We start from the raw sequence: 57671 nt of genomic DNA, 5'->3' as shown, positions 1-57671 counted from the left end.
CGCAGAGCTCCTGCAGCTCCGGCGGCAGTTTGTCACGCAGCACCCGCAAAGCTTGTGACTTTTCACTAGTGACCAGAACCCGCTGACCGCGCGCCAGCAGACCTGACATCAGGTTCGCGATGGTGTGGGTCTTGCCCGTACCGGGTGGCCCCTCGACCACGACACCGCTGTCGCGTCCGAGACGTTCGATGATCTGCGACTGCTCCGCGTTCGCCGGCAACGGAAACAGAGGATCCTCGGCCAGTACCGCCGACTCACCTGCTCCGGTGCGCTCGAGCCACGCCAACCGATCGGCCGGTTCGATGGCGTCGACGAGCTGCGCGAGACCCAGCGGTACCGGGGAGTCGGCGAACTCGAGATCGGCGATCATCTGCTCGTAGTACTCGACCAACGCAAACGAGTTGCGGGTACGGAGCACGAGGGCAGGCGAGATGGTCAGTGTTCGGTCGTCGTCGATGTAGGCGAGAGCTCCGGGCGGTCCGACCCGATCGAGTACCTCGATCTCGTGCCGCGGAACTCGCGCAGCCCAGTTTCGGAGGAATTGCTCCATTCCGGCTCCGACGGGCGAGGTGACCGAGTCGTGAAGTTGCTGCGCCAGGTCAACCGATCCGGAAGTATCGAATTCGTTCGAGCCCGTCAGCAGCTGCCCGTCCTCGAGCCGCGGGGTTGTGTTCGCCGCGAGACGTACCAGCAGGTCCCCGGTACGAACGTCCCGCTCGATGTTGGCCGGCTGCGTGACCAGGTGGGTGCGCACACTGCGCTGCGGATCGACGTTGCTCGACGTCAGCAACCCCGACGCCACCACCAGTTCGATCGACTCGGGCCGAGACGCGAGCTCTTGCATCATCAACTGCAGGGCCTGGTAGATCGCGGCCTGTGGACGCCGCTCCCGGTCCTCTTGCGCCCACTCCTTCCACGACTGCGAGTACTCCTCGAAAGCCTTCTTGATCTCGTACGCCTTGCGGATGTCGAAGTCGGCATCGGATTCCTGCGCCTCGGCACGACGGCGGGACGTCACCGACGCCGCGTCGGCCAGCTCCAGCTCGCGGTAGCGGCTGTCGGCGACGATCTGAGGATCGAGCCACCCCGACAGCAGTTCGGGAGGTGCGGGCGGCTCGTCGACCGCGATGCGCGGCGCACGGAGCACCACGCCACCCTGCTTGGCCAGCGGATCGAGCTGCATGGGCACGTCACCGGAATGCACCCACTCGACCTGGACGTGATCGTCGAATCGCAGCACAGGGTTCGATCTCGCCTCGACGATCTCGCGAAGGAAGCGCAGCAGGCGTTGCACCCTGCTCTTGAGCTCGTCGTCGTGTTCACGACCGGTAGCCGCTGCAGCCGTCACAGTTTCCCCACAAATACTCGAATGGTCGTCCCATTTCAGGGACAGTGCTTGCGCACCCCGGCCACACTAGCCGCTCGAAAGCAGTTGTTCACCGCGTGCTGAGCACACAGAATGCGTTCTAGTGCCCGGTCACAAAGACCGAGATTCGGTGGCCGTCTGCACCACAGCGGAACACCCCGATCCACTCCCCCGGTGCCCGCTCGAATCCGCACGATCACGCGAGTTCCGCAGCGGGGTGAGATTCGCAGGTTCATCCGCACGGAACCGTGCGCACAATGACGTATAAAGACTGAATGCCTGCTGCGCCGGAGTCCGATGGCGACCTTCCGAATCGGGAGCTGCCGATCACCCCACGCGGGCTACGAACTCGATCCTCGCTCGTCGCGGCCGCACGACGCGTCTTCGAGGAGAGCGGATACCTCGACTCCCGACTGATCGACATCACCCGCGCTGCTCGGTGCTCCGCCGGAACCTTCTACACGTACTTCACCAGCAAAGAAGAAATCCTGGCCGCGGTGCTCGAACAGGCCAGGGACGACATGCTGCACCCCGGAACGGAACGGGTGGATCCCCACGAAAACCCGGTAGCCGTGATCGCAGCGAGCAATCGCGCCTACTTCGAGGCGTACCAGCGCAACGCGAAGCTGATGGCCCTGCTCGAGCAGGTCTCGAACATCGATCCCGAATTTCGCCGGCTACGTCGCGAGCGCGCCGACGCCTTCGTCAGACGCAATGCTCGCAGCATCGAGAGCCTGCAGAACCGAGGCCTGGCCGACACCGAACTCGATCCCCTTCTCGCTTCCCGAGCCCTCTCTTCGATGATCAGTCGTCTGGCGTTCAATCACTTCGTCGTCGACGCCGCCGGCGGTCGGGCCGCGGCGGACTACGAGGGCCTGCTCGAGACCGCGACGAGGCTGTGGGTCAACGCGCTGCGGCTGCCGTTCACCGACGACGGAGACGCCGAGCGAGGGCTGGATGCGTGACGTATCGGCTTACTCGACGGGACTCGGCCGAGTTGTACCCACCGGTAATGTACTCGCCGGTAGGAACGTAGGTGTCCGAACAGCGAATTAGCTTTTACGCCAACGCTACTCGCGGGTACGAGAGTGTTACTGCCCGGTAGCACCGTCCGGAAGGAATCGAAATAGGTTGTCACAGAGGATAATTCCGATCTTGGTGATCAATCACACTCACGCCGAACGTCGTTGGCGATGCACGGGGGCGCATTGCAGTTAGAATAGGTCGGTCGGAGTGCTGCATGAGCGTAGGAGTGGAGCCTGCGGAACGACCCGATGGCACATAAACGGACATGCTCAGCACCAATCCACGTTCCATCGAGAGTGCACCGACGAAGTGCGCCCATACCGAGCGAAGAGAGATACGTTGTTCAAGCGGATTGCAGTAGTCAACCGAGGCGAGGCAGCAGTACGGCTGATCCGAGCCGTCCGAGAGCTCAACGCCGAACACGATTACGGCATCCGCACCGTAGCGCTGCACACCGAGGCGGAGAAGCGGGCCATGTTCGTCCGCCAGGCCGACGAGGCCGTCACGCTGCGTAAGCCTGCAAGCGGCTCGGCGTACCTGGACTACAGCGTCCTCGAGGCGGCGCTGGTGGAGTCCGGTGCCGACGCAGTCTGGGTCGGGTGGGGCTTCGTCGCCGAGGACCCGACGTTCGCGGACCTCGTCGCCCGACTGAACATCACCTTCATCGGCCCGTCCGCCGACGCGATGCGTCTGCTCGGCGACAAGGTCGAGGCCAAGATCCTCGCCGAAAAGGTCGGCGTCCCGGTCGCACCGTGGTCCGGTGGACCGGTCGAGACCCGCGCGGACGCACGTCGTCACGCAGCGGCGATCGGCTACCCGCTGATCATCAAGGCCCGCTCGGGCGGCGGCGGGCGCGGTATCCGCAAGGTCTTCCACGAGGACGAACTCGAACTCTCCCTCGAGCGCACCCAGGGCGAGGCCGAGCGCTCGTTCGGCGACCCGGTCGTGTTCCTGGAGCGTCTGGTCACCGATGCCCGCCACGTCGAGGTACAGGTCATCGCCGACAGCCACGGCAACGTGTGGGCTCCGGGTGTGCGCGACTGCTCGATCCAGCGTCGCAATCAGAAGGTCATCGAGGAGTCCAGCTCGCCGCTGCTGACCCAGGAACAGGCCGATCAGCTGCGCACGGCCTCCGCCGAACTCGTCAAGGCCGCCGGCTACCAGGGCGCAGGCACCGTCGAGTACCTGTACCAGCCCGAGCAGAAGATCTTCACGTTCCTCGAGGTCAACACCCGACTTCAGGTCGAGCACCCCATCACCGAGTACACCACCGGCATCGACCTGGTGAAGCTGCAGATCCTCGTCGCCGACGGTCAAGCACTGCCCGGCGAGTGCCCCACCGAGTTCGGTCACGCCGTCGAGGCCCGCCTCAACGCCGAGGACGCCGACAACGGCTTCGCGCCGGCTCCCGGCACAGTCGAGCTGCTCAAGTTCCCGCTCGGCACCGGCATCCGCGTCGACACCGGTATCGCCCAGGGCGACGTGATCCCGCCCGACTACGACTCGATGGTCGCCAAGGTGATCGCCTGGGGCCGCGACCGCAGCGAAGCTCTCGCACGGTTGCGGAACGCACTACGCGAGACCACCGTCGTCATCGACGGCGGCACCACCACCAAGTCCTTCCTGCTGAGCCTGCTCGACCGCGAGGAAGTCATCTCCGCCTCGGCCGACACCGGCTGGCTCGATCGCACCGAGGCCGGCTCGCAGGTGGGCCCGACGGCCGTCGCGGACATCGCCATCATCGCCGCGGCCATCGATGCCTACGACGCCGAGGAAGGCCGCGAGCGCACCGCGTTCCTCAACTCCGCTCGCGGTGGTCGTCCGCGCGCCACCCATGCCATCGGCCGCACCGTCGAACTGAACTACCAGGGCCAGGCCTACAAGATCGAAGTAGGCCAAACCGGCACGCACCGCTACAGCATCGACGGAGATGCCATCGGGGAGTTGCAGGTCGACGTCGAACGCCTCGGCGCCTACGAGAGCCGTTTGGTCATCGGCGACCGTCGCTACCAGGTCGTCACCGTCGCCGGAGCCGCCCACTTCCTCGTCGAGGTCGACGGCATCAGCCACCAGATCTCCCAGGACGAGGCCGGGTTGGTCCGCGCGCCTGCCCCCGCCGTCGTCGTGGCCGTCCCGGTCGCCGTAGGAGACGAGGTCGAAGCGGGACAGACCCTCGTCGTCCTCGAATCGATGAAGATGGAAACTGCCGTCCGGTCCCCGTACGCGGGCACCGTGCGTGAGGTACTGGCCTCGGTCAACGGCCAGGTCGACGCCGGAGCAGCCCTGCTGCGCGTCGATCAGGCCGGTGAGCAGAAGGTGTCCGAGCAGGCACCGCGCGTGCAGTTCCGCGGCATCGACGACGCCGCGCAGCGCTCGCCGCAGCGCCGCGCCCTGGACCGCCTCGACGAGCTCGCAGCCCTCATCACCGGTTTCGACGTCAGCGGAGCTCGCGCTCGAAACCTGTTGTCCACCTACGAGACTCTGCGTGCCGACGTGCCGCGGAACGACTCGGAGCTGGTGAGTGCCGAACTGTCGTTGCTCAACACATTCGCCGATATCTGCGAAATCTCGCGCAACCGACCGACGATGGACGAAGAGAGCAACGACGAGCGCGTCCACTCCCCGCGCGAGCACTTCCACTCGTTCATGCAGTCGCTCGACGCAGACGTGCAGGGACTGCCGGAATCGTTCCGGGGCAAGCTCGCTCGCGCCCTGGCGCACTACGACGCCGCCATCGACGAAGGCCGCACACCCGAGCTCGAAGAAGCCGTCTACCGCGTCTTCCTCGCCCTGCAGCGTATGGAGAACCAGGTTCCGGTCATCGCTGCCCTGCTCGGCCACTGGCTCAGCGATTGCTCGGAACAACCCGACGCCACTCCGGCCATGGCCGAGGTACTCGAACGACTCATCGGTGCCACCCAGGCCCGCTACCCCGTCATCGGCGATGTCGCCCGCAACCTGCGCTTCCGACTGTTCGACGAGCCGCAGATCCGCACCGCACGAGAGAAGATCTACGACGGAGTCCGCGGCAGTCTGCAGTACCTCGCCGAGAACCCCGACGCCGCCGACTACTCGGCGCGCGTCGCCGCTCTCGTCGCTACCCCGGAGCCGTTGATCGAGCTGCTGGCACAACGGATCACCGATCCCGGAGCCCTGCTCGAGGTGATCACCCGCCAGTACTACGAGATCCGCACCCTCGAAGACGTCAAGGCCTTCGACCGCGACGGCAAGCACTTCGTCACCGGTAACTTCGAGCTCTCCGGCGAGCGACTGCACCTCGTCTCCACCGCTACCGACTTCGATTCTCTCGCAGCCACTCTCGACGCGGTCGAGGACATCGCCGGTCCGTCACCGGAGCACCTGGCCGTGGACCTCTACCTGTCCTGGCCGGACGCGCCGACGGACGGCGACGCCCTCTCGGAACAACTCCAGGCTGCACTGGCCGCGCACCCGAGCACCGGCCGCTGGCGTCGCGTCACCGTGACCGCCTTCGGGTCCGCGACCCGAAAGATGACCTACCGCCGCACCACGGTCGAGGGATCCGAGCCCCTCGCCGAGGACACGATCATCCGGGACATGCACCCGCTGACCGGTCAGCGACTGGACCTGTGGCGACTGAAGAACTTCGACGGCGTTCGCCTGCCTGCCAGCGCCGGAACGTACCTGTTCCACCTGACGTCGAAGGCCAACCCCTCCGACGAGCGACTGGTTGCCCTGGCCGAGATCCGCGGTGTCACAACACAGTTGGACGACGCCGGCAACATCGTCGCCGTACCCGAGATCGAGCGCACCGTCGCAGCCTGCCTCGACGGAATCCGCCGGGCCCAGGCCGGACGCGGCAAGAAGCGACTCGACGCCAACCGCGTCGTGCTCTACGTCTGGCCGGTACTGAACGTGCCCGCCGACCGCATCGCCACCATCGCCCGGCACATCGCGCCGCTGACGATCGGTGCAGGCCTCGAGGAGATCACCCTCATCGCACGTCTGGCCGAAACACCCGGCGCAACACCGCGCGAGGTCGCGTTGCGTCTGTCGTACCGCTCCGGTGCAGGCATCGTCGCCAAGGTGACCCCGCCGCCGACCGAGCCGATGCGCCCACTCGACGAGTACACCCAGAAGGTGCAACGCTCCCAGGCCCGCGGCACCGTGTACCCGTACGAGCTCATTCCGTTGCTGAGCAGCAACGGTGGCACGTTCACCGAGTACGACTTCGACGCCGACGGCGTACTCGCACCGGTCGATCGTCCCTACGGCCGCAACACCGCTGGCGTCATCGTCGGTCTCGCGACCACACCGACCGCCAAGTACCCCGAGGGCATCACTCGCGTCGCGCTGTTCGGCGACCCGACCAAGGCACTCGGCACGGTCGCCGAGGCCGAGTGCTCGCGGATCGTCGCGGCCATCGACCTCGCCGAGCAACTCGGTGCGCCCGTCGAGTGGTTCGCATTGTCCTCCGGTGCAACGATTTCCATGGAATCGGGCACCGAGAACATGGACTGGGTCTCGCGCGGCCTGCGTCGCATCATCACCTTCACTCAGGCCGGCGGTGAGATCAACATCGTCGTCGCAGGCATCAACGTCGGCGCGCAGCCCTACTGGAACGCCGAAGCCACGATGCTCACCCACACCAAGGGCATCCTGGTGATGACCCCCGACAGTGCGATGGTGCTCACCGGAAAGCAGTCCCTGGACTACTCCGGTGGCGTCTCGGCCGAGGACAACTTCGGTATCGGTGGCTACGACCGCGTCATGGGCCCCAACGGCCAGGCGCAGTACTGGGCACCGAACCTGCGGGCCGCGTGCGACATCCTGTTCGCGCACTACGACCACGCGTATGCCGCACCGGGAGAACGCTTCCCACGCCGCGCAGCCACCGCAGACCCGACCGAGCGCGACGTGCGTACCTACCCGCACGTGCACCCGTCGAGCGACTTCACCACCGTCGGCGACATCTTCTCCTCGGTCACCAACCCGGACCGCAAGAAGCCGTTCGACATTCGCACCGTGATGCGCGCCGTGGTGGACCAGGACCACTCGGTGCTCGAGCGCTGGGCCGACATGGCCGACGCCGACACCTCCGTGGTGTTCGATGCCCACCTCGCCGGAATCCCGGTGTCCGTCATCGGCATCGAGTCACGGGCCATCCCCCGCAAGGGCTGGTTCCCCTCCGACGGCCCCGATCAGTGGACCTCGGGCACCTTGTTCCCGAACTCGTCGAAGAAGACCGCTCGCGCCATCAACGCCGCCAGCGGAAGCCGGCCGATCGTGGTGCTGGCCAACCTCTCCGGCTTCGACGGATCACCGGAATCGCTGCGCAACATCCAGCTCGAATACGGTGCCGAGATCGGCCGTGCCATCGTCAACTTCGACGGACCGGTCGTGTTCTGTGTGGTCTCGCGTTACCACGGCGGCGCGTTCGTGGTGTTCTCCGGAGCGCTCAACGACAACATGGAAGTCCTCGCCGTCGAGGGATCCTTCGCCTCCGTACTCGGTGGTGCCCCGGCAGCAGCAGTGGTGTTCACCCGCGACGTCAACGCCCGCACCGCAGCCGACTCCGAGGTCAAGGAACTCGAAGCACGACTGAACGCAGCCGAGGACGACGCCACCCGCTCGGCACTGCGCGTCGAGCTCGGCACTGTGCGAGCGAACGCCCGCAACGCCAAACTGGGTGAAGTGGCAGCCGAATTCGAGGCCATCCACAACATCCAGCGCGCGCAGAACGTCGGATCGGTGCACCACATCGTCCCCGCCGCCGAACTGCGCCCGCAGCTGGTCGCCGCCATCGAACGCGGAATGGCGCGGTCGTTGGCCAAGTAGGGCCTGGCTGGACGCAAACGCGCGCGCGTTTGCTGGAGGCTCACGGAATGGTTACCCGTTCCGCGAGCGTCTGGCGAATGCGCGCGCGTTTGTCGGTTCAGGGGAGGTTGTACTGAGGAATCGTGGCCACGATTCCGGTGCACTGTCCCGTGAAGATGGTCAGCGCGCAGGCCTCCCACAACCGAGACAGATCCGAAATCGCTCCGCTCGAGCTACCGGTGCTGGCGCTTCCGGTATCGGCTACCGCGACCGCAGGCGATGCTACGGCGATGACTGCGGCTCCCAACACGACAGCAATACGACGCTTCACGCTGTTCTCCTCTTCGATTCCGTCGAACACGTTCCGAACGCGACGCTAATCGCGCGCCCGAATCGTCACAATCGTCCGAACGAACGATTCGAAACCCGTCAGACCTCGAGTACGCGGGCGCTGACGAAGCGCCTGGCCTCACCGGTCAGGGGGTCCGTGAAGTTCAGTGCCCGGGCGAGGAGCTGCAAGGGTCTGGTGAAGTCGTCGGCAGGAACCGAGGTGAACACCGGATAGTACGGGTCGTTCTCGATAGGAATACCCAACGAGGACAGGTGAATCCGCAGCTGGTGCGTCTTTCCCGTCTTGGGAAACAGTCGATAGCGGGCACGATCACCGAACGTTTCGACGAGTTCGATGCGCGTCTCGCTGTTCGGCTCCCCCGGCTCCTCGTACGCCGTCATGACCCCGTGCTCCTTGAGGATTCGGCTCCGTACGATGCGCGGAAACTGCAGCGCCGCATCGAATCCCGCGACGGCCTCGTATTGCTTGGCGACGTTCCGCGTCGAGAAGAGTTCCTGATACGGCCGTCGGGCATGCTTGGTCTTGGTGAAGAGCAGCACCCCGGCGGTGGCGCGATCGAGTCGGTGCGCGGGCGTGAGGTCGGGGCAGTCGAACTGCTTACGTAGTCGCACCGTCGCGGTTTGTGTGACGTGCCGACCACGCGGGATGGTGGCGAGGAAGTGCGGCTTGTCGACCACCAGCAGGTCGTCGTCCTCGTGCAGGATGCCGATCTCGAACGGAACCGGAACCTCCTGCGCTGGAACACGATAGAAGTACACCTGACTGCCGGCGCGGTACCGTGTGTCGACGGAAACGGGCCTGCTCTTCTCGTCGACCACTTCGGCGTCGAGCATGGCCCGCCGCCAGTCGTCCTCGGGCATCTCACGTTCCAGATACTCGGCGATCGTGGTAGCCGGATCACCATGCGGTAGAAGCAGTCTCATAGGCGCGAGACCGTCCCGAAAAGGCAGCATCACTCAGGCGCAATCGATACAGATCAACCGCAAACCACGGCCGGCATCACCGTCGAAGTCCTGGTACCGCGACGTCGGGTTGCCGCAGGAACTGCAACGACCGATGACGGCGGTGTGGTCGGAGAAGTTCTGTGCCATCCGCTTGTCGAAAACGAACAGCGAGCCCTCCCAGAGCGCGTCGTCGCCGAAAGTCTCTGCGTATCGGACGATTCCGCCGTCCAGCTGATAGACCTCCTCGAACCCACGGGCCACCATCAATGAAGACAGCACCTCGCACCGCACTCCCCCGGTGCAGTACGTGACCACCGGGGACTTCTTCAGATGGTCGTACGCACCGGAATCGAGCTGCGAGACGAAGTCCCTCGTCGTTTCGACGTCGGGCACCACCGCGTTCTTGAACTTTCCGATCTCGGCTTCGAAAGCGTTGCGGCCGTCGAAGAAGACGACGTCGTCCCCACGGGAATCGACGAGCTCGTGCACCTGCTCCGGGCTCAGATGAGTGCCACCGCCGACCACGCCGTCGGCGTCGACCTTCAGCTCCCCGGGCGCTCCGAATGTGACGATCTCGTCCCGGACTCGAACGGACAACCGAGGGAAGTCGTTGCCGAGGCCGTCGGACCACTTGATGTCGGCCGCCTTGAAGGCCGGATAGCTGCGGGTACCGCGGACGTACCTCTTGACGTCGTCGACGTCACCGCCCACCGTCGCGTTGATGCCGTGTTCGGAGATCAGGATGCGTCCGGTCAGATTGTTCGACGCGGCCAGCGACTGTTGCCACAGCCTGATCGCTTCGGGATCGGGCAGCGGAGTGAACACGTAGAACAGGACGATTTTCGGTACAGCCACGCTGTCCAGTATGGCGTGTCAGCCCCGTGGGGGCGCTGCCGCCCGAACGCGCTGAGTGCCGGAGTCGACGGTGAAGCCCGCTCCCCAGTACACCGCAGTCTGCGGATCCTCCTTGGCGTTGAGGAACCAGTGGTCCATCCGAGCCGCCGTCTTGGTGACCTCGAAGACACCGAACCCGTGGCTGTCGAGGTCGACGAACTTGACGTGGTGGTTGAGCGCCTTGAATGCTTCCTCGGCGACCCGGCCCAGCGTGTGCGGCGGAGTGTGCGTCAAATCGTCGATGTTGGCCGAGCTCACCGAGGTGACGACCAGCTCGGTGGCAGCAGGCTCCGTCGTTGCGTAGTGCGCCGCGTCGAGAGGCACCTCGCAGGCCCAGGCCGAGTGGATGTCGCCGGTGATGAAGACCGTGTTGTCGACGCCTGCATCGACGATCGCTCCGAGCAGCTTGCGGCGGTCGGCGGTGTAGCCGTCCCATGGATCGGCGTTGTAGGGCAGACCGCCCTCGGGAATTCCGAGCAGCGAGGTGACCGCCCTGGCGGCGTCGCGGTCGAGCGGCGGGATCAATGTCGGAGTGATCATCACCGGATTGCCGACGATCTTCCATTGCGTCGGCGACGAGACGATGCCGTCGGTGAGCCACTGCATCTGCTCGGCACCGGTGATGGTCCGGTTCGGCGAATCGACCTCGGGACCGTTGAACGGCAACACCTGCTGCGAGCGGTAGGTCCGTAGGTCCAGCATCGAGAGTTCGAGCAGGTTGCCGAACCGGAGCCTGCGGTACAGATGACGGTTGGTCGCGGTGCCTGCCGCGCGTACCGGCATCCACTCGTAGTAGGCCTGCTCCGAATTGGCCTTGCGCGTGTACCAATCGCCCTCGGTGGCGGGAGTGTGGTTCTCGGCACCGCCGTCGTACGCGTCGTTGGCCGACTCGTGGTCGTCCCACGTGCAGATCCACGGCACGTCGACGTGGGCGGCCTGCAGATCCGGGTCGGACTTGTACTGACCGTGCCGCTGACGGTAATCGGCGAGCGTGACGATCTCGTGCGTGGGCGAATGCTGCCGCACGACGCCGTCGCGCCCCGGGAAGCCGCCCGTCTCGTACTCGTAGATGTAGTCGCCGAGGTGCACGATGGCGTCCAAGTCCGTCCTGGCGGCCAAATGCCGGTAGGCACCGAAGTAGCCCGACTCCCAGTTGGAGCACGAGACGACGCCGAAGCGCATCGCATCGATGTCGGCATTGTTGGCCGGTGCGGTGTGCGTGGTCCCGACGGCCGATGCCGCGTCGCTCGTCCGGAAGTCGTAGAAGTACGTGGTGCCCGCGCTGAGGCCGTCGACGTCGACCTTGACGGTGTGATCGGTATCGGGGCCGGTCGAGACGGTGCCGGAGGAGACGACGTCACCCATGTCTTCGCTACGCGAAATCCGCCACGTCACCGACACCTGCGGGCCGACGCCGGAGCCCGGGGTGGCGTCGGGCGTGGGGGTGATGCGGGTCCAGAGAACGATCGCGTCGGGTAACGGATCTCCCGACGCCACCCCGTGCAAGAAGCCTCGGTCGCTGCCCTGCGCGTGGGCAGTCGCAGGCAGGGTCGTGGCCACTCCGGCCACCGCGACGGCCACCGACGACGAGCGAAGAAACGTCCTTCTGGAAAGCGCAGACTCAGCGTGCATCGGGTCAGTCCATGCGATGGATGGTCGGTGGTCAAGTAAGGCGCGCCTGGGTCGGCCCCAGTGTTCACCAGCCGGCCATGCTCCGGACGCGGGTTTGCCTTCGTCGCTGCGGGAGAACACTCCGAGAATGGACGCTCTGTGGTTGTTCGGTGATCAGCTCGGCCCGCACTTCCACTCGGTGGACGAGCATGCCGAGCGAGACGTGCTGATGATCGAGTCCCGTCGCGTGTTCCGGCGTCGGAGATACCACCGGCAAAAGCTGCACCTCGTGTTGTCGGGAATGCGTCATCTGGCCGATGAGCTGGGTGATCGCGTCACCTATCTGCAGACCGAGACGTACCGCGAGGGGTTGGCCGAGTACGGCAAACCCGTGGTGGTGTTCGAGCCCACCTCACACGCGGCGGAGAAGTTCGTCGCCGCCTTGCACGAGGAGGGCCTGGTCTCGGAGATTCTGCCGACGCCGATGTTCGCGCTTCCCCGGGCAGAGTTCGCCGACTGGGCGGCCGAGCGTGGGACCTTCCGGATGGAGACGTTCTACCGGGAGCAGCGCAAGAGATTCGACGTGCTGATGGACGGTGCCGATCCCGTCTCGGGGAAGTGGAACCTCGACGCCGAGAATCAGTCGCCACCGCCGAAGGGTCGGTTGACCCTGGGTGTCGAAGAGCCGTGGTGGCCGACCGAGGATGCCATCGACGATCAGGTGCGCGCCGACCTCGACGACTGGGACCTCGACACCGTCGGAGTCGACGGGCCACGAGTATTCGCGGTGACGGCGGCCGAGGCATCGGAGGCGTTGGCGCACTTCGTGAATTACCGCTTGGACGACTTCGGCAAGTACGAGGACGCGGTGATGGCCGACGACTGGACGATGTCGCACTCGCTCCTCTCGGTCCCGCTGAATCTTGGCCTGCTGCAACCGCTGGACGTGGCGCACGCTGCCGAGGACGCCCACCGAGACGGCACCCCGCTGGCGAGTGTCGAGGGTTTCGTTCGGCAGATTCTCGGCTGGCGCGAATACGTATGGCACCTGTACTGGCATCTGGGGCCGGAGTACCTCGAGCGCAACAAGCTCGAAGCGCATGAACCCCTTCCGAGTTGGCTGACGGAGTTGGACGGTGATGCCGTGGTGGCGAAATGCCTGTCCAGCACCGTCGACGGCGTGCGCGACCGCGGCTGGGTGCACCATATTCCTCGACTGATGATTCTGGGAAACTTTGCGCTGCAACATGCTTGGGACCCCCGAGCCTTGACCGACTGGTTCGCAACAGCTTTCGTCGACGGGTTCGCCTGGGTGATGCCGGTGAACGTGATCGGCATGAGCCAGCACGCGGACGGCGGCGTGATCGCCACCAAGCCCTACGCCTCGGGCGGGGCGTACCTCAATCGCATGACCGACTACTGCAAGCCGTGCGAATTCAACCCGAAAAAGCGACTGGGCGACGACGCCTGTCCGTTCACCGCCGGCTACTGGGCTTTCGTACACCGGCACCGCGAGATGTTGGCACTCAATCACCGCACGGCGAGGCAGGTGTCGTCGATGAACCGATTGAATGACCTCGAGCAAGTGTTGGAACAGGAACGTCAGCGCGAGGTGTACTGACGCGCCGGATGCCTGCACCGCGGATTTCCGAACTTCGAGAGCGTCGCGCTCGGTGACGAAACGCCGCATCGGTCCGATGGCCGTACGTTGGGCGAATCTGCATGCGCGACGCTCCCCACGTGGTCGCGGACCGCCCGCGCGGCAGATGAACCGCCACGAAGACACCCAAGTAACGCCAGCGGCGGATAGGAACGAGTTGGTGCTGGTCGATTACGCGTAAAAAATCGAAATAGTCACAGCGCTGCTCGGACTGAAATCGCTGCGGCGATCACCATCGGAAAACGGGCTCCGTAGCTCCTACCACAGGCTACCGACAGGTCCCGATTCACGAATCCTTATGCACGGCAATAGTTTTCGATTCGACTATCATTGTGTATCGAACATGCGTTCGATACACTTACCTCATGACCACAGATATCTGGCAACTGAGCGAGGCAGAACTCCTCGCCGACGCTGCCGATGTCTCCCACCAGATCCAATTGATGGAAGCCCGACGCATCGCCCTCGTCGCCGAGATCGATACTCGCGTCTCCCGGGAGAAACTCGGATTCCCCGGACCCGCCGGGTGGCTGACCTCCACCACCCTGCTCACCCCCGGCAAAGCGACCAAGATCGTCGCCCTCGCCCGCGGACTGAAGAACTTCCCCGACATCGCCGACGCCGTGAACACCGGCGTGATGTCCGTCGACCATGCCGCGTTGATCCTCACCTTTGCCGAAACCCCACCCAAGAACCTCCCGCAGGAGGGTCGCGACATCGCCCGCGCTGCCATGATCAAAGCTGCGACCGGACCCGGCGCACGCACCGACCGCATCCGTGAAGCGATCACCAAACTCGAGGACACCTACGGTGGCAAGAAGCCGCCACCCGAGGACACCGACCGCAACGAACTCTTTGCCTCGAAGACCTTGAACGGGCGGCTGGCGCTCAAAGGTGACCTCGACGCCATCACCGGAGAGAAACTGCTCACCGCGCTCTCACCGTTGACCGAACCCCGACCCGCCGCCGACGGCACCCAAGACGAACGCAGCCCCGCTCTACGGCGCGCCGAGGCATTCGGGCACATCCTCGACCGCTACCTCGCCTCGAGTAATCGACCCACCGAAGGCGGCGAAAAACCGCACCTCAACCTGCACATCACCCTCAAAGATCTCACCGACCTTCGCCGAGGGCAGGACAACGGCAACGGAAGCGGAAACGGCAGCACCGCAACCGAATCCGACTGCAGCAGCAGTGATGGCGACGGCATCGGCAGCGGCGATGATTGCGATAGTGGCAGCGGCGGTGACGCTGACGGTTGCGACAGTGGACCGGCCGCCGATCGTGGCGCCTATCGGGACCTGTTCGGCGATGGCACCACCGTCGGGTGGCTGCCCTGGATGGGACCACTCACCCGCGAGACGTCCCGCCAACTCGCCTGCGACTGCCTCCTCACCGCCATCGTCATGGACGAGAACGGCTCCCCGATCAACCTCGCCCGCACCGCCCGCACCGTCACCGCCAAACAGAAACGCGCGTTGACCGCCCGCGATCACGGGTGCGCGTTCCCCGGCTGCGGAAAACCCGCAGCCTGGACCGAAGGCCACCACATCTGGCACTGGACCGACGGTGGCCCCACCGACATGAACAACCTGGTCCTATTGTGCGGATTCCACCACCGCCTCATCCACCACAGTGACTGGGAAGTCTTCATCGGCACTGACAACCACCCGTGGTTCATCCCACCCGCCACCGTCGACCCGTACCGACAACCCCGACAATCCCACGCCCGAGCCGGCCCCCACATCACATAACCACCCACACACGGAACCAGCCCCGCACCGAGAACACGATGCGGGGCTGGAAGAGGTTGTCCTACGGGATGATTCGAGTAGACCACCGTGGCCTCCCCTACGCTCCGCTCAATTAGCCGACGACGTGCCGGTGTCGACCTTCGCGACAGCCTCGTCGATCATCGGCACATATCGCTCGAGTGCCCAGGGCACAGTCAGCGGATTGATGATGGACGATCCTGTGACGAACGACTGATCCGTCGGCGCAACGACCGAACCCCGGGACACGGCCGGAATCTGCTTGTATGCAGGCTGATTCTCGGTGTCGGTGCGGTTCTGCGGGTCCGAGTAGAACGTGAAGATCAAGTCGGAATCGTTCAGCAGATTCGCATTCTCCAACCCGATGACCGACGAGTCGGTGCCCTCGGTCTCGTCGAGCGTGTTGACTACCGGATCGACCTGCAACCCGAGACCGCGGACCATCGCGACGCGCTGCTCGTCGGCGAGAAACACGCCGAGCGTGCCGGGACCGGTGTTGTAGATGTAGGAAAAGCTCATGTCCGCATACTCGGGGTGCTGGGCGGCGGCGTCCGCGAAGCGGCTCTCGATCTTGTCGATCTCCTCCGCAGCCTTCTCCTGTTCGCCCATGGCCTTGCCGATCACGGTGATCTGGTCTTCCCAGGTCGTTGTCCACGGCTGCTCCTCGTACGCAACCACCGGGGCGAAGGCACTGAGCTTGTCGAACTGATCCTGCGTGATGCCGGACCACGGTGCCAGGATCAGATCCGGTTCGAGCGCCGCGACGGCCTCGATGTTCAATTCGGTACCGCCGGTGAACTGTTGGGGAAGTTCGGCACCCAACTCCGTCACGGCGTCGTGCACCCACGGCAGATAGCCGGTGTCGTCGGCACCCCACGAATACTCCTCGACACCGACCGGGACGGTGCCCAACGCGATCGCCGTCTCGGCCGAACCCTGCCCGAGAGTCACGATGCGCTCCGGCTTCTCGGTGATGACCGCCTGCCCCAAAGCCGAATCGATCGTCACGGACGCGAAGTCACCGCCGTCGGCGTTCTGCGTCTCGGCGGTGTCGCTGCTGCCACATGCGCCGACCACAAGGACCGACACGGCGAGCGCGGACAGCGCGGAGAACCGTCGAACAGACCGCCGACCGGCCGTTGGAGCAGAAGACATGGCTACCTCTCGATAAGCAAAGGGACGTTAAAGTTAGACTAGGCTAACCTCTCATTGAGATTCAAATGCGCTGCACAACACGCATTCGCTACGGTGGGACACATGAGCCTTCCTCGTCCCGCACCCGATCGGACTGCCGTCGTGACCGGAGCGTCGTCCGGCATCGGGGCCGCCATCGCTCGCCAACTCGCCTCCCGAGGCCACGGCGTCATCCTCGTCGCCCGGCGTGCCGACAAGCTCGAAGAGTTGGCACAGGAGATCCGAGCACGGGGAGTCCGAGCCGAAGTGCTCGCCGCAGACCTCTCCGACCGCACTGCTCGCGCCGAACTGCTCGGACGCATCACCGATCTCGGCCTCATCCCGGACATTCTGATCAACAACGCCGGACACTCCACCCTCGGACCCGTCGCAGAATCGGATCCGGATGCGGAAATGAACATGATCGAGGTCGACGTGGTCGCCGTCGCAGACCTCTGCACCCGATTCCTCCCCGGCATGATCGAACGCCGACGCGGCGCGCTGCTCAACGTCGCCTCGACCGCCGCATTCCAGCCCTTGCCCGGACAGGCCGGATATGGCGCATGCAAGGCGTTCGTGCTCTCCTACACTCAATCTCTGACCGGAGAACTGCGCGGAACCGGAGTGACCGCCACCGCGCTGTGCCCCGGACCGGTGCAGACCGGATTCGGTGAGGCCGCGGGCTTCGCGAAAGACGATGCAGAGAAGGCACTTCCGTCGATCATGTGGGTGTCGGCAGAAACGGTGGCCAAGACTGCCGTCGACGACATGACCAAGGGACGCATGGTCTCGATCCCCGGGCCCGCGAACCGCATCGGATCGATCTTCGCCCAGATCACCCCGCGAACGCTACTGGTGCCCATGCTCACTCGTATTCATCCCGGCCTGAAGAACGGTGCGTCATCATGAAACGCGAACTCGCGGTCTCCGACAGCATCGTCGTGAACGCCGACGCCGACACTCTCTACGCTGCAATCAGCGACCCCACCAAGATGGGGCAGTGGAGCCCCGAAAATACCGGCGCAACGGTCCACGAACCTCGCGAGAGTGCTTACGTGGGAATGGTGTTCGACGGAACCAACATGCGCGGCCGGGCGAAGTGGATCACTCGCTGTACCGTCACCGCGGCGGACCCGGGCAAGACCTTCGAGTTCCGCGTCCACGCGATCGGCAAGAGCACTCCGAAGATCAAGGGCGCGAACGCAACCTGGCGATACGACTTCGAGCAGGTCGCGGACGGCACAAAAGTCACCGAAACCTGGACCGACGACCGAACGAAATGGCCCGACGCCCTGGCCCTCGTGTTCGACAAGATCGTCACCAGCGGCAAGACGTTCCCGCAGTTCCAGCGTCGAAACATCCGTAAGACGCTGGAGAACCTGCAGAAGCGTTACGCCTGACGGCTAGGCCTGCCGGGTGTACAGGCCGAGAACGTACGAGGCCTGCCCGGCATGCTGCAGGTCGTCGGACACCACCGATATTAGTCGCGCACCCAATGTGACCGGCGGATCCCAGTTCTCGTCGACGACCTGGTCCAGATCGTCGGTCGAGATACTGCTGACGTACGCAACGGTTTTCGAGTGCACGGCGTCGTGGTACTCACGCAGCAACTCGGCGCTCGAGGTGACCTGAGCGACGTCCGAGGACAATTGGCCGTAGCCGATGTCGGACTTGTCGAACGGTAGTCCGAAACGCTCGAACCACGAGTCCGACGTCCAGACCTGTTCGCTCCCGGCCACACCCGCGATGTGGTCGTCCTGCACCCGCGTCAGGTGCCACAGCAACCACGCGATGCTGTTGGCGTCGGCGTCGGGTCGATACGTCAACGCGGCAGTGGGGATATCGTCCAGCACCGAGTGGACGAGTTCCTTGATCCGGCCGAACGCGTCGGTGAGCAGGTCGTTGTGATTCATAAAGGTCCATCTCTTCTCTGACAGCACTGATGACCACTCATGCATACCCCGATGAGGCCGTAGGGAACATCGGAGCGGTCCGAGCGCGTTGGAACAGATATGACCGCTCCAGCAATTGTGTACACCCGCACCGGCGATTCGTCCGTCCTCGAGCTGAAGGATCGCGAGGTGACCGAGCCCGCCGCAGGCGAAGTCCGCGTCCGCATCGTGGTCTCGGGCGTCAATCCGACGGACTGGAAGAACCGGACCGGCTCCGGCCCGGGTGAGAAGCTGGCATTCGACGAGGTGGTACCGAACCAGGACGGTGCCGGAGTGGTCGACGCGGTCGGCCCCGACGTCGATGGCGTCTCCGTCGGAGATCGTGTTTGGGTGTACCTGGCCCAGCACCAGCGTCCCACTGGAACAGCACAGTCTTTCGCAATCCTGCCCGCCTCCCGGGTGGTACCTCTGCCCGACGGCGTCGGATTCGACGTGGGCGCAAGCCTCGGGGTGCCCGCGATGACGGCGCACCGCGCACTCACGGTGTCCGAAGACGGACCCGCGCGGCTGCACCCGGGCGCACTGGAAGGCAAGTCGGTACTCGTCGCCGGTGGTGCCGGTGCCGTCGGACATGCCGCAATCCAATTGGCCCGCTGGGCAGGCGCGACCGTAGTGACGACGGTCAGCGGACCGGAGAAGGGCGCACTGGCGACCGCCGCAGGCGCGCATCACGTGGCGAACTACAAGGCAGGCGACGCCGCAGCCGAGATCCGCGAGTTGGTGCCTGCCGGAATCGATCTCGTCGTCGAGGTTGCTCCCGCACAGAACGCCGCGCTCAACGCTGCCGTGGGAGCGAACCGCGCATCGGTGGCCGTCTACGCCAACAACGGCGGAGACACCGTGACCCTCGACGTCCGGCCGAACATGGTGCTCAACACCCGCTACCAGTTCGTACTCCTCTACACCGTCGGCGACGAGGCATTGCGTAACGCCGAGGCGGACGTCAGCGCCGCGGCGGCCGCAGGTGTGTTGGAGGTGGGTGAGGCCACCGGTCTACCACTGCACCGCTTCCCGCTGAGCGAGACCGCTGCCGCGCACGACGCCGTGGAGAAAGGAACCGTCGGGAAGGTGTTGATCGACGTCAGCGATCAGTAAGACGAGTCGACTCACGTGATGACCGGCAACGTGGACCATGGAAAGTTGATCCACTTGCCGGTTTCTCGCCACCAATAATCGGGCTGCACAATGGTTCTCGGCTTGGTGTAGATCACGGCCGACCGCACGTCGGGCGTATGCGCCTTCAGTAGATCGATCACCAGAGCCAGGGTGCGGCCGGAATCGGCGACGTCGTCGACCACGAGCAACTTCTTGCCGACGATCGCATCGGTGTCCAGAAGGGGTTCCAAGACAACAGGATCGGGCAAAGTCTCCTCGATGTCGGAGTAGAACTCGACATTGAGGGTGCCCGCAGCCTTGACGCCCATCGCGTAGGCGATCGCGCCCGCGGGAATGAGTCCGCCGCGGGCGATCGCGATGACGATGTCCGGAACGAACCCGTCGTCGACGATCTTCTCGGTCAGGTCGCGTGAGGCGTCTCCGAACGTCGCCCACGTCAGTACTTCACGTTCCTGTTCGGTCATGACACACCACTCTACTCAGATCCACTGTTGCCGAAACAGCAAATTTGTTTGCGTCCGTGACCGCGAGCGGGCAGTCTCGAAGTATGGCCGACCACACACATGCTCACACTCATCCCACCGACCGAACCGGCGCAGAGCCGGATTTCGAGAACGGTGCCTTCGACGAAGCGTTCTGGGACGACCTCTACAACCAGCGGACCGCCATCTGGAGCGGAAATCCCAATGCCGTGTTGGTACAGGAAGCGTCCGAGCTGACTCCGGGCCGCGCCCTGGACATCGGCTGCGGAGAAGGTGCCGACTCCCTGTGGCTGGCCGGTGAAGGCTGGCACGTGACCGGCGTCGACATCTCCGATGTTGCCCTCGGCCGCGCTCGCGCAGCACAACAGGCGCTCGAGCCGCGGACACTCGCAGTGAACTGGCAACAGGAAGACGTTCTGGACTGGACTCCCCCGGCTGCCGCGTTCGATCTGGTGTCGGTGCACTTCCTGCAGGTGCCACCGGACGAACTCGAACTGACCACCCGCAGGTTCGCCGCAGCGGTCGCGCCGAAAGGCCGTCTACTGATCGTCGGGCACAGTCCCAGCGACAGCCATGCCTCGCAGCATCCGGCCAAGCACCGACTGTTCGCACCGGAACCGGTCGTCGCAGCGGCAGGCGACGGATTCGAGGTGATCCACGCCGAACACCGCACCCGTACGACGCCGGACGGCGACGGGCGAATCGACACGGTGGTGGTGCTGCAACGCCGGTAAACTCGAGCGGTGTTCTCGCTGTCGACGTATCGAATTCCCCTGGCCGTCACGTTCGTCGTGGCGTTGATCGTTCTCTTCACCCCCGCGTCGGGGGTGCCTTCCGGATTCCAGCACAGCGACAAGATCATTCACTTCACGCTGTTCGCGGCCCTCGCCTACACCTCCCGTCTGGCCGGAATCGGCTGGGCGAGGACCGCTCTGTGGGTACTGGCGTTCGCGGCGCTCTCGGAGTTTCTGCAGGCGATCCTGCCCCTGGGACGCTCGGGATCGGTCGCCGACGCTCTCGCCGACTCTGCCGGAGTTGTGGTGGGCCTGGTCGCGGCGAACTGGGTTCTACCGCAGCGCGTCAAGAAAGCCGCGGACCTGCACTAGACTGAGTCGGCACCGGGTTTCCCCGGCCAGCGCGCGCACTCAGGAAGGAACGCCATCACCTCGTCTTCTGCCCCGCACGATATCTACCTCGTTCCACCGGAGCACGAGACAAATGATGCCGTCACCCGAGAATCTGCAGCGTCCGCAGCCCGCCTGAGCGAACGATCCGACGTGGTCAGCCACGACGGCCGCTACGCACTGACGATCACCTCCACCACCCCACATCAGGCGATGGTCGAGGATCTACTGTTCGTCCGCGCCGTCCTCGACGCCGCACGAATCAAATACCTGCTCGTTCGCGGCAACGACGAACGACCCGTCATCGCCATCGAACTGGCTGCCCGGGACGCGCTCACCACAGCGCTGGTGCACGCCTGCCGCGCCGAGCCGTTCTACTCCAAGACCGTCGACGCCCGAGGGAAAGCCGTGCTGGTAGCCGACGGCACACTCTCGCCGTCCGCGAACGCGCGGATCGTGCGCCTCTACCGGCCGCGCGTCGAGCCGTTCAGCGGGTTGTACTACGGCGCGTCGACGGCCGTGCAGATCGAGCTGTGGTCTTTCTCCCCGTCCGAGATCGTGCTGCCGATCGAGAACTCCTTGACCCGCCGCAACATTCGGCCCGACGAGGCCGTCCGCGGCACCGTCGAACGCTTCGGTAGAACGTGGCCGACCATCGAGAACATGTTTGCCGACCATGCGTCGGACATCAATTTCGACATCGACATCGTGTTCTCCTGGGTCGACGGCTCGTCCGCAGAGTTCCAGGCTCAGCGTGCGCGGCGGATGGCGAACTACGTCGTCGGCGAGGGTGACGATTCAGCGGCCCGCTACCGACAGATCGACGAGCTGAAGTACGCCCTCCGGTCGGTCCACCTGTACGCACCGTGGATCCGGCGCATCTTCGTGGCCACCGACTCGCCGAGGCCGGCGTGGCTCGCCGACCATCCCAAGGTGACATTCGTTCCGAGCGAGGCGTTCTTCGTGGACACCTCGGTTCTGCCGACACACAACTCGCAGGCCGTCGAGAGCCAGCTGCACCACATCCCCGGCTTGTCCGAGCACTTCCTGTACTCGAACGACGACATGTTCTTCGGTCGTCCGGTCAGCCCGTCGATGTTCTTCTCCCCCGGCGGAATCAGCATGTTCATCGAGGCGACGACGCGAATCGGGTTGGGCTACAGCGACGCCGATCGCAGCGGCTTCGAGAACGCGGCGCGGGTGAACCGTCGAATCCTGCAGGACCGATTCGGAATGACCACCACCCGACATCTGGAACACGCAGCAACTCCGTTGCGCCGCAGCGTGATGCAGGAAATGGAGAACGAGTTCCCGGACGAGTTCGCCTCCACAGCGGCGAGTGCATTCCGAGCGAGTACCAACATCTCGGTGACGAACTCGCTGTACCACTACTACGCATTGATGAGCGGACGCGCGGTGGTCCAGAAAGACGCGAAGGTTCGGTACATCGACACCACGTCGGTAGCGGGCCTCGACTTGATGGAGAAGCTGCTCCCCAAGCGATCTGTCGACTTCTTCTGCCTCAACGACGGCAGCTTCCCCGAAGTCGACCTGGATCTGCGCACCCGCACCGTGACGCAGTTCCTGGACAAGTACTTCCCTATCGTCGCGCCCTGGGAACGCGAACAGCGCTAGGCGTCGCTGAACGTCTTCCGCCGTGCGCTGTCTGCGATGGTGACTCCCGCCGCATCGAGCCTGCGTGCCGTCTCTTCCGCCGAGACCGGTTCTCCCACAGTGTCGTACGAGCCCGTCGGCACCACCGAGTGCACGACGGTGTCCTCGTAGACGTGGACCAGGTTGTAACCCTGGGCACCGTCGCGACCGCGCAATCCGCCTGCGGGCACGTTCAGATCCTGGGTGTAGCACGTGGCCGACGCCACCGAGACGGGAATACCCGCGAACGTGGCCGTCGTCGAATAGTGCAGGTGCCCAGCAAGAATGGAGCGCACATCGGTACCGCGCAGCACGTCGGCCAGGCGCGGCTGATCGATCAGCTCGACCAGCACTGCGAGATCGAGCACGGTCGGCACCGGCGGATGATGCATCGCCAGGATCGTCCCGAACTCGGCGGGCGTGGCGAGTGTGTCGGCGAGCCAGGCCAATTGCTCGTCGCCGAGCTCACCGTGATGGCGGCCGGGAACCGTAGTGTCGAGCGTGACGACGCGCAGGCCGTCGACGTCGTGGACGCGATCGATGGACTGCACGGTCGGTTCGGCGTCGAGCAGCTTCTGGCGAAACGTCGCACGGTCGTCGTGATTGCCCATCGCCCAGACGATCTGCGCACCGAGCTCCTCGGCCACCGGCTCGACCAACGCCCGCAGCTTCTCGTAGGCGCCGGCCTCACCCTTGTCGGTCAGGTCTCCGGTGAATACCAACGCGTCGGGTCGCACACCCGAGTTGCGTACGTCGGTCAACACCTGTTCGAGCCGCAACTCACTGTCCACGCCGCCGTACAACCGACCGCCACCGTCGACGAGATGCGTGTCGCTGACGTGCAACAAGCAGTGATGGGGGCGTGGGTACTCGGCCATCCGAGACTTCATCGAACTCTCGCTCACGATCGGACCTACCGTTTCACGTTCGCCCGGCCGGGCGAACGCCACTGCTGCAAGCCAAGCATACGAGCGTTCACTGAGAAAAAGCTGGTCGAATCTTCGCGGTGAACACCGCGGAAACTTCGAGCGTGTGACAGGTTGAGAGCATGACGAAACCGAAGTGGACTTCACTGCTCGCGGCCGCGGCATTGACCGTGGGCACGATGGTCGGTATCGGCGCGGCCCCGGCCGCTGCGCAGGGCCTGCCTACCGTGGTTCTCGTACACGGAGCCTTCGCCGACAGCACCAGCTGGGACGGCGTCGCAGCGAACCTGCGCGGCCGCGGCTACCCGGTGGTGACCGCAGAGAACTCGCTGCGCGGGCCCGCGATCGACGCGGCCTCCGTGACCGATGTTGTCGAGAGCATCGACGGCCCGGTGGTCCTGGTGGGCCATTCGTACGGCGGCACGGTGATCAGCAACGTGCACGCCGACAATGTGGAGGCGCTGGTCTACGTCGCCGCATTCATGCCCGTCGAAGGTGAACCCGTCGCGCTCGAACTCGATCCGTTCCGATTCCCCGTGACCGCCCTGGTTCCGCCGGTGATCGGCCTGTCGATCGTCGACGACTCGTCCAACCTGATCGGCAAGAACGTCGACTCGTACATCACCCCCGCGCTGTTCCGCCCGTTCTTCGCGCCCGACGTGAGCGAGGAGCAGGCTGCGCGCATGGTCGCTCACCAGAAGACCATCGCCGCCGGTGCACTGCTCGAGCCGAGCGGCCCACCGTCGTGGGCGGATACCCCGTCCTGGGCGTTGATCCCCCAGCAGGATCAGATCATCCCGACCTCGGCGGAGCGCTTCATGGCGCAACGGGCCGGGGCGACAGTGACCGAGGTACCGGGCTCGCACGCGATCCTGGTCTCCAACCCCGCAGCCGTGGCCGACCTTGTGGTTCAGGCCGATTCGGGCAGCTGACGTCTCTGGACACGACTCGGGCCCGGTCACCTTTTCGAAGGTGGCCGGGCCCGAGTCGTGTCTTTCCGAGGAGCGTCAGATCCCGATGAGATCGTGATCGGAGACCTTCGATGCCAGGATGCGCAGGTGCTCGTCGGCACCACCGAGAGTGTGCTCGATGGCCACGAGCCGACTGGTGTAGTGCCCGACCGGATACTCGGCGGTGACGCCGATGCCGCCGTGCAACTGAATCGCCTCTTGGCCGAGCTTGCGCCCGGACCGCGAGATCTGCAGCTTCGCCCGCGACGCGATCGTCGTGTCCACGTTGCCGTCGGACAGTGACATCGTGGCGTAAAGGCTCATGCTGCGGGCGAGCTCGAGCAGCACGTACATGTCCGCAGCGCGGAAGGTGAGCGCCTGGAACTTGGCCAGCGGAACCCCGAACTGCTTGCGCGCCTTGAGGTAATCGGTGGTCAGGCGGAGCGCTTCTTCCATCGCACCGATTGCCTCCGCACACAGCGCGGCCTGCGCCCGCACCTCGGCACCGGTGATCGCGGCAGCTGCGTTCTCGGCGGTGCCGAGCGGCTCGGCCGCGACGTCCACGAATTCGATCTGTGCGGCGCGCTGACCGTCGTGCGTGGCGTAGGACTTGCGCGTGAGACCCGTCGCGTCGGCGTCGACGACGAACAGTCCGGTTCCTCCTGCGGGAAGCACGGCACTGACGACGATCACGTCGGCGCTACCGCCGTGCGGTACCGGATTCTTGACACCGTTGATCGACCACGACCCACCGTCTTCGGTCGCAGTGGTCGCGACCTCGATGTTGGGCCAGCGGCTGCCGGATTCGTTGTGCGCGAACGCCAGCATCGACGATCCCTCGGCCACCGGCGGCAGGAGCCGCGAGCGCTGCTCGGCACTGCCGAGCTCGGAGATCAAGCCGCCCGGAACGAGGACGGCATCGAGGATCGGCTCGGGTGCTAAGCGTCGTCCGACCTCGGTCATCACCGCCATGATCTCCACGGGACCGGCGTCCATGCCGCCGTCTTCCTCGCTGAACGTCAGACCCAGCAGACCGACCTCGGCCAGCTGCTTCCAGACGTCGGTGCTCCAACCCAGCTCACCGTTAACGATCTTGTTGCGCTTCTCGGTGTCGTAGGCCCGCGTGAGGACCTCACGAGTGGTGTCGCGCAGCAGCTTCTGCTCTTCGTTGAGTTCGAAATCCATGTCTTCAGATGCTCCCTTACAGTCCGAGAATCGCCGAGGCGATGATGGTGCGCTGAACCTCGTTCGAGCCGCCGTAGATCGACACCTTGCGGTAGTTGAGATACCCCGGAACCGAGCGCTGCGCCCAGCCTTCGCTCTCGATGTCCTCGCCCGCCTCGTAGGGCAGCGAGTCCGGGCCGGCGACGTCCATCAGCAATTCGGTTGTGGCTTGCTGCAATTCCGATCCCCGCAGCTTGAGAATGGACGAGGCCGGATTCGGCTTGCCGTCGTCCGAGCTGGACACCAGGCGCAGCTGAGTCAGCTCGAGGGCGAGAAGTTCGTTCTCGACCTCGGCCATCTTGGCCGCGAACAGTGGGTCCTCGAGTAGCGTGCCGCTGCCGACCTTGGTCTGCGCGGCGTGCTTCTTCGCCTGTCCCAGATGCACTTTGGTGTGTCCGGCCCGGGCGACGCCGGTGCGCTCGTTGCCGAGCAGGAACTTGGCGTAGCTCCAACCCTGGTTCTCCTCGCCGACGAGGTTCTCGGCCGGAACGCGAACGTTGTCGAAGAAGACCTCGTTGACCTCGACGCTGCCGTCGATCAACTTGATGGGCCGCATCTCGATGCCGGGGGTGTTCAGATCGATGAGCAGGAAGGAGATTCCGGCCTGCTTCTTCGGCGCGTCCGGGTTGGTCCGCACGAGCGCGAAGATCCAGTCGGCGTACTGGCCGAGCGTCGTCCACGTCTTCTGCCCGTTGACGATGTAGTCGTCACCGTCTCGAATAGCGGTGGTGCGCAGCGACGCCAGGTCCGATCCGGCCTCGGGCTCGGAGAAGCCCTGGCACCACCAGATGTCGAGGTTCGCCGTCTTCGGCAGGAACTTCTCCTTGAGCTCCTGAGAGCCGAACGTCGCGATGACCGGGCCGACCATCGAGGCGTTGAAGGCCAGGGGCTCGGGCACCGACGCCAGCTGCATTTCGTCGAGCCAGATGTGGCGCTGCACAGCGGTCCAGTCGCGGCCACCGAACTCGGCGGGCCAATGCGGCACCGCCAAGCCGTTCTCGTTGAGGATTCGCATGGTCGTGACCACCTCGTCCTTGCTCAACTCCTGACCGGTCGCGCTCTTCTCGCGAATCTCGGCGGGGACCTTCGTGGTGAAGAACGTCCGCATCTCGTCACGGAACGCGGCCTCTTCTTCTGTCAGGGCAAGATTCATCGACAATCCTCCAAGCTCGTTCACGTATCTTCGTATCGACCGTACTCCCTGGTAACTCTGGGATATTCTCCGCTCACTATGACTTTTCTGGCACTGGTTCGGCACGGTGAAACGAACTGGAATCTGCACGGGCGTCTGCAGGGCTCGTCGGACATTCCGCTCAACGACACCGGCCGTGCTCAGGCCCGCGAGGCCGGCTACGAACTCGAGTACCGCCAGTGGGACCACCTGGTCAGTTCACCGTTGATCCGAGCAGCCGAAACCGCCGACATCATCGGTGCACACCTCGGCCTGACACGCACCGCCGAGTTCCCCGATCTGGCCGAACGACACTTCGGCGAGGCCGAAGGATTCACCGACTGGGACGCCTATTCGCACTGGCCGAACGGTATGTACCCAGGCTTGGAGCCCCGCTCCGACCTGATCGTGCGAGGCGTGCGCGCCGTCGACGACATCGCATCGCGCTACCCGGACTCGGCGGTGATCGCCGTGGCGCACGGCGGCGTCATCAGAGCGATCTTCGACGCGATCCGACGTCGGCACTCTCCGCGAATTCTGAACGCGGGTGTCTCCACCCTCGAGCACGACGGTTCTCGCTGGACCGTTCGCACCATCAACGGTGTTGCGGTCTGACAGGATTTTCGTTCATGGAGATCGAACGTCGCATCACCGAACTCGGTTTCACGTTGCCCGGGGAACCGACCGCTCCGCCCGGTTTCGAGTTCTCGTTCGAGTGGGTGCGGGTACGGGGCAACCGAGTGTTCGCCTCGGGGCATTCTCCCTTGGCCCCGGACGGCACCCTGGCGGGCCCGTTCGGTGCAGTCCCGTCGCACGTGAGTCTCGACGCGGCCACCGATGCCGCGCGCGACACCGCATTGGCTCTCCTCGGTAGCGTCGCACGCGCCGTCGGCGATCTCGATCGAATCAGCGCGTGGCTCACCGTCACCGGTTCGGTCAATGCCGATCACGGCTTCACCCAGACCACAACGGTCGTCAACGGCTTCTCCGACCTGGTGCTGGCGATCTTCGGTCCCGAAATCGGTGCGCACGCACGCACTGCACTCGGGGTGGCCGCACTACCGATGAACAACACCGTGGTGGTGTCAGCGGAATTGGAGATCGACGGGTAGGTTTCGATGCACTCGTAGTTACGGTGAAAGCAGGCGCGGATGGTGCGCAGATCTACTCTTGCTCTGGTCGCGATTCTTATCGCCATACTGGGGTTGTCCGGATGCAGCTCGTCCTCGCAGTCGTTGCTGGACCGCGTCCGCGACGACGGGGTGCTGGTCGTCGGCACCGAAGGCACCTACAGCCCGTTCAGCTATCAGGGCGCGGACGGGCAGCTCACCGGGTACGACATCGACGTGATCAACGCCGTCGGTGCGGAACTGGGGGTACGCGTCGACTTCGTGCAGACGCCGTTCGATTCGATATTCGCCGGCCTGCAATCCCAGCGATTCGACCTCATCGCCAACCAGGTCTCGATCACCCCGGCCCGGCAATCGGCATACGACCTGTCCACGCCCTACACGGTGTCGGAAGGTCAGATCCTCACCGCTGCAGACGACTCCACTATTTCGACTCTCGCCGACCTGGCAGGCAAGACCACCGCCCAATCCTCGACGAGCAATTGGGCCGAGGTCGCTGCGAACGCAGGTGCCGACGTCGAAGCCGTCGAGGGATTCGTCCAGGCGGTCACCCTCGTCAAGGACGGCCGCGTCGACGCCACCGTCAACGACTCCCTCGCGATCGCCGAATACCTACAGCAGACCGGCGATACCGGTGTGAAGATTGCCGGCGAGACCGGGGACACGACACTGCAATCCTTCGTGGCCCGCAAGAACAGCGGCCTGATGGACGAGGTCGATACGGCCGTCGACACGCTGCGTGAGAACGGCACCATCGCCGAGATCTCGAAAAAGTATTTCGGTAGCGACGTCGCCGCACCGACGGCAGACACCGTGGTTCCGGTGAGCGACGACGCCGCGTCGACGGCACCGTCCAAAACTCAGTTGGTCCTCGACAACTTGTGGCCGATGCTCAAAGCCACTGTCACAATGACCATTCCGCTGACCGCAATCAGTTTTGTGGTCGGACTCGTCATTGCCCTTGCAGTCGCGTTGGCTCGCATCTCGTCGCTCGAGCCGCTCGCTGCGGTCGCCAGGTTCTACGTCTCGATCATTCGCGGCACTCCCCTGCTGCTGCAGTTGTTCATCATTTTCTACGGGCTACCGCAGTTCGGGATCGTGATCTCACCGTTCCCGGCCGCCGTGGTCGCGTTCTCCTTGAACGTCGGCGGTTATGCCGCCGAGGTCATCCGTGCGGCGATACTGAGCGTGCCCAAGGGCCAATGGGAGGCCGCGCAGACCATCGGCATGGGATACCGAACCACGCTGCAGCGCATCGTACTTCCGCAAGCGCTACGGACCGCGGTACCACCGTTGTCGAACACGCTGATCTCGTTGGTCAAGGACACCTCGCTCGCGTCGACCATCCTGGTGACCGAGCTACTGCGCGTAGCGCAACTCGCGGCGGCACCGACCTTCGACTTCTTCACCCTCTACTCCGTTGCAGCGCTCTACTACTGGCTGATCTGCATCGTTCTCTCGTTCTTCCAAGGCAAGCTCGAAGTCCGACTCGACAGGTACGTGGCCAAATGACAGACCTACTGGAAGTATCCGCTCTGAAGAAGTCGTTCGGGCCACTCGAGGTGCTGAAGGACATCTCGTTCACCGTGCCGTCCGGCACCGTCACCGTCATCATCGGGCCGTCCGGATCCGGCAAGACCACGGTCCTCCGCACGTTGAACGCTCTCGACCGAGCCGATGCGGGGATCATCCGAATCGGCGATGTGTCGGTGGATTTCGCCGAACCCGTCGGCGCGGCTCAACTCCGACACTTCCGGTCTCAGAGCGGCATGGTGTTCCAGAGCCACAATCTGTTTCCGCACAAGACGGTGTTGCAGAACATCATCGAGGGACCGGTGATCGTGCAGAAGCGGGCCAAGGACGACGCCGTCCGCGACGCTCACGCAATCCTCGACCAGATCGGCCTCGACGCCAAGTCCGATCAATACCCGTTCCAGCTCTCCGGCGGCCAGCAACAGCGCGTCGGAATTGCTCGCGCCCTCGCCCTGCACCCCAAACTGATGCTGTTCGACGAGCCCACCTCGGCCCTGGATCCCGAACTCGTGGGCGAAGTACTGGCCGTCATCAAAAACCTTGCCGCCGAGGGGTGGACGATGGTGATCGTCACCCACGAAATCCGCTTCGCCCAGCAAGTCGCCGATCAGGTGCTGTTCATCGAGAACGGCGTCGTCCTCGAACGCGGCACGCCGGAGCAGGTGCTCGTGAACCCGACCGAGCCCCGCACCCGACAGTTCCTGCAGCGGATACTTGCGTAGAGGGGCTGCGCCCCATGTGAGTGGAGTCTGCGAAACGAATCCGTCGAGGCATGTGAGTGGAACTTCGTAGCAGGGGTCGAGTTTCCACTCACATGCGGCGAAGCCGCTCTAGAGATGCGGCAGCACTTTGTCCAGGGTGATCGGAAGGTCGCGGACTCGGACGCCGGTCGCGTTGTAGACCGCGTTCCCGATGGCCGCCGAGGATCCGACTGCACCGATCTCACCGATTCCCTTGCCACCCATAGGCGCGAGTTCCGTATCGACCTCGTCGATCCACACGGCCTCGAGATCGGTGACGTCCGCACACGCCGGGATGTGATACTCGGCGAGATCGTGGTTGGCGAATCCGCCGAACTCGTGATCGACGATGCCACTTTCCATCAGCGCCATCCCGAGCCCGAACGTCATGCCGCCGATGAGCTGAGACCGAGCCAGCCGTGGATTCATCACCGCGCCGATGCCGAACACCCCGAGCATCCGACGCACCCGTACCTCACCGGTGTCGATGTCCACGGCAACCTCGGCGAACTGAGCGCCGAAAGCCATGCGCGCCAGCTCCTTCTGCCCCTCCACGTCATCGGTCGTATCGGCCTCGGCCGAGTTGCCCGGCTCGTAGGAACCCTGGGATTTCAGCGCGTGACACACCTTGGTGACGGCCCAGCCCCACGACGAGGTACCCGAGGAGCCGCCGGCTCCAGGTGCTTTCGGCAGTGCGCTGTCGCCGAGTTCGAGTGTGACGGTATCCGCGTCGACGTCGAGAGCATCGGCGGCAATCTGTCGCAGCACGGTCCGCGCACCGGTACCGATGTCCGACGCAGCAACGGATACCGTAATCGTGCCGTCCTGCTCCACTCGCGCCGCCGCGGTACTGGGCGAAATCAGCACCGGGTAGCTGGCCGTCGCGACCCCCATGCCCACCAGGACGTTGCCTTCTCTGCGCTGTCCCGGAGTCGAGACCCGACGGTCCCAGCCGAACTTCTCGGCTCCCTCGCGTAGGCATTGCACCACGCTGCGTGAGCTGAACGGGTTCCCACTCGCGGGATCGACGTCGGGCTCGTTGCGAATGCGCAACTCGATCGGGTCGATTCCGGTGGCCTCGGCCAGTTCGTCGATGGCCGTTTCGACGGCGAACATGCCGGGCGCTTCGCCGGGTGCCCGCATCCACCGCGGCGTTCCGACGTCCAGCTTCGCGAGTCGGTGAGTGGTGCGGCGATTGGGCGCCGCGTAGATGTGCCGAGTCGATTCCGAGGTCTGCTCGCAGAACTCGAAGATCGTACTGGTCTGCTGAAACGAATCGTGCGCGATCGCCGTCAGTGCGCCGCTCGCATCAGCACCAAGGCGAACATGATTGAGCGTCGGGGTGCGGTATCCGACGACATCGAACAGCGCCTGCCTCGGCAGGACCAGCTTGACGGTCTTGCCGGTGGCCCGCGCAGCCATCGCGGCGAGGACCGCATTGGGCCGAGTGCTGCCCTTCGCTCCGAATCCGCCGCCGACGTTCTCGGCGATCACGCGAACGTTCTCGGGTTCGAGACCGAACGCCGTGGCCAGGTCACCCTGAACGCCCGACGGTGCCTGCGTCGAGTCCCACAGTGTCAGAACGCCATCGGACCACTGCGCCGTGGTGGCATGCGGCTCCATCGGACTGTTGTGCATCGGAGACGTCGAGTACCAGCTGTCGATCACGTGCTCGGCCGTCTCCAACGCAGCATCCGGATCGCCGACCGTGACGTCCGTGGGGAAGCCCGCGTTCACCGATTCGGGCGCGTACAGGGAGCTGTGCTCGGCGGTCAGAGTGTTGTCGGGTGAGCGCACGTCGCCGTACCGCACCTGCACCTGGGCAGCGGCGGCCCGCGCGGCTTGGAGCGTCTCGGCCACGACGACGGCCACGATCTGGCCGCGGTACGCGACGGTGTTCGATTGCAGCACAAGCAGTTCTGCATCCTCGACCTCGCCGAGCTTCTCGGCGTTGCCGTGCCACAGGACGGCGTGCACCGAGGAGTCGGCACCGAGTTCGACGTGTTCGACCGTCCCGGCGGGAACTGTTGCGGGCACGTACCAGGCATACAACTGCCCGACGGCCGGCGGCTGTTCCGCGGCGTAGCGCGCCCTACCGGTGACCTTGGCGATGGACTCGGTACGCCGAATCGACTGTCCGATCGAGGCCGTCATGATCGGTCTCCCATTTCTTTCGTAGCGCTCGATTCCACGAGTTCGACCAGAGTGCGGGCAACCAGATTGATCACCAGCGGAATCTTGAACGCGTTGTCGCGTAACGGCTGTGCTGAATCGAGCTCGAGCGCCATGGCCCGCCGGAACGACGCTTCCTCGGCGGTCGTGCCCAACAGTGCGTGCTCGGCGGTGTGTGCTCGCCACGGCTTGTGCGCGACGCCGCCCAACGCGATCGACACTCCGCGCACGATCCCGTCCTCGGCGTCGAGAACCGCGGCAACCGAGGCGACCGCGAACGCGTAGGACTGCCGATCCCGCACCTTGCGGTAGGTGGAGACGGCGGTGGCGGCCGGCTTCGGAATCTCTATCGCCGTGACGATCTCGTCCCGAGCCACCGTGTTGTCGCGCTCGGGCTCGTCCCCCGGGAGCCGGAAGAAGTCGTCGATCGCGAGAACACGTTCGCCGTCGACTCCGCGAACGACGATGCGCGCATCGAGTGCCGACAGCGCAACCGCCATATCCGAGGGGTGCGTCGCCACGCAGGCCTGCGAAGCCCCGAGAATGGCCATGTTTCGGTGTTCACCCGTGCGCGCAGGGCAGCCCGAGCCTGGTTCGCGCTTGTTGCACGGCTTCGAAGAGTCCATGAAGTAGACACAACGAGTGCGCTGGAACAGGTTTCCGCCGGTGGTCGCCATGTTGCGTAGTTGACCCGATGCACCGGAGAGCACCGCCCGCGAGAGCACCGGGTAGCGCTGGCGCACCACCGGATGCACGGCGAGGTCGCTGTTGGTCACGGCCGCACCGATACGCAGGGAACCGTCGGCGGTCACCTCGATGTCGTGCAACGGCAATCGCGTCACATCGATCAGAGTCGACGGGCTCGAAACCCCGAGCTTCATAAGATCGACGAGGTTGGTTCCTCCGCCGAGCAGCATCGCGTGCTCGTCCCGGGCGAGGCGGGCCACTGCGTCGTCGACCGCGGTAGCGGCGTCGTACTCGAAGGTCTTCACGATGCGTCCTGGACGGCCGGAACGATGTTGGCGTACGCACCGCAGCGACAGAGGTTGCCGCTCATACGTTCTCGCACTTCACCCGAATCGAGTTCGACGTCGGTGGCCTCGAGGTCCTCGGTGACGGCACTGGGCCATCCCTGCTTGGCCTCTTCGATCACCGCGACCGCCGAGCAGATCTGCCCGGACGTGCAGTACCCGCACTGGAACGCGTCACGATCGACGAAGGCCTGTTGCACCGGGTGCAGCGTGTCGCCGTCGGACAACCCCTCGACCGTGGTGATCTCGCGATCCTGCTGCGCGACAGCGAACGTCAGGCAGCTGTTGATCCGGCGACCCTCGACCAGAACGGTGCAGGCACCGCACTGCCCGTGATCGCACCCCTTCTTGGCCCCGATGAGATCGAGGTTCTCTCGTAGTGCGTCGAGCAGGGTGGTTCGGGTGTCGCAGTCGATCTCGCGATCGGTGCCGTTGACACGGAGAGTGACGTGGGTCATGCGCGGCTGGATACCCGCGGCCTCGGCCACCAAACGCTCGACCTCGAGGTCGTGCGCGCTAGCGCCTGCCCTTGAACTTTCCTCCGCCGCGGGGCCCGCCGCTGCGTCCGGGAGGACCGGAATCGGGCTGCAGCTGAATCAGCACGCCACTGATGCGGGTACGGCGCAACGCCTCGACCGTCTCGTCGGCGAGATCGGCAGGCAGCTCCACCAGCGAGTGATCGGGGCGAATGCTGATGTGCCCGAAGTCGCTTCGGCGCAGTCCGCCTTCGTTGGCGATGGCGCCGACGATGGCACCAGGAGCAACGTGATGACGCTTTCCGACGCTGATGCGGTACGTCGCCATCTCCTGGCCCGTCTTGCGGTGATGCGAACTGGCCGCATCCTCGTCGAACGTGCGAGGGGGACGCGGCTCACGCGGCTCGCGGGGCGCCCGCGGCGGGGCAGGCGGCTCCGGCTTCAACAGGAACGCTTCGCCGTCGCGCGACTGGATGGCCAGCGCTGCTGCGATGTCGACCAACGGCACGTCGTGCTCGCGCTCGTAGTCCTCGATGAGGCGGCGGAACAGAGCCAGATTCTCGTTGCCGAGGCTCTCGGTGATGGAGTCCTTGAACTTCGTCACGCGCTGCGCATTGACGTCGTCGACGCTCGGGAGCTGCATCTCGGTGATGGGCTGGCGCGTCGCACGTTCGATGGCCTTGAGCAGGTGACGCTCCCGGGGCGCGACGAACAACAGAGCCTGACCGGCGCGACCCGCTCGGCCGGTGCGACCGATGCGGTGCACGTAGGACTCGGTGTCGTGCGGGATGTCGTAGTTGATGACGTGCGAGATGCGGTCGACGTCGAGACCGCGAGCAGCCACGTCGGTGGCCACCAGAATGTCGATCTGACCGTTCTTGAGCTGACCGATGGTGCGCTCACGCTGAGCCTGCACGATGTCGCCGTTGATTGCCGCAGCCGAGAAGCCCCGTGCGCGCAGTTTCTCGGCGAGCTCCTCGGTGGCCTGCTTGGTGCGCACGAACATGATCATGGCCTCGAACTCTTCGACCTCGAAGATTCGAGTCAGCGCCTCGAGCTTGCGCTGATGGGCAACCTGCACGTAGCGCTGGGTGATGTTCGGTGCCGTCGACGTCTTGGTCTTGACGGTGATCTCCACCGGGTCGTGCAGATACTGCTTGGAGATCTTGCGAATCGCGGCCGGCATCGTCGCCGAGAACAACGCAACCTGCTTGTATTCGGGAGTGTCGGACAGGATGCGCTCGACGTCCTCCTGGAAACCCATCTTGAGCATCTCGTCGGCCTCGTCGAGCACGAGGTATTCGAGCCCGGACAGGTCGAGCGTGCCCTTCTCGAGGTGGTCGATCACACGGCCCGGTGTGCCGACGATGATCTGGGCACCCTTGCGCAGGCCGGACAGCTGAATGCCGTACGCCTGGCCGCCGTAGATCGGCAGAATGTGCAGGCCCGGGATATGGGTGGCGTATTTGCCGAACGCCTCGGCGACCTGGAGTGCCAGCTCGCGCGTCGGGGCGAGCACCAATGCCTGCGGCACCCGACGCGAGACGTCGAGACGGGACAGGATCGGCACCGCGAACGCCGCGGTCTTTCCGGTTCCGGTCTGCGCGAGGCCGACGACGTCGTTACCGGCCATCAACGGTGGAATGGTGGCCGCCTGAATCGGCGACGGGCTCTCGTAACCGACGTCGCGCAGGGCCTTCAGGACCCGCTCGTCTATTCCGAGATCGGCAAAGGTGATGTCGTCATCCGTCGTCGAAGGCGACTCACCTGCGTGGCCCTGGACGGGAGGGGTCGAACTCGTCTCGTCAGACGTCACGGCGGCATCCTGATCAGATTCTGAAGTGCTCATATATCGCCGAGTTTAGTACCTGCTCGACCCCAGCGACCCCTTCTACGCTGATCAGGTGACGAAAACGGTGCCACCGACACCTCGTGCGAGCAGCCTCACAGACACGACCCGGCGGCGAGGGGCGGCTGCGGACGGTTAAGTTGTACTCCGAGTCACACTCAACTCCCCCTGAGCCGACCAAAAATTCACAAACCGGACACCCTCGGTGGTGCGTTACGGACCGGGGTGTGATGAAATGCACAACTACCACGCTATTTTTCCGTAAGGGGTCCAGCAGTGCGCGAATATTCTGTGCCGGCGTCGTTCACCATTCCCGACGACGCTTCCATGGCCGACACCGTTTTCCGGTACGAAAAGGAATCGCCGAACCTCGTACCGTTCCAGCGACTCGTGAACGGCACCTGGACCGACGTCACAGCGGGCCAGTTCGCCAAAGAGGTCACCGCCGTAGCCAAAGGCCTGATCGCATCGGGCATCGAACTCGGCGACCGCGTCGCGATTCTCAGCGCGACGCGCTACGAATGGGTCGTTCTCGACTACGCCATCTGGACTGCGGGCGGATGCACCGTCGCAATCTACGAGACCTCGTCGGCCGACCAGGCCCAGTGGATCCTCGAGGACTCGGCGACCAAGTTGCTGATCGTCGAGACCGCGTCCCATGTCTCCAACCTGAAGGACGTCACCGACGGTGCCGCCGACCTGCGTGAGGTACTCCAGATCGACGACGGTGCCATCGACGAGCTGACCACCCGCGGCGCGGGAGTCAGCGACGAGGACGTGCACACCCGTCGGCACCAGGTCACCGCCGCCTCCCCCGCCACCCTGATCTACACCTCGGGCACCACCGGCCGCCCCAAGGGTGTGCAGCTCACGCATGCGAACTTCTACGCCGAGGTCCAGGCCACCCAGATCGCCCTGCACGACTCCATGCGCGAGGGCAACCGCACACTGATGTTCCTCCCGATGGCGCACGTGTTCGCCCGCGCGGTGTCGTTCGGCTCGTTCGAGTCGAAGGTGACCGTGGGCCACACCTCGGACGTATCGACACTGGTGGATCAGTTCGCCGTCTTCAAGCCGAACTTCATTCTCTCGGTGCCGCGCGTGTTCGAGAAGGTCTACAACTCGGCCAAGCAGAAGGCACACGACGGCGGCAAGGGCAGCATCTTCGACAAGGCCGCCGCGACGGCCATCGAGTGGAGTGAGGCCCAGGAGAAGGGCGGCGCGGGCCTGGTCCTCAATCTCAAGCACACGGTCTTCGACAAGCTCGTCTACTCCAAGTTGCGGGCTGCCCTCGGCGGCAACTGCGATCGTGCGGTCTCGGGCGGCGGCCCCCTCGGCGCTCGCCTCGGCCACTTCTTCCGCGGCGCGGGCGTCCCGGTCTACGAGGGCTACGGACTGACCGAGACCAGCGCGGCAGTCACCGTCAACACCACCAAGGAACAGCGCGTCGGCACCGTCGGCAAGCCCATCGACGGCCACGCGGTCAAGGTCGCCGAGGACGGTGAGCTGCTGCTCAAGGGTCCGGTGGTGTTCAGCGGCTACTGGCACAACGAGAAGGCCACCGCCGAAGCGATCGTCGACGGGTGGTTCCACACCGGCGATCTGGGGTCGATCGACCAGGAAGGCTTCGTCTCGATCACCGGCCGCAAGAAGGAAATCATCGTCACCGCGGGTGGTAAGAACGTCGCTCCCGCGGTGCTCGAGGACGCCCTGCGCGCCAACGCCATCATCAGTCAGTGCCTCGTCGTCGGCGATGCCAAGCCGTTCATCGGTGCGCTGATCACCCTCGATCCCGAGGCACTGCCGGGCTGGCTCGAACGCCACAGCCTTTCTGCCGACATCCCGTTCTCGGAGCTGTCGAAGAACGCCGACCTCGTCGCCGAGATCGACAAGGCCGTGGCCGAGGCCAACAAGAAGGTCTCCAACCCCGAGCAGATCAAGAAGTACACGATCCTCGAGAACGACTTCACCGTCGAAACCGGAGAGCTCACCCCGACGATGAAGCTCAAGCGCAACATCATCCACTCCGAGCGTGGCAGCGACATCGAGGCCATCTACTCGTAGATCGAACGCAAGAGAAAGGGCCCGGCGTGCTGTGCACGCCGGGCCCTTTCTCGGTTCTCGGGTCAGGACATGTGCTCGTCGAGGAACTCCGCGACCGCCAACGTCACCTGCAGGTGGATCTTCTCGTGCAGTAGGTCGTGGCCTCCGTCGTCGAACTCGTGCAGGGACGCGTCGGGCACACCGCCGATCCACTCGCGGACTGCATCGATCGGAGCCAAGCGGTCGTCGACACCGTGCACGGCGAGGATCGGAATCACATTGTCGGAGAGGTCGTCGGAAGCGCCCGTCACCGACTTCGGAGTGCCACACAGCACAGCGCACCGGACCGCCTCCGGATGCGCGCCGAGTGCTGCGATGGCCGTCGCGGCACCCAGCGAGTGCCCCATCAGCGCGAACGACAGTTCGGGATGCTCGGCCTCGGCGATGTCGAGCAGCTGCAGCGCATTCTGAGCCAGGCCAGGTATCTGAGCCGCGTCGGTCAACTCCCCTTCGGTGAGACCGTGGCCGACATGATCGACCGCCCACACGTCCACTCCGCGTCCGTTCAACACCCGGGCGAACCGGTGATAGTGGCCGCTGTTCTGACCGAGACCGTGGAGGAACACAAGACCGAAACGAGCATCGGGAACGGTCCAGTTTCGGTAATGGACAGCACCGGTGGCTCCGTCGAAAAATGGCATTCGATCATTTTGCCTCCTCTCGTCGGCATCCGCGCGCAACGTGACCGGCGCCGCTGTCGTCGATGGCTAGGGTGGGCACTTGTGTTCCTCCTCGGCGATCGGGTCGTCTACAGCGCCAGCGACCTCGCGGCGGCGGCGTCCTGCGAATTCGCATTGCTTCGCCGACTCGACGGGTTGACCGGACTGATCCCGCGCGCCGCCGCCGAACCGGACCCCATGCTCGACCGCACGTCCGCACTCGGATTCGAACACGAACGGCGTCAACTCGCAGCCTTCGAGCTGCGCTACCCCGGAGGCGTCCTGACGATGGACAGACCGGGACGCACCGCCCAGGAACTGGCCGACGCCGCGTGGGCAACCTTCACCGCGCTGACCGCACGCACCCCCGTGGTGTACCAGGCAACCTTCTTCGACGGCCGGTTCCTCGGCTTCTGCGACTTTTTGGTGGCAGAGGGTTCGGGCTACGGCGTGTACGACACCAAGCTGTCGCGGCACGCGAAGGTGCCGGCTCTGCTCCAGTTGGCGGCGTACGCAGATGCGCTGCGGGCCGGCGGAGTGACTCCGAGCGACGATGTACACCTCGTGCTCGGTGACGGCAGCGACTCCGTTCACGCTCTCGCCGAGATACTTCCGGTCTACCGGCAGTCCCGGGACCATCTGCAACACATCCTCGACGAGCACCACGCCGAAGGCACCGTCGTCGATTGGTTCGATTCGCGCTACTCCGGGTGCGGGCAGTGCGAGGCCTGCGTTGTCGAGGTGGAACAGCACCGAGACCTGGTTCTCGTCGCCGGCATGCGCGCGAGTACCCGCGAGAAGCTGCTCGACGCGGGAATCACCACGGTGGACGAGCTGGCCTCCTCCACGGGGATTGTCGACGGGATGTCCACTCGTACGGCGGCGAACCTGCGCGCCCAGGCGGCGCTGCAAGTTCGCCAGGAGCACAGCGGAGAACCGGAATTCGAGATCTTCGACGCCGACGCCCTCGGAGTGATCCCCGAACCCGACCCGGGCGACATCTTCTTCGACTTCGAGGGCGATCCACTGTGGGCCGAAGCCGGGAGCAGCGAATGGGGGCTCGAGTACCTGTTCGGCGTCTACACCGCCGACGGCGAGTTCCTTCCGTTCTGGGCGCACGATCGCGCGCAGGAACGCCGTGCCCTGATCGACTTCCTCGACTACGTCTCCGCACGCCGCGCCGCATACCCCCGCATGCACGTCTACCACTACGCGCCGTACGAGAAGACCGCACTGCTGCGCCTCGCCGGGCGCTACGGAGTGGGCGAGGACGCCGTCGACAACCTGCTGCGGGACAACGTGTTGGTAGACCTGTATCCCGTTGTCCGGTCTGCAGTACGCATCGGAGCTCGGTCCTACAGCATCAAGAAACTCGAACCGCTGTACATGCCCGCCTCCCGTGACGGAGACGTCACCGACGCCGCCGCATCGATCGTCGAATACGCGAACTGGTGCGATCTGCGCGACCAGGGCAAGGATGACGAGGCCGCCGCTCTTCTGGCGGATATTGCCGAGTACAACCGTACCGACTGCGAATCGACTCTACGACTGCGCGATTGGTTGCTCGAACGCGCATCGGACGCCGGTGTTCCGCCGCGGGTGAAACAGGAGCTCGACCTCGACAAGAGCGTCTCCGACACCGCGAGCCCGCTGGAACTCGAACTTGCCGAGTACGCGGGACTGCCATGGGACCGCACCCCGACGCAGCAGGCCGTGGCCCTGTTCGCCGGTGCCATCGGCTACCACCGCCGTGAGCGAAAGCCGTTCTGGTGGGCCCACTTCGATCGACTGACCCATCCGATGGACGAGTGGCCCGATGCGGCGGACGTATTGAAAGTCGAACGCGCGGAACTGGTGCACGACTGGATGAAAACGGCACCCACACAGCGGGTTCTACGACGACAGATCAAGCTGGTGGGACATCTGAGCAACGGCGTGCTCGGGGTCTCGAAGGTCAAACTCCTCTACGCAGACCCGGCCCCGGAAGGGCTGCCGAAACAGCAACCTACCCATCGCGCGACCACGTCGGTCGAGATCGTGCAGACCGGCTACGTGGGCACCCTCGACATGGTCGTCGTGCAGGAGAACCTACGCAAGGGCGTGACCGAATACACCGACTTTCCCATCGCGACGGCGCCCGAGCCGCCGCCTGCGACCAAATACCTCGAAGAGGCGATCGTCGCAGCGGCCACCGAGGTCAGCGCTGCCCTGCCCCACCTTCCGCCTACGGCCATCGCCGATCTGCTGATGCTGTCCGCGCCCCGAACCCGTTCCGGCAAAGGCCTTCCCGCGGTACAGGGCCACGACTACGCAGCTGCGGTCACGGCAGCGCTGCTCGATCTGGCGAACTCCTATGTGGCCGTTCAAGGCCCACCCGGGACCGGGAAGACCTACACCGCCGCGCGAGTGATCGCCGAACTGGTCGACGTCCATCACTGGCGCATCGGCGTGGTGGGCCAGTCTCATCACGTGGTGAACAATCTGCTGGACACCATCGTGGCCGCCGGGGTGGACCCGGCCAAGGTGGGCAAGAAGGCCCCGACCGCCCACACCGTCGTCGAACCCACCGACTACGCCCGTTTCGTCACCGACGCCGAGCAGGGCTGCGTGATCGGCGGCACCGCCTGGGACTTCTCCAACCCCGGCCGGATACCGCGCGGGGCCCTGGATCTGCTGGTCGTCGACGAGGCCGGGCAGTTCTCGCTGGCCAACACCATCGCCGTCTCGGTGTCTGCCCGCAACCTGTTGCTGCTCGGCGACCCGGCACAGCTTCCGCAGGTCAGTCAGGGCACCCACCCCGAACTCGTCGACGAATCCGCCCTGGGCTGGATCACCGACGGTCACCCGACTCTGCCCGCCGATCGCGGGTACTTCCTGGCCACGACGTGGCGGATGCATCCGGATCTGTGCGCGCCCGTCTCGGCGCTGTCGTACGAGGGCAAACTGCAGTCCAACAAGGCTGTCACACAGGCTCGTTCACTGTCAGGGCTGGAGCCCGGCCTGCACACCGTCTACCTCGACCATCACGGTAACTCCACGGACTCGGTGGAAGAGGCCGACGAAATCGTCGCACGAGTGCAGAGTCTCTTGGGTCGATCGTGGAGCAACCCCGAGTCGTTCGACGGCGCGCGGCCGATGGAGCAGTCCGACTTTCTCGTCGTCGCGGCCTACAACGCTCAGGTCGCCGTCGTCCTCGAGCGTTTCGCGGCCGCCGGACTGGGTGACGTATCGGTCGGAACCGTCGACAAGTTCCAAGGCCGACAGGCACCGGTGGTGTTGATCTCGATGGCGGCATCGGCGATCGAGGACGTTCCGCGTGGCATGTCGTTTCTGCTCTCGCGCAACCGACTCAACGTCGCCGTCTCTCGCGGTCAGTGGGCCGCGATACTGGTCCGATCGAGAGCACTGACCCAGTACTTGCCGTCGACCCCGGCCGGACTGCGCACGCTGGGCACCTTCATGAGCCTGTGCGAGAACGGAATTCAGCCGAACGCCATGCCCTCGCCGCGGTAGGTGGGGACCGGCTCGACGGATCCGTCGGCGTGCACCAGATGCAGGGTGTCGAATCGTTCGCACAGCTCGCCCGCCTTGGCGTGCCGGAACCAGACGCGATCACCGATCTTCACCTCGTCGGCCCCGCTCACCGGAGTCTGCACCTCACCGGCACCCTCGTTGCGCAGTAGCTTCAGCCCGGACGTCACTACTCCGGCGGCCTTTCTCGACCACGCCACCGGCCTCGGGGATCGCGACCCCGACGCCGGACCCGACGCGATGTAGCCACCACCGAACAACGTTGCGATCTGCGGCGTCGGCTTGCGCACCGCGGACAGCGCGAAGAACAGCGACGGCTCGGCCGAGAAAGCGCGATACCGATCGAACAGCGTCGGCGCGAACAGACCCGATCCGGCGGTGACCTCGGTGACGACCGGATCGGCCGCCGAGAAGTCGATCGACCCGGTGCCGCCGCTGTTGACGATCTCGATGTGACCCACCGCCGCGGACACCGCCTCGACCACTGCCCTTCTGCGCGTGGAGATCTCACGAGACGAGAGCGACTTCATCCACTCCACCGCGACATTGGAATCAGGCACACCGGCGATCTGCGCCTCGTAGAACATCAGGCCGACGACCCGGAACCCCCGCGAGTGCGCCACCCGCGCGAAGGCTGCAACCTGCTCGGGATCGCGCAGCGGAGAACGCCTGACCCCGATGTGCAGCGGCCCGATCCGCAGCGAGGCATCGACATCGATACAGATACGGGGCTTGAGAAGGTCGTTGCGGGTGGCGTCGCGCACGATGTCCAATTGCGCGACGTCGTCGACCATCAGTGTGATGCGACCCGACAGAACCCGATCGTTGACGACCTCGGCTAGAGCGGTGCGGTCGACACTCGGATAGCCCATCAGGATGTCCTCGACCCCCTGGCGCGCGAGCCACACCGCCTCACGCAGCGAGTACGCCATGACCCCGCTCACGCCTTCTGCTGCGAGCACCCGATCGAGGACCGCTCGGCAGCGCACCGACTTGCTGGCGATCCGAATCGGCACCCCCTTCGCTCGCGCTCGCAACGCCGCCGCATTGGCATCGAGAGCGACGGAATCGACTGCAGCCAAGGGTGATTCGAGGCCCTCGGTGGCAGCAGCTATCCGAGAGAGTGGTGTCGTGTCGGTGGTGACGACACCGGCGATCGAACTCATACTTCAACATTCCTTCGTCGTCGTTGCCGGACCCACACAGTCAAACACTCCGCAGCCGAGAAGTCCCGGCGAGTGCTCAACGGTCCAGGGCTTTGCCCGCGATCAGCCCGGACAGGTCGTCGATCTGAGCCAGCACCTCGAGGTCGTCACCGTCGACCAGCCACCGCAGCACCAGCCCGTCGAGCGTCGCCATCCCGAAGCGCGCGATCGACTCCACCGGCTCGAGCCATCTCGTGCCGGTGTGATCGGAACACTTCTCGAAGAACAACCGGGCCTCGGAGTCGCGGATCCGGTACTGCCCATTGGCAATCTCGGCCGCGGTGGCGGACCCGAGCGCGCGATGCCGCAGAAGGTAGGTCTTGATCTCGTACGCGAGCAACTGCCGATCCGGCGACTTCTCGATCAACAACCACACTGCGCTCAGTCCGCCGTGCACCAGCTCGCGCAGACCCCGAACTCCTGGCAATTCTCGGGTGCCGACAGCGCTGTCCAACGCCGCGTGGAGAATCTCTGTGACGTCGACGATGAGGTGCTCCCCCATCGCGATCACCAGATCCTGCTTGGTCTCGAAGTGGTACTGCACGATGCCCTTGGTGACGTCGGCGTACTCCGAGAGCGCGCGCACCGTCAGGGACTCGATACCCACCCGCTCGGCGACGTCGATCGCCGACTGCACCAGTTGTGCGCGTCGCACATCCGCGGGCAGCCTCGATTGCATGACCCGATACTAGGGGGCTGCCGAAGTCTGTGCCCCATATTGATCCACGGGGCGCGACCCCGAGGGTTCGGGAGTGGAGCCTGCGGAACGACCCTGCGGCTTCGAGGGTGCGATAGTGATTCGATGATCGAGCGGTCGTGGCAGAACTGGGCGGGCAATCAGCAGGCATATCCGGCGCATCGTGCCGAGCCCGCATCGGTGGACGAAGTGCGCAGCGTTCTGCAGGGCGCCGTCGATCGGTCTCGGTCGGTGCGATGCGTCGGGGCTGGTCACTCCTTCACTCCGATCGCCGTCACCGACGGCGTTCAGATCAGCCTCGATTCCTTGCGTGGGATCGAATCGGTCGTCCGCGACGACGACGGTTCCGCCCGGGTGACGGTGCTCGCCGGCACTCGGTTGCGCGAGCTGACCGTGCGGCTGTGGGACCTCGGCCTGGCCATGACCAACCTCGGCGACATCGACGAACAGTCCGTCGCCGGAGCCATCTCCACGGGCACCCACGGAACCGGTGCCCGTTTCGGCGGCATCGCCACTCAGGTGCATGCTCTGGAGCTGATGACCGCGAACGGCCGGCTCGTCCGGTGCTCCCGCGACGAGAACGCGGAGCTGTTCGACGCGGCCCGCATCGGCCTCGGTGCGCTCGGCGTCATCACCCGAATCACGCTCGACTGCGTTCCGGCGTTCGCCCTGCGGGCCGTCGAGGAACCGTCGACGCTGACGGCAGCGCTCGCCGAGCTCGAAACCACCGTCGCTGCCGTCGACCACTTCGAGTTCTACTGGTTCCCACACACCGACCGGGTGCTGACCAAACGCAACACCCGCCTGCCCGGGAACGCCGTGCTGCGCCCGCTGGGAAAGGTGCGCTCGTACCTCGACGACGAACTACTGTCCAACACGGTCTTCGAGGGGCTCAACCGCATGGTGACGCGGGTGCCGGCCCTGATTCCTCGACTCAACGCGGTCTCGGCCCGGGCACTGTCGGCCCGCGAGTACACCGATCGCTCGTACCGAGTGTTCGCATCCTCGCGGACGGTCAGATTCGTCGAGATGGAGTACGCGGTGCCGGCATCCGAGATCGGCCGGGTGCTGCGCGAGGTGGATCGCTGGCTCGAGCAGTCTTCGATGTCCATCGCGTTTCCCGTCGAAGTACGATTCGCGGCCGCCGACGACATCTGGCTCTCCACGGCCTACGGACGCCCGACGGCCTACATCGCTGTGCACCAGTACCACCGCCGCGATCACCGCGAATACTTCGACGCCGTCGAGGCCATCTGCCGCAGCGTCGGCGGCAGGCCACACTGGGGCAAACTGCACTCCCTCGGCGGCGACGAACTGCGTGATTCCTACGAGCACTTCGACGATTTCCTCCGCATCCGCGATTCGATGGACCCGTACAAGGTGTTCGGCAGCGAGTATCTCGAACACCTGCTGTCCTGAGCGGTTGATCGGCGTGACGATACGCGCAATTTCCGCTCCACTTCTGCGACCTTCGAGTGGGTTTCCCCAGGCCAACGCTCCGAGTGGAGCGTCCCGTGCACGCAGCCACTCCCCGCACGCTTACATTGGAGCGAGTGAGCACAGGTAAACGCGCGCTGTCCGGCATCATCGCCGCCGGAGTCGTCCTCGGTGTCGGTGAATTGATTGCCGTCCCCATCGGACCGAACTCGTCGCCACTGACGGCCGTCGGGTCCTCGGCCGTCGACAACAGTCCGGCCCCGGTCCGTGAATGGGCCATCGACACGTTCGGCACCTCCGACAAGCTCGCCCTGTTCGTCGGCATGGCCGTGGTGATCGCTGGTATCGCCGCCGCGGCAGGCATCGCCCGCAAACCGATCGGTGCTGTGGTGTTCACAGCGCTGGGCGTGCTCGGCGTACTCGCGGCGGTGACGCGACCCGACGCAACGGCTTTCTACGCAGTCCCGACCATCGGCGGCGTCATCGTCGGCATCGTTGTGCTGCACGCCCTCATCGGAGCCGCCACCCCGGCGACCGAGGGCATGAACCGTCGCAGCTTCCTGACCCTCGCCGCCGGCGCTGCGGTACTCGGCGTCGTCGCGGGAACGGCCGGACGGATGCTCACCTCGGCGCGCGCCGTGACCGCCGATCGACTCGGCTTCATGCTTCCGACCCCGACACCGCAACCGCCGATACCGGTCGGGGCAGACCTGCAGATCGACGGCCTCGCGTCGTACATCACCCCGAACGAGGACTTCTACCGCATCGATACCGCGTTGGTCGTGCCGCGGGTGGCGTCGGATACGTGGTCGCTGCGGATACACGGCATGGTCGACCGCGAGATCGAGCTGACGTTCGCCGATCTGACCCAGCGCCAGGCCGTCGAGAAGACGGTCACCCTGACCTGTGTGTCGAACATCGTCGGCGGCGACCTCGTGGGCAACGCAACGTGGATCGGCTACCCGCTCGAGGACATTCTCGAAGAAGCAGGCATTTCGCCGGATGCCGACATGGCGCTGTCGTCGAGCAGCGACGCCTTCACCGCGGGCACTCCCCTGGAGGTACTGCTCGACGGGCGCGACGCCTTACTGGCGGTGGGGATGAACGGTGCACCGCTGCCCGTCGAGCACGGCTACCCGGCGCGGCTCGTCGTTCCGGGTCTGTACGGGTACGTCTCGGCGACCAAATGGGTCACCGACATCGAGATCACCCGCTTCGACAAGGTGACGGCGTATTGGACCGATCGCGGCTGGGGCGCTCTCGGACCGATCAAGACCGCCTCGCGCATCGACACCCCGCGATCGGGCAGCTCGGTGCCCGCCGGGAAGTCGGTAGTCGCGGGCGTCGCCTGGGATCAGCACACCGGTATCGAGGGCGTGGAAGTGCAAGTGGACGAGGGCAATTGGGTGCCGGCCACGCTCTCGGAGGAGTACTCCAAGGACACCTGGCGGCAATGGACGGTCGAGCTCGATCTGGCTGCGGGCCAGCATTCCATCCGAGCCCGCGCCACCAACTCGGCCGGAGAGCTGCAGACCAACAAGACCGCCGACACCGTTCCCGACGGAGCCACCGGCTACCCGAAGATCTCGGTGACGGCGAACTGATCGAGACAGTCGTGCTGACCTAGACGGTCGCGAAGCTCGCGCGAATCGAGTTCTCGGCCAATTGCTTTCGCTCGGCCGCGGTGAGGCCCATTCCCGCTTCGAGGGCAGAGAAGTTGTCGTCGACGTAGCCGCCGAAGTAGGCGGGATCGTCGGAATTGATCGACACCGACAGGCCGCGCTCGAGCATCTGCCGCAACGGCAACTGCTCGACGTTGTCGATCACCTTGAGCCGAACATTGGACAGCGGGCAGACGGTAAGCGGAATCTGTTCCTCGACAAGTCGATTCACCAGCGCTTCGTCTTCCAGGCACCGCACCCCGTGATCGATGCGCTCGACCTTCAGCAGATTTAGTGCCTGCCAGATGTAGTCGGGCGGGCCTTCCTCACCGGCGTGAGCCACCACGTGCAAACCCTCGGCGCGCGCCTTGGCGAACACGTCGACGAACAACGACGGTGGGTAGCCCACCTCGGCGGAATCGAGTCCGAGGCCGATGATCGGGGCCTGCAGCGCCAACAGGTCGTCGAGCAGTTGATTCGCGTGCAGTACCGGCTTGTCGCGCAGAATCGACGCGATCAGCCCACTGGTGACGCCGAATTCGCGCTCACTTGACGCGCAGGCGTCGGCCAATCCCTCGACGACGGCCTGGAGCGGTACACCGCGCTCGGTGTGCGCCTGCGGGTCGAAGAAGATCTCCGCGTGCGTCACCCTGGCCTGCGCGGTCCGGCGGAAGTAGGCCCGGGCCAGATCGGCGAAATCCTCGGCGGTCTGCAACACGGCCATGTTCGCGTAGTACAGATCGAGGAAGGATTGCAGGTCGGTGAACTCGTACTTCGCGCGTAGTTCGTCTATATCGTTGTACGGCAGCGTGATTGCGTTGCGCTCGGCAAGATCGAAGATCAGCGGAGGTTCGAGCGACCCTTCGATGTGCAGGTGCAGTTCGGCCAGCTGATCGTTACTCACTCATACGATTCTACTTGCCCGTGTACGTCGCCTTACCCGGGCCGACCTCGAGGAAGCTCGCGACCGCGCCGCGCAGATCCTCGGTCTCGAACAGAGCGCCCGAGACCTCCGAGGTGATCTCGTCCGCGTGGGCCACGCCACCGGAACGCCACGCTGCCACAATCTGTTTGGTTGCCGCGTGCGCGACGGTGGGGCCGTCGGCCAGTCGATGGGTCAGCGCGAGCGCCGCAGCGTCGACGTCGTCGTGGATCTGATTGACCACGCCCCACTCCTTCAGCGTCTGCGCGTCGTACAGGTCTCCGGTCATGACGAGCTCGCGAGCCCGACCCGACCCGGCTCGCTCGGCCAGACGCTGCGGTCCACCCATCGACGGCGTCAGACCGACGACGGTCTCGACCAGACCGAACTTCGCCTTCGGTCCGGCCAGGATGATGTCGCAGGCCAACGAGATCTCGAACGCCGCAGTGAGCGTCAACCCGTGCGCGGCGTAGATCACCGGGCACGGCAGCGCCTCGAGTGGATGCGCGATGCTTGCGAACAAACCACGCCACAGATCGGCACCCTGCGCAGCGGACAGGCCCTGGAACACGTGCACGTCGACGCCTGCCGAGTTGACCTTGCCCTCGGCGCGCAGCAGCACTGCACGAGGCGGACTCGCGACGAGATCGGCGACGTTCGCGGCCACTGCATCGAACATCGCCTGATCGAAGAGGTTGAGCGGACCGTGATCGAAGGTGAGCACAGCGATCTCTGCGCCGGCATCGGTGGTGGATCGAACGAGCGAAGTGGGTGCGTCAGCCATGGTTCGCATAGTGCCACACCCGTCTCGGGCGGTTGTTACCAGCGAGTATTGTGCGCAGGTAAGTCACCGTTACCGAGAGGAACACATACATGAAGCGCAGCCTGTTCGAGGCCGATCACGAGGACTTCCGTGCATCGGTGCGCGAGTTCGTCACCCGAACCATCACCCCGGTCGAGGAGAAGCTCGTCGAACAGCGGTACATCGACCGCGAGATCTGGCTCGAAGCAGGACGCAACGGCTTCCTGGGGCTCGAAGTACCGGAGGAATACGGCGGCAGTGGAGCGGAGGACTACCGATTCAACGCCGTCCTCGCCGAGGAACTCGCCCGCTCGAGTGCCGCGGTGGCGTCGTGCTTCGGTATTCACGTGGACATCGTCGCGCCCTATCTCGTGAAGCTCACCACCGAGGAGCAGAAGAAGCGCTGGCTGCCCGGCTTCTGCAGCGGCGAGATCCTCACCGCGATCGCCATGACCGAGCCGTCCGGTGGCTCGGACCTGGCCGCGCTGAAGACCACCGCCGTCAAGGACGGCGACGACTTCATCATCAACGGCTCCAAGACCTTCATCACCAACGGCAACTCCGCCGATCTCGTCATCGTCGCCACCCGCACGACGCCGGAGAAGAAGGCCAAGGGCATCACGCTCTTCGCCGTCGAGAACGGTACCGAAGGGTTCTCTCGCGGCCGCAAGCTCGACAAGGTCGGTCAGCCCGAATCCGACACCGCCGAATTGTTCTTCGAGAACGTGCGGGTACCGAGCTCGAACATGATCGGCGAATTCGACGGCGGCTTCATCCACATGATGCAGCTGCTCCCCCAGGAACGCATCAGCTGCTCGGTGGCCAACCTCGGACACGTCCGCCCCATTCTGGAGGAGACGCTGCAGTACGCCAAGGACCGCAAGGCCTTCGGTCAGCAGATCGGCTCGTTGCAGTGGAACAAGTTTCTGCTCGCCGAGCTCGTCACCAAACTCGATGTGGCACAGGCGTACATCGACAACTGCATTGCCGCGCACGGAATCGGTGAGCTGACGGCCATCGACGCCGCCAAGGCCAAGTGGTGGAGCTCGCAGGTGCAGAACGAGATTCTCGACCACTGCGTCCAGCTGCACGGCGGCTACGGATTCATGAACGAATACCGCGCCGCCCGGGCCTGGAAAGACGCTCGCGTGACCAAGATCTGGGCCGGATCGAACGAAATCATGAAGGAACTGATCGGCCGGGATCTGGGCCTGTAGTGCACTTCGCGTAGGAGTGGAGCCTGCGGAACGACCCGATGAGCAGTGGTGCGCTCGAGTGCCTTCCAGGGCACTCGAGTACGCCACTGCCGCAGGCACTTACTTGAACGCAGGCCGGGCGTAGAAGCAGACGGCGATCATGCCGACGATCAGCACGGCGGCGGGCAGAATCAGCGACTGCGACATGGCGGTGGTGAATCCGTCGCGCAGCATCTCCGGGACGCGGCCGGCGAATTCGTTTGCCCCCGAAGCTGATCCACCGCTGGGTAGTTCGGCGGCCAAGCGCGATTGGATGAGCGCGCCGATGCCGGCGCTACCGAGTACCGAGCCGATCATTCGGGTGGTGTTGTAGATGCCCGAGCCCGCGCCCGCCTGACTCATCGGCAGATTGCGGGTTGCCGTGGCCGCCAACGGAGACCAGATCAGCGCGTTCGCCACACCCATCGCCGCGATGGGCAGAAGCAGCCTCCAGATCGCGGTGGTGGGTGTCATCTCGTACGCGAACCACAGCAGCGCGGCCGCGAGGATGAACAATCCGGATCCAGCGATGTAGCGGGGATGCGTCTTGTCCACGAGCTTGCCGACATTGGGCGCGAGGATTCCGGTGAGCAGGGCCATCGGCACGAACAGCAACGCCGATCGGGTAGGCGTCAAACCGGTGACACTCTGCGCGTAGAACATGATCGGCAGCATCATGCCGGACATCGCGAAGCCCATGGCTGCAATACCGATGTTGGACAGCGAGAAGTTCCGGTCGCGGAACAGTGCCAAAGGCACCAGCGGCTCGTTCTTGTTCACGGACTGCCAGTAGACGAACCCCGCGAAGACGAGCAACCCCACACCGATGAGGATCCAGACGCCGGTACCCCAGTCGTACTTCTGACCTTCCTGGATGCCGAAGACGATGCAGAAGAGTCCGACGGCACTGAGGGCAACGCCCAGTAGATCGAACTTGTGATCGTGGGTCGGCAACACCGGAACGAACTTCAGCGCCAACGCAATTGCGATAATTCCGACCGGCACGTTGATGAAGAAGATCCACTCCCAGCCGAGCGAGTCGACCAGCACACCGCCGAGAATCGGCCCGACGAGCGTCGCGACGCCTGCGACTGCGCCCCATGCTCCCATCGCAGTTCCGCGCTTCTCCGCCGGAAACACACGAGTGATCACGGCCATCGTCTGCGGGGTGATCATCGCTGCGCCGAGACCCTGAACCGCACGCGCCGCGATGAGCATCTCGATCGACCCCGACAGTCCACACCATACGGACGCGAGGGTGAAGAGCACGAGGCCGGCGATGTACAGGTTCTTCGGGCCGAACTTGTCACCCATCCGACCCGTGACCAGCAATGGAACGGCATAGGCCAGGAGGTATGCACTGGTGACCCAGATGACGTTGTTGATGTCCGTGTTCAGACCGGCGAGAATCGCGGGCTGAGCGACGGCCACGATGGTGGTGTCCACCAGAATCATGAAGAAGCCGAGGCACAGCGCCCACAGGGCGGGCCACGGTCTGATGTCGTTGTGCAACGGCGCGGTCTCGACGGCGTTCATAGCGTTCTCCTAGTTCCCCGAGGCGTCGGGGTCGTGTGGCAGTGCCCCGAGGTGTCGGGGTCGTGTGGTCGGTGCCGATCGGTCAGGGTGGTGTGCTGTGCGGAAATGGCATGCGGCCACTCGAGCTCGCCGCTGTCGAGGCGATCGATGTAGCTCGTCAACCACTTCACTTCAGCGGCCAGCATGTGGTAGGTGTAATCGATTCCAGCCCAGTAGATTTCGGACGTCTTACGTTCTCGCGCCAGGCGCTGGAATCCGGACAGTTCCTCGATTTCTCGAGCCAGGTCTTCGATTCGCGCACGGAGCAAAGCGATCGCCTCGGACGCCGGTAGGTTGTGCATCTCGGACAGGCCGAGGGTGAACTGTGGATATTCGCGCACCGGGGAACGAAGGATCTCGGCGAGCCGATCGACGAGGACCCGCCGGCCCGCGGGGGTGATCTCGTAGGTCGTGCGCTCGGGACGATTTCCCCCGCGGTCGGTTCCGACCTCGGCGATCAACTCCTGCCCGTGAAGTCGAGCGACCGCGTGATACAGCGAACCGGGACGGATCTTCACGATCCGGTCCTCTTTGCGCTCGAGAAGGAGCTGATACATCTCGTAGGGATGCATCGGCGCCTCCGAGAGCAGGGCGAGGACCGAGACCCCCAGCGGATTCACTGCATCCCCTCGCATCGACCCCCCCATCTGGATATCCCAATCGAATTATTCCAGTTGGAATATACGGTCATGGTCCTACGAAGAGCAACCCGGACAATGCTCTGACCTGGGTATCAATCGGACATATAGCGCACAATGCCCTATCGAGCGCGTAAGGGACACCGACCGTAGTCGATGTCCCGTTCGAACAGACGAAGGCCGGATACTCGGAATTTCTTCCGTGTATCCGGCCTTGTCACCGAGTTTCTGGTGGAGATTACTTCGAGAAGGTTACTCCGCCAGGAGAAATCGGGTTACGAAGCTTGAATCAGATGGCGCGGACGCCGGTAGCCTGGGGGCCCTTCTGACCCTGGCCCACCTCGAACTCCACGCGCTGGCCCTCGTCGAGCGACTTGAAGCCGCTACCCTGAATCTCCGAGTAATGAACGAAAACGTCCGGTCCGCCACCATCCTGCTCGATGAAGCCGAAGCCCTTTTCGCCGTTGAACCACTTCACACTGCCCTGCGTCATTCTGTAAACCTTCTGTAAGCGAGCTAGATCTTCACGTCGAAGCTCTAATCTCAAATGCGAGTCTGCCATCTATCGGCGCTGAGCGAAACACCGGGGGCAAAAAAGTTCGAAAGATTGCTTTTGGACGGTGAAACCAGAACGTCGCCCACGGGCTCGATAGCTAGTCTCGACACGTGGATTTCCCCCTTTTCGACGCCGGCCGGTTCGACTCCCACAAACTCGACATCGTTCGCCTGGCCTGGTGTCGACAACTGGGCCTGGACGACACGGCTCTCGACACCGACGCCGACCGCGTCGAACATCTCGTTTCGACGGACAACGTCACAGTGTTGTCACTGGCCGGGACCACCGTGATTGCAGGGCCGTCCTGGGCGGTGGATGCCTCCCGCTCGATCACCGGCCGCCCCGGTGCGGACCGAACCTGGATGTCCTCGCTACTCGGAGACCGCTCGGCGCACTACGAGATCGGCACGCACTCGCTGGCGTACGGCTCGGACATCGGCCATTCCATCGATGTGCACGATCCGCTGATATCGCACGATGCTGTGCACGTCCGCAACCTGGCGGCGAAGTGCGACGATGCCGACGTTGCCGAGGCCTTCGGAGAATCGGTTTCGCGGAATTGGTTCACGCTCCTCGGCGACGACAGGCCCGCAGACTCGGCGCACTCGCTCGCCTCAGCCGGGTATTCGGAAGAGCAGCTGATTCTGGCCGACATGCGCGTCCTGACCGACCCGATTCATCGCCGACGGGGTCACGCTCAGGTGGTCGGCCGACTGGCTACCAACGACGCCATCGACGAGGGCTTGATCCCGCAGTGGCGCTCGCGACCCGAGAACTCCATTGCCCGACGCCTCGCCGCGCGGCTGGGATACACCGAACTGGGCGTGTGCCACACAGCTGTGGTTCGAGCCTGACCCGGTTGAGGAGGCTCCGAACTGGGTAGCGTCGGAAGGAACCAGTCGAGGTGAGGAGCAACAAGCATGGCCGATGACGCCGCGTACGTGGAACCGGGCAAGGAATTCAAGAGGGACACGAACTACATTCCGACGCGGATCACCGCCGACGGCCGGGACGGTTATCCGGTGGAGCCGGGACGGTATCGCCTGATTGCTGCGCGCGCCTGTCCGTGGGCTCATCGGTCCATCATCGTGCGTCGGCTGCTGGGGCTCGAAGATGTTCTCTCCCTGGGCATTCCGGGGCCGACCCACGACCCGCGCAGCTGGAACTTCCAGGAAGAGCCCGGCGGGATCGATTCGGTTCTGAAAATCGAGAGGCTGCAGGACGCCTACTTCGCCCGGTTCCCGGACTACGAGCGAGGCATCACTGTCCCCGCCATCGTCGATGTCCCTACCGGCGAGGTCGTGACCAACGACTACCCGCAGATCACGCTGGATCTGTCGACCGAGTGGACGCAGTACCACCGAGACGGTGCCCCTGATCTGTACCCCGAAGCACTGCGCGGCGAGATCGACGAGGTCGCTGATCTGGTCTTCGAGGACGTCAACAACGGTGTCTACCGCTGTGGATTCGCCGGATCGCAGGAGGCATACGACAAGGCCTACGACCGCCTGTTCGCGCGCCTCGACTGGCTCGTCGAACGCCTGTCCACGCAGCGTTACCTCGTCGGAGACCACATCACCGAAGCCGACGTACGCCTGTTCACCACCCTGGTGCGCTTCGATCCCGTTTACCACGGCCACTTCAAGTGCAACCGAAGCAAACTCAGCGAGATGCCGGTGCTCTGGAACTACGCACGCGATCTCTTCCAGACCCCCGGCTTCGGCGACACCGTCGACTTCGACCACATCAAACGGCACTACTACGAGGTGCACCGCGACATAAATCCGTCGGGCATCGTGCCCAAGGGCCCGGATCTGCAGGGCTGGCTGGAGCCGCACGGGCGGGAATCACTGGGCGGATCACCCTTCGGCGACGGCACCGCTCCCCCACCGCCGAAACCGGACGAGCTCGTGCCGGCAACTCACTGGGTGCACTGACCCACAACCTTCGACGAGAAAGAGGACCCATGGCCGGCAAGAAAGACGACGCGCAGGTCGAGGTCTCGAACGGTGGCAGGCTCGAACGCGCGTTGGTCAACATCCTCGACAACGCCAGCCGCCTGCAGGGGCCTGCCGTCGATAAATACGTGGCGCACGTGCGTCGGGCACACCCGTACGACACGCCCGCACAGATCATCGAACGCCTGGAGAAGCGATTCCTGCTCGCGGTCACCGGCAGCGGTTCCGCTGTGGGCGGTGCTGCGGCCGTACCCGGCATAGGAACTGCCGCCTCGCTCGCCGCAGTGGGTGCCGAAACCGCCTTCTTCATCGAGTCCTCGGCACTACTGACGTTGTCGGTCGCGTCCGTGCACGGCATCCCCGTCGACAACCACCAGCAGCGACGGGCATTGGTGCTGTCGGTTGCTCTGGGCGAATCGGGAATGCAGATCGTGCAGCGCACGGTGGGCAAGACCGCCAAGAACTGGGGACCGCTGATCACGTCCCGCATCCCCGGCGGCGCGATGACCAGCATGAACAAATCCCTCGTGAAGAAGTTCATCACCAAGTACCTCGCCAAACGCAGCGCGCTGCTGGTCGGCAAGATGCTGCCCGCCGGAATCGGTGCGGCGATCGGCGGAGCAGGAAACCGCGCCGTCGGTAAGGGCGTCATCAAGAATGCCCGGGAGGCATTCGGTCCACCGCCCGCGCGGTTCCCGGAAAATCGAATCATCGAGCCGGACGAGTGAGAATGCGCGGAATCTTCGCGGGCGTGAGGCGTTGACACCGAACATGACTTCCATACCTGAACTCGGCAAGTACGGCGTCTGGCGACTTCATTCGGCATTCACCCCCGAACTGTCGCGAGCGATCGAATCCTTCGGCTACGGAACGATCTGGCTCGGCGGCTCACCGCCGGCCGATCTGACCACCACGGAGGAGATACTCGACGCCACCGAGACGGTGGTCGTGGCAACCGGCATCGTCAACATCTGGTCGGACGCAGCCGCCGACGTCGCGCAGTCGTATCACCGGTTGGAGAAGAAGCATCCGGGACGGTTCCTCCTCGGAATCGGTGCCGGCCACCCGGAGGCAACGCAGGAATACACCAAGCCGTACGACGCTCTGGTGGCATATCTGGACGAGCTCGACACCGCAGGAGTGCCGGTGGAGCGACGCGTCCTCGCCGCGCTCGGCCCCAAGGTTCTTGCGCTCGCCGCCGACCGCACGGCCGGTGCGCATCCGTACCTGACCACCCCCGAGCACACCCGTGAGGCGCGAGAAGCATTGGGGCCGAACAAGATTTTGGCACCCGAGCACAAGGTGGTTCTCGAATCCGACCCACAGAAGGCCCGAGCAATCGGCCGACCACCGGTGAACAACCCATATCTTCACCTCCGCAACTACACCAACAATCTGAACCGGCTCGGCTACTCGGACGACGAGATCGGGGACGGTGGCAGCGACCGGCTGATCGACGCTCTGGTGGCGCACGGCACGGCCGACGCGATCGCCGCACGATTGAAGGAACACCTCGCCGCGGGCGCGTCCCACGTGACACTGCACTCTCTTCCCGACGACGCCGATCCGCTCGAGACCTACCGCGACATCGCCGCCGCGCTGCTTCGCTGACACAGGGGCCGCACCCGCGACGACGTCGGTCTCACCCCGTAGCCTCGTGTACCGGTTGCCGCGTGCAACCGGTACACGTGCAGTTCGACGGCCAGGGGGATTCCGCAGCGATGACCAGCTACTCGGGAGCAGCGCTGGAAGCGCAGGCACTGACCAAGCAATTCGGCACAGTTCGGGCGGTGTCGGACCTGAGCTTCGTCGTTCCGCGCGGCACCGTCACCGGATTCCTCGGTCCCAACGGATCGGGTAAGACCACCACGCTGCGCATGCTGCTCGGGCTCGTGTCACCCACCTCGGGGATCGGTCTCGTGAACGGCGCACCGTTCGGTGCAGCAACACACCCGGCCCACACAGTGGGAGCCGTTCTCGACTCGCTGAGCATGCACCCCAAACGGAGCGCCGCTCATCACCTGAAGATCTACACCGCAGCGATCGGCGTGCCCGACAGCCGCGCCCTCGACGTGCTGCACCTGGTCGGCCTCGGCGATGCCGCCCACCGCCCCGCAGGCGGCTTCTCACTCGGCATGCGGCAGCGTCTGACGTTGGCGACAGCCCTGCTCGGAGACCCCGAAATCCTGGTGCTCGACGAACCGGCGAACGGTCTCGACCCCGAGGGCATCGCCTGGCTCCGCGATTTCCTGAAGGCATTCGCGGCCTCGGGGCGGACGGTACTGATCTCGAGTCATATTCTTCGTGAAATCGAGCAGACCGTCGACAATCTGGTGATAGTCAGCGCCGGCTCGTTGATGTATCAGGGCTCGATCGCACAGTTGCGGTCCACCCGCCCGAGCCGTGTGCTCGTGGCGGCATCGGACCCGGCGACACTGGCGATCGCATTGGCATCGAACGGCCTCAACGACACCCAGCTCCTGCCCGACGGCCGCATCGGCGTCGCAGGCACCGACGCGGCCACGATCACACGTATCGCCGCAACCGCCGATGTCACGGTGTTCGGCAC

48 protein-coding genes (2 of these 48 only partly in view) are annotated in these 57671 nt (G+C 64.8%); 25 read left to right on the top strand and 23 right to left on the bottom strand.

All coding sequences use genetic code 11. The annotated features are described in order from the left end of the window. Window positions 1–1348: the start of an AAA domain-containing protein gene (locus CH305_RS16090; RefSeq protein ID WP_094704222.1), read on the bottom strand. 3758 nt of this gene lie to the left of the window's left edge; 1348 of the gene's 5106 nt are visible here — the first part of the coding sequence; its start codon is at window positions 1346–1348; its stop codon lies beyond the left edge, outside the window. A gap of 293 nt (window positions 1349–1641) precedes the next feature. Here CH305_RS16090 and CH305_RS16085 point away from each other — a divergent pair, with 293 nt between their 5' ends. Continuing rightward, entirely contained in the window at window positions 1642–2331 is a 690-nt protein-coding gene (locus CH305_RS16085; RefSeq protein WP_037153406.1) for a TetR/AcrR family transcriptional regulator, read from the top strand. Window positions 2332–2731: 400 nt separating this feature from the next. Continuing rightward, complete coding sequence (locus CH305_RS16080) at window positions 2732–8209, top strand: carboxyl transferase domain-containing protein (protein WP_094704221.1); 5478 nt, start codon at window positions 2732–2734, stop codon at window positions 8207–8209. A 97-nt stretch (window positions 8210–8306) separates the two neighbouring features. Here CH305_RS16080 and CH305_RS16075 read toward each other — a convergent pair whose 3' ends face one another. The 4 genes from CH305_RS16075 to CH305_RS16060 form a co-directional block, all read right to left on the bottom strand. Beyond that, entirely contained in the window at window positions 8307–8519 is a 213-nt protein-coding gene (locus tag CH305_RS16075) for a hypothetical protein (protein WP_141215851.1), read from the bottom strand. A 98-nt stretch (window positions 8520–8617) separates the two neighbouring features. Continuing rightward, window positions 8618–9493: a pseudouridine synthase gene (locus tag CH305_RS16070; protein WP_094704238.1), complete on the bottom strand. Its 876-nt coding sequence runs from the start codon at window positions 9491–9493 to the stop codon at window positions 8618–8620. A 3-nt stretch (window positions 9494–9496) separates the two neighbouring features. Then, window positions 9497–10339 (bottom strand): rhodanese-related sulfurtransferase, encoded by an 843-nt coding sequence (locus tag CH305_RS16065; protein WP_094704220.1) that lies wholly within the window; start codon window positions 10337–10339, stop codon window positions 9497–9499. 18 nt (window positions 10340–10357) lie between these two features. Then, window positions 10358–12010, bottom strand: coding sequence for an alkaline phosphatase (locus CH305_RS16060; protein WP_094704219.1), 1653 nt, complete (start codon window positions 12008–12010; stop codon window positions 10358–10360). A gap of 127 nt (window positions 12011–12137) precedes the next feature. Between CH305_RS16060 and CH305_RS16055 the strand changes: the two genes are divergently transcribed. Continuing rightward, window positions 12138–13610: a cryptochrome/photolyase family protein gene (locus CH305_RS16055; protein ID WP_094704218.1), complete on the top strand. Its 1473-nt coding sequence runs from the start codon at window positions 12138–12140 to the stop codon at window positions 13608–13610. 404 nt (window positions 13611–14014) lie between these two features. Continuing rightward, window positions 14015–15403 carry an HNH endonuclease signature motif containing protein gene (locus tag CH305_RS16050; protein ID WP_094704217.1) on the top strand — a complete coding sequence of 463 codons (1389 nt, stop codon included), beginning with the start codon at window positions 14015–14017 and terminating at the stop codon, window positions 15401–15403. Between the two features lie 108 nt (window positions 15404–15511). Here CH305_RS16050 and CH305_RS16045 read toward each other — a convergent pair whose 3' ends face one another. Further along, window positions 15512–16576 carry an iron-siderophore ABC transporter substrate-binding protein gene (locus CH305_RS16045; RefSeq protein ID WP_037153302.1) on the bottom strand — a complete coding sequence of 355 codons (1065 nt, stop codon included), beginning with the start codon at window positions 16574–16576 and terminating at the stop codon, window positions 15512–15514. Between the two features lie 102 nt (window positions 16577–16678). On the opposite strand from CH305_RS16045, the gene CH305_RS16040 reads away from it, so the two are divergent. Continuing rightward, a complete protein-coding gene (locus CH305_RS16040) occupies window positions 16679–17503 on the top strand; it encodes an SDR family oxidoreductase (protein WP_094704216.1) in 825 nt (274 codons plus the stop codon). Next, window positions 17500–17994, top strand: a complete 495-nt coding sequence (locus tag CH305_RS16035; RefSeq protein ID WP_094704215.1) for an SRPBCC family protein — start codon at window positions 17500–17502, stop codon at window positions 17992–17994. The genes CH305_RS16040 and CH305_RS16035 overlap by 4 nt, the downstream gene beginning before the upstream one ends. Window positions 17995–17997: 3 nt before the next feature. On the opposite strand, the gene CH305_RS16030 is transcribed toward CH305_RS16035, so the two are convergent. Beyond that, window positions 17998–18507, bottom strand: coding sequence for a DinB family protein (locus tag CH305_RS16030; RefSeq protein WP_094704214.1), 510 nt, complete (start codon window positions 18505–18507; stop codon window positions 17998–18000). 99 nt (window positions 18508–18606) lie between these two features. On the opposite strand from CH305_RS16030, the gene CH305_RS16025 reads away from it, so the two are divergent. Further along, window positions 18607–19641, top strand: a complete 1035-nt coding sequence (locus CH305_RS16025) for an NADPH:quinone reductase (protein WP_094704213.1) — start codon at window positions 18607–18609, stop codon at window positions 19639–19641. A gap of 11 nt (window positions 19642–19652) precedes the next feature. Here the strand turns inward: CH305_RS16025 and CH305_RS16020 are convergent, their stop codons facing one another. Next, complete coding sequence (locus tag CH305_RS16020) at window positions 19653–20126, bottom strand: phosphoribosyltransferase (protein WP_094704212.1); 474 nt, start codon at window positions 20124–20126, stop codon at window positions 19653–19655. Between the two features lie 83 nt (window positions 20127–20209). Here CH305_RS16020 and CH305_RS16015 point away from each other — a divergent pair, with 83 nt between their 5' ends. The 3 genes from CH305_RS16015 (at window position 20210) to CH305_RS16005 (ending at window position 22903) form a co-directional block, all read left to right on the top strand. Beyond that, window positions 20210–20878 carry a bifunctional 2-polyprenyl-6-hydroxyphenol methylase/3-demethylubiquinol 3-O-methyltransferase UbiG gene (locus tag CH305_RS16015; RefSeq protein ID WP_094704211.1) on the top strand — a complete coding sequence of 223 codons (669 nt, stop codon included), beginning with the start codon at window positions 20210–20212 and terminating at the stop codon, window positions 20876–20878. A 9-nt stretch (window positions 20879–20887) separates the two neighbouring features. After that, window positions 20888–21250 (top strand): VanZ family protein, encoded by a 363-nt coding sequence (locus CH305_RS16010; protein ID WP_094704210.1) that lies wholly within the window; start codon window positions 20888–20890, stop codon window positions 21248–21250. 153 nt (window positions 21251–21403) lie between these two features. Beyond that, window positions 21404–22903: a stealth family protein gene (locus tag CH305_RS16005; RefSeq protein ID WP_170944765.1), complete on the top strand. Its 1500-nt coding sequence runs from the start codon at window positions 21404–21406 to the stop codon at window positions 22901–22903. On the opposite strand, the gene CH305_RS16000 is transcribed toward CH305_RS16005, so the two are convergent. Continuing rightward, window positions 22900–23811 (bottom strand): phosphodiesterase, encoded by a 912-nt coding sequence (locus CH305_RS16000; RefSeq protein ID WP_032403875.1) that lies wholly within the window; start codon window positions 23809–23811, stop codon window positions 22900–22902. The two genes, CH305_RS16005 and CH305_RS16000, sit on opposite strands and share 4 nt — an antisense overlap. Before the next feature lie 158 nt (window positions 23812–23969). Between CH305_RS16000 and CH305_RS15995 the strand changes: the two genes are divergently transcribed. Continuing rightward, on the top strand, window positions 23970–24779 hold the full coding sequence (locus CH305_RS15995) for an alpha/beta fold hydrolase (protein WP_094609702.1): 810 nt from the start codon (window positions 23970–23972) through the stop codon (window positions 24777–24779). Window positions 24780–24854: 75 nt separating this feature from the next. On the opposite strand, the gene CH305_RS15990 is transcribed toward CH305_RS15995, so the two are convergent. Together CH305_RS15990 and CH305_RS15985 are read right to left on the bottom strand one after the other, a co-directional pair. Further along, window positions 24855–25982: an acyl-CoA dehydrogenase family protein gene (locus CH305_RS15990; protein ID WP_094609701.1), complete on the bottom strand. Its 1128-nt coding sequence runs from the start codon at window positions 25980–25982 to the stop codon at window positions 24855–24857. 16 nt (window positions 25983–25998) lie between these two features. After that, a complete protein-coding gene (locus CH305_RS15985) occupies window positions 25999–27174 on the bottom strand; it encodes an acyl-CoA dehydrogenase family protein (RefSeq protein ID WP_094609740.1) in 1176 nt (391 codons plus the stop codon). A gap of 78 nt (window positions 27175–27252) precedes the next feature. On the opposite strand from CH305_RS15985, the gene CH305_RS15980 reads away from it, so the two are divergent. The 4 genes from CH305_RS15980 to CH305_RS15965 are packed head-to-tail and all read left to right on the top strand — an operon-like array spanning window position 27253 to window position 30577. Further along, a complete protein-coding gene (locus CH305_RS15980) occupies window positions 27253–27807 on the top strand; it encodes a histidine phosphatase family protein (RefSeq protein WP_094609700.1) in 555 nt (184 codons plus the stop codon). A 14-nt stretch (window positions 27808–27821) separates the two neighbouring features. Beyond that, complete coding sequence (locus CH305_RS15975; protein ID WP_032403841.1) at window positions 27822–28304, top strand: RidA family protein; 483 nt, start codon at window positions 27822–27824, stop codon at window positions 28302–28304. A gap of 39 nt (window positions 28305–28343) precedes the next feature. Further along, window positions 28344–29834 carry an ABC transporter permease subunit gene (locus tag CH305_RS15970; protein WP_094704209.1) on the top strand — a complete coding sequence of 497 codons (1491 nt, stop codon included), beginning with the start codon at window positions 28344–28346 and terminating at the stop codon, window positions 29832–29834. Beyond that, entirely contained in the window at window positions 29831–30577 is a 747-nt protein-coding gene (locus CH305_RS15965; RefSeq protein ID WP_094704208.1) for an amino acid ABC transporter ATP-binding protein, read from the top strand. Before CH305_RS15970 ends, CH305_RS15965 begins: the two co-directional genes overlap by 4 nt. A gap of 108 nt (window positions 30578–30685) precedes the next feature. On the opposite strand, the gene CH305_RS15960 is transcribed toward CH305_RS15965, so the two are convergent. The 4 genes from CH305_RS15960 to CH305_RS15945 are packed head-to-tail and all read right to left on the bottom strand — an operon-like array spanning window position 30686 to window position 36123. Then, window positions 30686–32749 carry a xanthine dehydrogenase family protein molybdopterin-binding subunit gene (locus tag CH305_RS15960; protein ID WP_179278309.1) on the bottom strand — a complete coding sequence of 688 codons (2064 nt, stop codon included), beginning with the start codon at window positions 32747–32749 and terminating at the stop codon, window positions 30686–30688. Next, window positions 32746–33759, bottom strand: coding sequence for a xanthine dehydrogenase family protein subunit M (locus CH305_RS15955; protein ID WP_094704236.1), 1014 nt, complete (start codon window positions 33757–33759; stop codon window positions 32746–32748). The genes CH305_RS15960 and CH305_RS15955 overlap by 4 nt, the downstream gene beginning before the upstream one ends. Next, window positions 33756–34256: a 2Fe-2S iron-sulfur cluster-binding protein gene (locus CH305_RS15950; RefSeq protein WP_037153784.1), complete on the bottom strand. Its 501-nt coding sequence runs from the start codon at window positions 34254–34256 to the stop codon at window positions 33756–33758. Before CH305_RS15950 ends, CH305_RS15955 begins: the two co-directional genes overlap by 4 nt. Window positions 34257–34314: 58 nt before the next feature. Beyond that, window positions 34315–36123 carry a DEAD/DEAH box helicase gene (locus CH305_RS15945; protein ID WP_032380623.1) on the bottom strand — a complete coding sequence of 603 codons (1809 nt, stop codon included), beginning with the start codon at window positions 36121–36123 and terminating at the stop codon, window positions 34315–34317. 276 nt (window positions 36124–36399) lie between these two features. Between CH305_RS15945 and CH305_RS15940 the strand changes: the two genes are divergently transcribed. Continuing rightward, entirely contained in the window at window positions 36400–38187 is a 1788-nt protein-coding gene (locus tag CH305_RS15940) for a long-chain fatty acid--CoA ligase (protein WP_037172286.1), read from the top strand. A 62-nt stretch (window positions 38188–38249) separates the two neighbouring features. Here CH305_RS15940 and CH305_RS15935 read toward each other — a convergent pair whose 3' ends face one another. Continuing rightward, window positions 38250–38867, bottom strand: a complete 618-nt coding sequence (locus CH305_RS15935) for an alpha/beta hydrolase (RefSeq protein WP_032380625.1) — start codon at window positions 38865–38867, stop codon at window positions 38250–38252. 81 nt (window positions 38868–38948) lie between these two features. Here CH305_RS15935 and CH305_RS15930 point away from each other — a divergent pair, with 81 nt between their 5' ends. Continuing rightward, a complete protein-coding gene (locus CH305_RS15930; protein ID WP_094704207.1) occupies window positions 38949–42398 on the top strand; it encodes a bifunctional RecB family nuclease/DEAD/DEAH box helicase in 3450 nt (1149 codons plus the stop codon). On the opposite strand, the gene CH305_RS15925 is transcribed toward CH305_RS15930, so the two are convergent. Both CH305_RS15925 and CH305_RS15920 read right to left on the bottom strand, forming a co-directional pair. After that, a complete protein-coding gene (locus CH305_RS15925; RefSeq protein WP_094704206.1) occupies window positions 42368–43582 on the bottom strand; it encodes an alanine racemase in 1215 nt (404 codons plus the stop codon). The two genes, CH305_RS15930 and CH305_RS15925, sit on opposite strands and share 31 nt — an antisense overlap. 76 nt (window positions 43583–43658) lie before the next feature. Beyond that, a complete protein-coding gene (locus CH305_RS15920; protein WP_032403836.1) occupies window positions 43659–44300 on the bottom strand; it encodes a TetR/AcrR family transcriptional regulator in 642 nt (213 codons plus the stop codon). Window positions 44301–44423: 123 nt separating this feature from the next. Here CH305_RS15920 and CH305_RS15915 point away from each other — a divergent pair, with 123 nt between their 5' ends. Then, complete coding sequence (locus CH305_RS15915) at window positions 44424–45737, top strand: D-arabinono-1,4-lactone oxidase (protein ID WP_094704205.1); 1314 nt, start codon at window positions 44424–44426, stop codon at window positions 45735–45737. Between the two features lie 134 nt (window positions 45738–45871). Beyond that, window positions 45872–47359 (top strand): molybdopterin-dependent oxidoreductase, encoded by a 1488-nt coding sequence (locus CH305_RS15910; protein ID WP_094704235.1) that lies wholly within the window; start codon window positions 45872–45874, stop codon window positions 47357–47359. A gap of 19 nt (window positions 47360–47378) precedes the next feature. Here CH305_RS15910 and CH305_RS15905 read toward each other — a convergent pair whose 3' ends face one another. Further along, window positions 47379–48320, bottom strand: coding sequence for an adenosine deaminase (locus CH305_RS15905; RefSeq protein ID WP_094704204.1), 942 nt, complete (start codon window positions 48318–48320; stop codon window positions 47379–47381). 10 nt (window positions 48321–48330) lie between these two features. Beyond that, window positions 48331–49122: an enoyl-CoA hydratase/isomerase family protein gene (locus CH305_RS15900; RefSeq protein WP_037153786.1), complete on the bottom strand. Its 792-nt coding sequence runs from the start codon at window positions 49120–49122 to the stop codon at window positions 48331–48333. 89 nt (window positions 49123–49211) lie between these two features. Between CH305_RS15900 and CH305_RS15895 the strand changes: the two genes are divergently transcribed. Next, window positions 49212–50357 carry an acyl-CoA dehydrogenase family protein gene (locus CH305_RS15895; RefSeq protein ID WP_032396497.1) on the top strand — a complete coding sequence of 382 codons (1146 nt, stop codon included), beginning with the start codon at window positions 49212–49214 and terminating at the stop codon, window positions 50355–50357. 99 nt (window positions 50358–50456) lie between these two features. On the opposite strand, the gene CH305_RS15890 is transcribed toward CH305_RS15895, so the two are convergent. From CH305_RS15890 to CH305_RS15880, 3 genes are all read right to left on the bottom strand, one after another. After that, window positions 50457–51911 carry a DHA2 family efflux MFS transporter permease subunit gene (locus CH305_RS15890; protein ID WP_032403833.1) on the bottom strand — a complete coding sequence of 485 codons (1455 nt, stop codon included), beginning with the start codon at window positions 51909–51911 and terminating at the stop codon, window positions 50457–50459. Continuing rightward, window positions 51908–52585, bottom strand: coding sequence for a PadR family transcriptional regulator (locus CH305_RS15885; RefSeq protein ID WP_080737297.1), 678 nt, complete (start codon window positions 52583–52585; stop codon window positions 51908–51910). Before CH305_RS15885 ends, CH305_RS15890 begins: the two co-directional genes overlap by 4 nt. Before the next feature lie 292 nt (window positions 52586–52877). Beyond that, window positions 52878–53081: a cold-shock protein gene (locus tag CH305_RS15880; RefSeq protein WP_008714360.1), complete on the bottom strand. Its 204-nt coding sequence runs from the start codon at window positions 53079–53081 to the stop codon at window positions 52878–52880. Between the two features lie 173 nt (window positions 53082–53254). On the opposite strand from CH305_RS15880, the gene CH305_RS15875 reads away from it, so the two are divergent. The 5 genes from CH305_RS15875 to CH305_RS15855 all read left to right on the top strand — a co-directional run. After that, window positions 53255–53998, top strand: a complete 744-nt coding sequence (locus CH305_RS15875) for a GNAT family N-acetyltransferase (RefSeq protein WP_032403832.1) — start codon at window positions 53255–53257, stop codon at window positions 53996–53998. Window positions 53999–54064: 66 nt separating this feature from the next. After that, window positions 54065–55081: a glutathione S-transferase family protein gene (locus tag CH305_RS15870; RefSeq protein WP_052058640.1), complete on the top strand. Its 1017-nt coding sequence runs from the start codon at window positions 54065–54067 to the stop codon at window positions 55079–55081. A gap of 29 nt (window positions 55082–55110) precedes the next feature. Further along, window positions 55111–55830: a hypothetical protein gene (locus CH305_RS15865; protein ID WP_094704203.1), complete on the top strand. Its 720-nt coding sequence runs from the start codon at window positions 55111–55113 to the stop codon at window positions 55828–55830. Window positions 55831–55873: 43 nt separating this feature from the next. Continuing rightward, window positions 55874–56713, top strand: a complete 840-nt coding sequence (locus CH305_RS15860) for an LLM class F420-dependent oxidoreductase (RefSeq protein WP_094704202.1) — start codon at window positions 55874–55876, stop codon at window positions 56711–56713. Window positions 56714–56823: 110 nt separating this feature from the next. Further along, window positions 56824–57671: the 5' portion of an ABC transporter ATP-binding protein gene (locus tag CH305_RS15855; RefSeq protein ID WP_094704234.1), read on the top strand. Its footprint extends 244 nt past the window's final position; 848 of the gene's 1092 nt are visible here — the first part of the coding sequence; its start codon is at window positions 56824–56826; its stop codon lies beyond the right edge, outside the window.

Origin of the sequence: Rhodococcus sp. 15-649-2-2 (assembly GCF_002258645.1) — a bacterium.
Classification (GTDB): domain Bacteria; phylum Actinomycetota; class Actinomycetes; order Mycobacteriales; family Mycobacteriaceae; genus Rhodococcoides.
Note: the sequence above shows the minus strand (reverse complement) of the source record. Positions and strands in the feature narration are given on the sequence as shown.

Bases quoted from the DNA above. Each gene is read 5' to 3' on its own strand.
- CH305_RS16085 (WP_037153406.1), top strand. From the start codon at position 1,642: ATGCCTGCTGCGCCGGAGTCCGATGGCGACCTTCCGAATCGGGAGCTG.
- CH305_RS16070 (WP_094704238.1), bottom strand. From the start codon at position 9,493: ATGCTGCCTTTTCGGGACGGTCTCGCGCCTATGAGACTGCTTCTACCG.
- CH305_RS16060 (WP_094704219.1), bottom strand. From the start codon at position 12,010: ATGCACGCTGAGTCTGCGCTTTCCAGAAGGACGTTTCTTCGCTCGTCG.
- CH305_RS16055 (WP_094704218.1), top strand. From the start codon at position 12,138: ATGGACGCTCTGTGGTTGTTCGGTGATCAGCTCGGCCCGCACTTCCAC.
- CH305_RS16050 (WP_094704217.1), top strand. From the start codon at position 14,015: ATGACCACAGATATCTGGCAACTGAGCGAGGCAGAACTCCTCGCCGAC.
- CH305_RS16045 (WP_037153302.1), bottom strand. From the start codon at position 16,576: ATGTCTTCTGCTCCAACGGCCGGTCGGCGGTCTGTTCGACGGTTCTCC.
- CH305_RS16040 (WP_094704216.1), top strand. From the start codon at position 16,679: ATGAGCCTTCCTCGTCCCGCACCCGATCGGACTGCCGTCGTGACCGGA.
- CH305_RS16035 (WP_094704215.1), top strand. From the start codon at position 17,500: ATGAAACGCGAACTCGCGGTCTCCGACAGCATCGTCGTGAACGCCGAC.
- CH305_RS16030 (WP_094704214.1), bottom strand. From the start codon at position 18,507: ATGAATCACAACGACCTGCTCACCGACGCGTTCGGCCGGATCAAGGAA.
- CH305_RS16025 (WP_094704213.1), top strand. From the start codon at position 18,607: ATGACCGCTCCAGCAATTGTGTACACCCGCACCGGCGATTCGTCCGTC.
- CH305_RS16020 (WP_094704212.1), bottom strand. From the start codon at position 20,126: ATGACCGAACAGGAACGTGAAGTACTGACGTGGGCGACGTTCGGAGAC.
- CH305_RS16015 (WP_094704211.1), top strand. From the start codon at position 20,210: ATGGCCGACCACACACATGCTCACACTCATCCCACCGACCGAACCGGC.
- CH305_RS16000 (WP_032403875.1), bottom strand. From the start codon at position 23,811: ATGAAGTCTCGGATGGCCGAGTACCCACGCCCCCATCACTGCTTGTTG.
- CH305_RS15995 (WP_094609702.1), top strand. From the start codon at position 23,970: ATGACGAAACCGAAGTGGACTTCACTGCTCGCGGCCGCGGCATTGACC.
- CH305_RS15990 (WP_094609701.1), bottom strand. From the start codon at position 25,982: ATGGATTTCGAACTCAACGAAGAGCAGAAGCTGCTGCGCGACACCACT.
- CH305_RS15985 (WP_094609740.1), bottom strand. From the start codon at position 27,174: ATGAATCTTGCCCTGACAGAAGAAGAGGCCGCGTTCCGTGACGAGATG.
- CH305_RS15980 (WP_094609700.1), top strand. From the start codon at position 27,253: ATGACTTTTCTGGCACTGGTTCGGCACGGTGAAACGAACTGGAATCTG.
- CH305_RS15975 (WP_032403841.1), top strand. From the start codon at position 27,822: ATGGAGATCGAACGTCGCATCACCGAACTCGGTTTCACGTTGCCCGGG.
- CH305_RS15970 (WP_094704209.1), top strand. From the start codon at position 28,344: ATGGTGCGCAGATCTACTCTTGCTCTGGTCGCGATTCTTATCGCCATA.
- CH305_RS15965 (WP_094704208.1), top strand. From the start codon at position 29,831: ATGACAGACCTACTGGAAGTATCCGCTCTGAAGAAGTCGTTCGGGCCA.
- CH305_RS15960 (WP_179278309.1), bottom strand. From the start codon at position 32,749: ATGACGGCCTCGATCGGACAGTCGATTCGGCGTACCGAGTCCATCGCC.
- CH305_RS15950 (WP_037153784.1), bottom strand. From the start codon at position 34,256: ATGACCCACGTCACTCTCCGTGTCAACGGCACCGATCGCGAGATCGAC.
- CH305_RS15945 (WP_032380623.1), bottom strand. From the start codon at position 36,123: ATGAGCACTTCAGAATCTGATCAGGATGCCGCCGTGACGTCTGACGAG.
- CH305_RS15935 (WP_032380625.1), bottom strand. From the start codon at position 38,867: ATGCCATTTTTCGACGGAGCCACCGGTGCTGTCCATTACCGAAACTGG.
- CH305_RS15925 (WP_094704206.1), bottom strand. From the start codon at position 43,582: ATGAGTTCGATCGCCGGTGTCGTCACCACCGACACGACACCACTCTCT.
- CH305_RS15920 (WP_032403836.1), bottom strand. From the start codon at position 44,300: ATGCAATCGAGGCTGCCCGCGGATGTGCGACGCGCACAACTGGTGCAG.
- CH305_RS15915 (WP_094704205.1), top strand. From the start codon at position 44,424: ATGATCGAGCGGTCGTGGCAGAACTGGGCGGGCAATCAGCAGGCATAT.
- CH305_RS15900 (WP_037153786.1), bottom strand. From the start codon at position 49,122: ATGGCTGACGCACCCACTTCGCTCGTTCGATCCACCACCGATGCCGGC.
- CH305_RS15895 (WP_032396497.1), top strand. From the start codon at position 49,212: ATGAAGCGCAGCCTGTTCGAGGCCGATCACGAGGACTTCCGTGCATCG.
- CH305_RS15890 (WP_032403833.1), bottom strand. From the start codon at position 51,911: ATGAACGCCGTCGAGACCGCGCCGTTGCACAACGACATCAGACCGTGG.
- CH305_RS15885 (WP_080737297.1), bottom strand. From the start codon at position 52,585: ATGCGAGGGGATGCAGTGAATCCGCTGGGGGTCTCGGTCCTCGCCCTG.
- CH305_RS15880 (WP_008714360.1), bottom strand. From the start codon at position 53,081: ATGACGCAGGGCAGTGTGAAGTGGTTCAACGGCGAAAAGGGCTTCGGC.
- CH305_RS15870 (WP_052058640.1), top strand. From the start codon at position 54,065: ATGGCCGATGACGCCGCGTACGTGGAACCGGGCAAGGAATTCAAGAGG.
- CH305_RS15865 (WP_094704203.1), top strand. From the start codon at position 55,111: ATGGCCGGCAAGAAAGACGACGCGCAGGTCGAGGTCTCGAACGGTGGC.
- CH305_RS15860 (WP_094704202.1), top strand. From the start codon at position 55,874: ATGACTTCCATACCTGAACTCGGCAAGTACGGCGTCTGGCGACTTCAT.